This is a genomic window from Kitasatospora sp. NPDC023176, assembly GCF_055560495.1.
On sequence record NZ_JBVHIP010000032.1, the window covers coordinates 1 to 57,671 of the forward strand.

Annotated in this window: 43 protein-coding genes and 2 pseudogenes (1 of these 45 running past the window's edge); 20 read left to right on the forward strand and 25 right to left on the reverse strand. The window is 74.1% G+C overall.

The genetic code is table 11. The features are described from left to right. The first annotated feature begins 258 nt into the window (after nt 1–258). Entirely contained in the window at nt 259–1,002 is a 744-nt protein-coding gene (locus ACZ3YL_RS32620; protein ID WP_465660875.1) for a G1 family glutamic endopeptidase, read from the forward strand. 64 nt (nt 1,003–1,066) lie between these two features. Here the strand turns inward: ACZ3YL_RS32620 and ACZ3YL_RS32625 are convergent, their stop codons facing one another. Then, entirely contained in the window at nt 1,067–1,702 is a 636-nt protein-coding gene (locus ACZ3YL_RS32625) for a hypothetical protein (protein ID WP_188306208.1), read from the reverse strand. 173 nt (nt 1,703–1,875) lie between these two features. On the opposite strand from ACZ3YL_RS32625, the gene ACZ3YL_RS32630 reads away from it, so the two are divergent. From ACZ3YL_RS32630 to ACZ3YL_RS32655, 6 genes are all read left to right on the forward strand, one after another. Next, nucleotides 1,876–3,117: an MFS transporter gene (locus ACZ3YL_RS32630; protein ID WP_465660877.1), complete on the forward strand. Its 1,242-nt coding sequence runs from the start codon at nt 1,876–1,878 to the stop codon at nt 3,115–3,117. Between the two features lie 41 nt (nt 3,118–3,158). Beyond that, nucleotides 3,159–4,304: an aminotransferase class V-fold PLP-dependent enzyme gene (locus tag ACZ3YL_RS32635; RefSeq protein ID WP_465660879.1), complete on the forward strand. Its 1,146-nt coding sequence runs from the start codon at nt 3,159–3,161 to the stop codon at nt 4,302–4,304. A 302-nt stretch (nt 4,305–4,606) separates the two neighbouring features. After that, the gene (locus ACZ3YL_RS32640) at nt 4,607–7,147 is read left to right on the forward strand and encodes a tetratricopeptide repeat protein (protein WP_465660881.1); all 2,541 of its coding nucleotides are present in this window, start codon (nt 4,607–4,609) and stop codon (nt 7,145–7,147) included. Continuing rightward, the gene (locus tag ACZ3YL_RS32645; protein ID WP_465660883.1) at nt 7,144–8,643 is read left to right on the forward strand and encodes a leucyl aminopeptidase family protein; all 1,500 of its coding nucleotides are present in this window, start codon (nt 7,144–7,146) and stop codon (nt 8,641–8,643) included. The genes ACZ3YL_RS32640 and ACZ3YL_RS32645 overlap by 4 nt, the downstream gene beginning before the upstream one ends. Before the next feature lie 197 nt (nt 8,644–8,840). Then, a complete protein-coding gene (locus ACZ3YL_RS32650; RefSeq protein WP_465660885.1) occupies nt 8,841–9,968 on the forward strand; it encodes an NADH:flavin oxidoreductase in 1,128 nt (375 codons plus the stop codon). 250 nt (nt 9,969–10,218) lie between these two features. Continuing rightward, a complete protein-coding gene (locus ACZ3YL_RS32655; RefSeq protein ID WP_465660887.1) occupies nt 10,219–12,318 on the forward strand; it encodes an HAD-IIB family hydrolase in 2,100 nt (699 codons plus the stop codon). A gap of 21 nt (nt 12,319–12,339) precedes the next feature. Here the strand turns inward: ACZ3YL_RS32655 and ACZ3YL_RS32660 are convergent, their stop codons facing one another. After that, on the reverse strand, nt 12,340–12,789 hold the full coding sequence (locus ACZ3YL_RS32660) for a MarR family winged helix-turn-helix transcriptional regulator (protein ID WP_465660889.1): 450 nt from the start codon (nt 12,787–12,789) through the stop codon (nt 12,340–12,342). A gap of 112 nt (nt 12,790–12,901) precedes the next feature. On the opposite strand from ACZ3YL_RS32660, the gene ACZ3YL_RS32665 reads away from it, so the two are divergent. The 6 genes from ACZ3YL_RS32665 (at nt 12,902) to ACZ3YL_RS32690 (ending at nt 23,152) form a co-directional block, all read left to right on the forward strand. Further along, nucleotides 12,902–14,899 carry an aldehyde dehydrogenase family protein gene (locus ACZ3YL_RS32665; RefSeq protein WP_465660891.1) on the forward strand — a complete coding sequence of 666 codons (1,998 nt, stop codon included), beginning with the start codon at nt 12,902–12,904 and terminating at the stop codon, nt 14,897–14,899. Nucleotides 14,900–15,392: 493 nt separating this feature from the next. After that, complete coding sequence (locus ACZ3YL_RS32670; protein WP_188306217.1) at nt 15,393–16,655, forward strand: phenylacetate--CoA ligase family protein; 1,263 nt, start codon at nt 15,393–15,395, stop codon at nt 16,653–16,655. A 152-nt stretch (nt 16,656–16,807) separates the two neighbouring features. Then, nucleotides 16,808–18,097, forward strand: a complete 1,290-nt coding sequence (locus ACZ3YL_RS32675) for an MFS transporter (protein ID WP_465660893.1) — start codon at nt 16,808–16,810, stop codon at nt 18,095–18,097. Beyond that, the gene (locus ACZ3YL_RS32680) at nt 18,094–19,308 is read left to right on the forward strand and encodes a GNAT family N-acetyltransferase (protein ID WP_465660895.1); all 1,215 of its coding nucleotides are present in this window, start codon (nt 18,094–18,096) and stop codon (nt 19,306–19,308) included. The genes ACZ3YL_RS32675 and ACZ3YL_RS32680 overlap by 4 nt, the downstream gene beginning before the upstream one ends. Before the next feature lie 71 nt (nt 19,309–19,379). Beyond that, entirely contained in the window at nt 19,380–20,546 is a 1,167-nt protein-coding gene (locus ACZ3YL_RS32685; RefSeq protein WP_188306243.1) for a LuxE/PaaK family acyltransferase, read from the forward strand. After that, nucleotides 20,543–23,152, forward strand: coding sequence for an acyl-CoA reductase (locus ACZ3YL_RS32690; protein ID WP_465660897.1), 2,610 nt, complete (start codon nt 20,543–20,545; stop codon nt 23,150–23,152). The genes ACZ3YL_RS32685 and ACZ3YL_RS32690 overlap by 4 nt, the downstream gene beginning before the upstream one ends. 184 nt (nt 23,153–23,336) lie before the next feature. Here ACZ3YL_RS32690 and ACZ3YL_RS32695 read toward each other — a convergent pair whose 3' ends face one another. From ACZ3YL_RS32695 to ACZ3YL_RS32720, 6 genes and pseudogenes are all read right to left on the reverse strand, one after another. Beyond that, nucleotides 23,337–24,470, reverse strand: coding sequence for an SPFH domain-containing protein (locus ACZ3YL_RS32695; protein ID WP_188306220.1), 1,134 nt, complete (start codon nt 24,468–24,470; stop codon nt 23,337–23,339). Between the two features lie 13 nt (nt 24,471–24,483). Beyond that, on the reverse strand, nt 24,484–24,738 hold the full coding sequence (locus ACZ3YL_RS32700; protein ID WP_188306221.1) for a hypothetical protein: 255 nt from the start codon (nt 24,736–24,738) through the stop codon (nt 24,484–24,486). A 233-nt stretch (nt 24,739–24,971) separates the two neighbouring features. Beyond that, a pseudogene (locus ACZ3YL_RS32705) lies at nt 24,972–25,109 on the reverse strand (family 1 glycosylhydrolase); the annotation flags it as partial. A 70-nt stretch (nt 25,110–25,179) separates the two neighbouring features. Beyond that, the gene (locus ACZ3YL_RS32710; RefSeq protein WP_188306244.1) at nt 25,180–27,801 is read right to left on the reverse strand and encodes a SpoIIE family protein phosphatase; all 2,622 of its coding nucleotides are present in this window, start codon (nt 27,799–27,801) and stop codon (nt 25,180–25,182) included. A 259-nt stretch (nt 27,802–28,060) separates the two neighbouring features. Continuing rightward, entirely contained in the window at nt 28,061–30,112 is a 2,052-nt protein-coding gene (locus ACZ3YL_RS32715) for a SpoIIE family protein phosphatase (RefSeq protein ID WP_465660900.1), read from the reverse strand. 247 nt (nt 30,113–30,359) lie between these two features. Then, a complete protein-coding gene (locus tag ACZ3YL_RS32720) occupies nt 30,360–31,202 on the reverse strand; it encodes a hypothetical protein (protein ID WP_223242609.1) in 843 nt (280 codons plus the stop codon). A gap of 250 nt (nt 31,203–31,452) precedes the next feature. Between ACZ3YL_RS32720 and ACZ3YL_RS32725 the strand changes: the two are divergent. After that, nucleotides 31,453–31,680 (forward strand): annotated as a pseudogene (locus ACZ3YL_RS32725) (hypothetical protein); the annotation flags it as partial. Nucleotides 31,681–31,818: 138 nt separating this feature from the next. Here the strand turns inward: ACZ3YL_RS32725 and ACZ3YL_RS32730 are convergent. The 10 genes from ACZ3YL_RS32730 to ACZ3YL_RS32775 all read right to left on the reverse strand — a co-directional run bounded on the left by ACZ3YL_RS32730 (nt 31,819) and on the right by ACZ3YL_RS32775 (nt 44,614). Beyond that, nucleotides 31,819–33,180, reverse strand: a complete 1,362-nt coding sequence (locus ACZ3YL_RS32730) for a GH1 family beta-glucosidase (protein ID WP_465660902.1) — start codon at nt 33,178–33,180, stop codon at nt 31,819–31,821. A gap of 138 nt (nt 33,181–33,318) precedes the next feature. Beyond that, a complete protein-coding gene (locus tag ACZ3YL_RS32735) occupies nt 33,319–34,062 on the reverse strand; it encodes an alpha/beta fold hydrolase (RefSeq protein WP_188306225.1) in 744 nt (247 codons plus the stop codon). A 102-nt stretch (nt 34,063–34,164) separates the two neighbouring features. Further along, nucleotides 34,165–35,046 carry a hypothetical protein gene (locus ACZ3YL_RS32740; RefSeq protein ID WP_465660905.1) on the reverse strand — a complete coding sequence of 294 codons (882 nt, stop codon included), beginning with the start codon at nt 35,044–35,046 and terminating at the stop codon, nt 34,165–34,167. A gap of 76 nt (nt 35,047–35,122) precedes the next feature. Then, on the reverse strand, nt 35,123–35,878 hold the full coding sequence (locus tag ACZ3YL_RS32745) for a class I SAM-dependent methyltransferase (RefSeq protein WP_188306227.1): 756 nt from the start codon (nt 35,876–35,878) through the stop codon (nt 35,123–35,125). A gap of 3 nt (nt 35,879–35,881) precedes the next feature. After that, nucleotides 35,882–36,640: an SDR family oxidoreductase gene (locus ACZ3YL_RS32750; RefSeq protein WP_465660907.1), complete on the reverse strand. Its 759-nt coding sequence runs from the start codon at nt 36,638–36,640 to the stop codon at nt 35,882–35,884. Then, nucleotides 36,628–37,497 (reverse strand): TauD/TfdA family dioxygenase, encoded by an 870-nt coding sequence (locus ACZ3YL_RS32755; RefSeq protein ID WP_317621182.1) that lies wholly within the window; start codon nt 37,495–37,497, stop codon nt 36,628–36,630. Before ACZ3YL_RS32755 ends, ACZ3YL_RS32750 begins: the two co-directional genes overlap by 13 nt. After that, a complete protein-coding gene (locus ACZ3YL_RS32760) occupies nt 37,497–38,783 on the reverse strand; it encodes an aspartate aminotransferase family protein (protein ID WP_188306229.1) in 1,287 nt (428 codons plus the stop codon). The genes ACZ3YL_RS32755 and ACZ3YL_RS32760 overlap by 1 nt, the downstream gene beginning before the upstream one ends. A gap of 121 nt (nt 38,784–38,904) precedes the next feature. Then, nucleotides 38,905–43,212 (reverse strand): AMP-binding protein, encoded by a 4,308-nt coding sequence (locus ACZ3YL_RS32765; protein ID WP_465660910.1) that lies wholly within the window; start codon nt 43,210–43,212, stop codon nt 38,905–38,907. Further along, nucleotides 43,209–43,796, reverse strand: coding sequence for a DUF6309 family protein (locus tag ACZ3YL_RS32770; protein ID WP_465660912.1), 588 nt, complete (start codon nt 43,794–43,796; stop codon nt 43,209–43,211). The genes ACZ3YL_RS32765 and ACZ3YL_RS32770 overlap by 4 nt, the downstream gene beginning before the upstream one ends. A 20-nt stretch (nt 43,797–43,816) precedes the next feature. Then, nucleotides 43,817–44,614, reverse strand: a complete 798-nt coding sequence (locus ACZ3YL_RS32775; protein ID WP_317621183.1) for a phytanoyl-CoA dioxygenase family protein — start codon at nt 44,612–44,614, stop codon at nt 43,817–43,819. 379 nt (nt 44,615–44,993) lie between these two features. Here ACZ3YL_RS32775 and ACZ3YL_RS32780 point away from each other — a divergent pair, with 379 nt between their 5' ends. From ACZ3YL_RS32780 to ACZ3YL_RS32790, 3 genes are all read left to right on the forward strand, one after another. Further along, complete coding sequence (locus ACZ3YL_RS32780) at nt 44,994–45,668, forward strand: TetR/AcrR family transcriptional regulator (protein ID WP_188306232.1); 675 nt, start codon at nt 44,994–44,996, stop codon at nt 45,666–45,668. Nucleotides 45,669–45,777: 109 nt separating this feature from the next. Then, entirely contained in the window at nt 45,778–45,972 is a 195-nt protein-coding gene (locus tag ACZ3YL_RS32785) for a DUF1918 domain-containing protein (RefSeq protein WP_188306233.1), read from the forward strand. 50 nt (nt 45,973–46,022) lie between these two features. After that, the gene (locus ACZ3YL_RS32790; RefSeq protein WP_465660915.1) at nt 46,023–46,757 is read left to right on the forward strand and encodes a DedA family protein; all 735 of its coding nucleotides are present in this window, start codon (nt 46,023–46,025) and stop codon (nt 46,755–46,757) included. Here ACZ3YL_RS32790 and ACZ3YL_RS32795 read toward each other — a convergent pair. Continuing rightward, a complete protein-coding gene (locus ACZ3YL_RS32795; RefSeq protein WP_465660917.1) occupies nt 46,754–47,494 on the reverse strand; it encodes a PIG-L deacetylase family protein in 741 nt (246 codons plus the stop codon). The genes ACZ3YL_RS32790 and ACZ3YL_RS32795 overlap by 4 nt on opposite strands. A gap of 209 nt (nt 47,495–47,703) precedes the next feature. Here ACZ3YL_RS32795 and ACZ3YL_RS32800 point away from each other — a divergent pair, with 209 nt between their 5' ends. Continuing rightward, entirely contained in the window at nt 47,704–48,723 is a 1,020-nt protein-coding gene (locus tag ACZ3YL_RS32800) for an MDR family NADP-dependent oxidoreductase (RefSeq protein ID WP_465660919.1), read from the forward strand. Between the two features lie 16 nt (nt 48,724–48,739). Beyond that, on the forward strand, nt 48,740–49,132 hold the full coding sequence (locus tag ACZ3YL_RS32805) for a MerR family transcriptional regulator (protein ID WP_188306237.1): 393 nt from the start codon (nt 48,740–48,742) through the stop codon (nt 49,130–49,132). Nucleotides 49,133–49,151: 19 nt separating this feature from the next. On the opposite strand, the gene ACZ3YL_RS32810 is transcribed toward ACZ3YL_RS32805, so the two are convergent. The 5 genes from ACZ3YL_RS32810 to ACZ3YL_RS32830 all read right to left on the reverse strand — a co-directional run bounded on the left by ACZ3YL_RS32810 (nt 49,152) and on the right by ACZ3YL_RS32830 (nt 54,784). Continuing rightward, nucleotides 49,152–50,366 (reverse strand): MFS transporter, encoded by a 1,215-nt coding sequence (locus ACZ3YL_RS32810; RefSeq protein WP_188306238.1) that lies wholly within the window; start codon nt 50,364–50,366, stop codon nt 49,152–49,154. Next, on the reverse strand, nt 50,366–50,926 hold the full coding sequence (locus ACZ3YL_RS32815) for a GNAT family N-acetyltransferase (protein ID WP_188306239.1): 561 nt from the start codon (nt 50,924–50,926) through the stop codon (nt 50,366–50,368). The genes ACZ3YL_RS32810 and ACZ3YL_RS32815 overlap by 1 nt, the downstream gene beginning before the upstream one ends. Then, nucleotides 50,923–52,128, reverse strand: coding sequence for a type III PLP-dependent enzyme (locus ACZ3YL_RS32820; RefSeq protein ID WP_188306247.1), 1,206 nt, complete (start codon nt 52,126–52,128; stop codon nt 50,923–50,925). The genes ACZ3YL_RS32815 and ACZ3YL_RS32820 overlap by 4 nt, the downstream gene beginning before the upstream one ends. A 149-nt stretch (nt 52,129–52,277) precedes the next feature. Continuing rightward, nucleotides 52,278–53,726, reverse strand: coding sequence for a DUF6271 family protein (locus ACZ3YL_RS32825; protein ID WP_465660922.1), 1,449 nt, complete (start codon nt 53,724–53,726; stop codon nt 52,278–52,280). Beyond that, nucleotides 53,708–54,784 (reverse strand): phytanoyl-CoA dioxygenase family protein, encoded by a 1,077-nt coding sequence (locus tag ACZ3YL_RS32830; protein WP_188306241.1) that lies wholly within the window; start codon nt 54,782–54,784, stop codon nt 53,708–53,710. The genes ACZ3YL_RS32825 and ACZ3YL_RS32830 overlap by 19 nt, the downstream gene beginning before the upstream one ends. 523 nt (nt 54,785–55,307) lie before the next feature. Here ACZ3YL_RS32830 and ACZ3YL_RS32835 point away from each other — a divergent pair. Then, complete coding sequence (locus ACZ3YL_RS32835; RefSeq protein ID WP_465660992.1) at nt 55,308–57,215, forward strand: FUSC family protein; 1,908 nt, start codon at nt 55,308–55,310, stop codon at nt 57,213–57,215. Nucleotides 57,216–57,344: 129 nt separating this feature from the next. Here ACZ3YL_RS32835 and ACZ3YL_RS32840 read toward each other — a convergent pair whose 3' ends face one another. Beyond that, nucleotides 57,345–57,671 carry the final stretch of an amidase gene (locus ACZ3YL_RS32840; protein ID WP_465660924.1) on the reverse strand. The gene runs 1,077 nt beyond the window's last position, so 327 of the gene's 1,404 nt are visible here — the last part of the coding sequence; its start codon lies beyond the right edge, outside the window; it ends in the stop codon at nt 57,345–57,347.

Genomic DNA, 57,671 nt, shown 5'->3' on the forward strand with positions numbered 1-57,671 from the left:
GTCAGAAGGGTGTCCAGGTTCGTCTTCACAAACCAACCAACGGGCACCCTTCGTCATGGTCGCGGCCAGCCCAGACATCGGACTCATTCATCTAGCGCCCTGGAGGGGGCCTGCCGGCGGGCAGGCCCCGGTGGGCTTCGCTGGGCCGACCAGGGGATTCCGGGGATCGCCGTCTCTTGCTGGCCCGTCGCCCGGGGTCTCGGCCGCTAGCTTTGTCGACGCTTGGTCAACTCCTCCCAGACACCCCAGGGACCAGCCATGTCCAAAGCCCTTCGGCGCGCCTTCGTCGCCGCCACCTCTCTGCTGGCGCTGCTCGGCAGCGCCTCGCCGGCCCTCCCCGCCCAGGGCACCTTCCTGGCCCCGATCGCCGAGCACCACCACGACAGCTCGCTGACGTACGGCACCAGCAGCAACTGGTCCGGCTACGCGGCCACCGGTGGCACGTTCACCAGCGTCAGCGCGGAGTGGGACCAGCCGGCCGTCACCTGCACCGCCACCGACACCTACGCCGCCTTCTGGGTGGGCCTCGACGGCGACGGCAGCAAGACGGTCGAGCAGATCGGCACCGAGGCCGACTGCTCGGGCGGCACCCCGTCCTACTCGTCCTGGTACGAGATGTACCCGGCCTACCCGGTCAACTTCCGGAACCCCGTGAACGCCGGTGACCACTTCGTCGCGAGCGTGACCACCAACGGCAGCGGTTCCTTCACCCTCACGCTCCGCAACACCACCGCGGGCTGGAGCCGGAGCATCGCCAAGTCCTTGAAGGACGCCGCCCTGGCCTCCGCCGAGGTGATCGCCGAGGCTCCCTCCACCGTCTTCGGCGTCCTTCCGCTGGCCGATTTCGGCACGGTCGGCTTCACCAACGCCTCGGTCAACGGGAAGGAGCTCGGCGCCTCGAACCCTTCGGTCGTCGACATGGCCACGAGCAAGGTCACCAAGGCCACCACCTCAGGGATCACCGACGGCGCCGACTTCTCGGTGACCTGGCACCACAGCTGACCGCTCCGCCCGGGGACGCCTGACGGCCGTGCCCCGGCAGGCGTCGCCCGTCGGTCGTCGCCGGTCAGGCGTCGTCGCCCGTCATCCGGCGGCCCCGGGCCAGGAAGTCCATCAGGCCGCCCGCGCCGCCGAGTTCGCGCAGCGGGCGGGCCGCGCCGAACGGCGCGTTCCAGAACTCCCCCTGCCGCGGGCCGTCGGCGTGCGGCCCCACGTACGCGTACGGCTCCGCGAGGAACGCGTCCCCGGGCGAGACGCCGTAGTTCACCGCGCTGAGGGAGACCCCGAGGTCGAAGTGCTCGGGCCAGATCACCGGCCGCTCCCCCGGGAACAGCCCGACCAGCGCCGCATCGCCGAGCGCGAAGCAGTGCGCCAGCCGGCGGGCCGCCTCCGGGTCCACCTCGATCGGATGCCGGGCGTCGATCCCCGGCCCGTCCCCGTACAGCCCGGCGGGCGCACCCGCATCCAGCCCGAGGGCCGCGCCGAGCGCGCCGCAGCTGGTGCGTACGAGCGGGATCGCCCGCCCGCGCCCCACCAGCTCCGCGCCCACCACCCGCAGCCACGGTTCGGCCACCGTCCCGAAGCCTCCCGGGCAGGCGCGCAACCGGATCGTCCCGCTCGCCCGGTACTGCGGCCCGGCGAGCACCAGCTCGGCCACCGCGTGCAGGGAGCGACGGGTCCGTACGAGCGTCTCGGTGTCCACGGGGGCATCGTCTCCCGGGAGGCCGGTTCGTGCACCACGACGACACCGACGGCGCGGTCCGCCGCAAGAGGCCGACGTTCTCATCGAACGAGCTCTTGTAAGTGGGGGGTTGGTGAGGGAATCATGTCAGCCCTCACACAACCGCCTCCACACGACAGGGGAGCTGAGACCTCATGGGCGCCGGGGTGGCCGGGACCGAAGTGGCACGGCAGGCGGCCTCGGCGAGTCGCCGTCAGCTGGCGGTCCTGCTGACCGCCAAGACGATCTCGGACGTCGGCTACGCGCTCGACTTCATCTGCCTGTCCGTCTTCGTCTGGGAGCACAGCCGCTCGGCCCTGCACACCGGGCTGGTCAGCGTGGCGCTGTACGCGGGCGCGATCGCGGGCGGGCGGCTCGGGCACCGTTACGGGGACCGCTGGGACCGCCGGCGGGTGATGATCGGCGCCGACCTCGCCCGGGCGCTGATGCTGGCCCTGCTGGCGGCCCTGCCGACGGGCGTGCAGAACTGGTGGCTCTACCCGGCGGTGATGGTGATCGGCACCGGGCGGTCGGTCTTCGAGGCCACGCTGTCCGCCGCCACTCCCGTGCTGGCCGGGCCGCGCACCCCGTCGGTGAACAGCGCGCTGGCCGGGCTCAAGGGCGTGGCCTTCATGGTCGGCATGGGCCTCGCCGCCGTCCTGGTCCCCGTCGCCGGGTACCGCTGGGTGTTCGGGCTGGACGCGTCCAGCTACGCGCTCTCCGCGGTGGTGCTGCTCGCGCTGCGGCTGCGGATGCGGGAGCCGGACGGCCCGGCCGCCGGGAGCCGGGAGCGCTCCGGAGCCTGGCCCCTGCTGGTGGCCGCCGGACTGGCCGGGCTGGTCGTGCTGCGCGGGCTGGACGCCTTCGGCAGCGCCTCCCAGCACGTGGGGCTGCCGCTGCTGGGCACCGAACTGAACCCGAGTGAGCCCGCCGTGGTCTCCGGTGCGGTGTGGGGCAGTTGGGCGGCCGGCCTGCTGCTGGCCAGCTTCGTGCTGCGGCCGCTGGCCAAGCGCATCGTCGAACGCGCGCCGGCGCCGGTCTACTGCGTGGCCACCATGGTGATGTCGGTGGGCTTCATCGGCGTCTTCTGGCTGGACGGCTGGTGGCCACGCCTGCTGGCGGCGGCCGGGGCCGGTCTGGGCGACGCGCTGAGCGAGATCACCTACAAGCAGTCGCTCCAGCAACTGCCCGACGGGCGGCGGGGAAGGGCGTTCGGACTGTCCCAGATCACCGTCAACGCGGGCTTCATGTCCGGCCTGCTCGTCACCAGCCTGGTCCTGCAGCCCTCCTGGGTGGCGCAGTGGGTGCTGCTGCTGCACGGCGTGCCGCTGCTGGTGGCCGGCTGGACGGCGGTCACCGCGACCCGGGCCGCCCGCTCGGTCGAGGCGGTCTCGTGAGCGGGCGTCCTGGGAGCGGGCGTCCTGCGAGCGGGCATCCCGTGAGCGGGCCCGGCAGGCCGGTCGGCACGGCCACCGACCGGGCCTACCTCGACTACGCCGGGCTCGGCCGGCTGCGCCCCGCCGCCGTCGCCGCGATGCGCACCGCCGTGGACGAGGTGCTCCCGCACGGCAGCGCCAGGGTCGGCCCGCTGTTCGGCGCGCGGGCCGCCGCCCGGCGGTCCGTCGCCCGGCTGCTCGGCTGCACGCCCGAGGAGGTCGCCTTCGTCCCCAACACCTCCGCCGGCATCCACTTGGTGGCCGACGGGCTGGACTGGCACCCGGGCGACCAGGTGGTGCTGTTCGACCGGGACTTTCCGGCCAATGTCCGGCCGTGGCTGCGGCTGCGCCGCTTCGGGGTCGAGCCGGTCTGGGTGCCGATGCGGGACGGCGGCTACCGGATCGAGGACGTGGCGGCGGCCATCGGGCCGGCCACCCGGCTCGTCGCGGTGAGCCACGTCAACTTCGCCACCGGCTTCCGCTGCGACCTCGACCGGATCTGCGCGCTGGCCGCCGAGGTCGGGGCGCTGGTCTGCGTGGACGCCGTGCAGAGCTTCGGCGCGCTGCCGTTGTCGGTGGCCGACACCCCGGTGGACTTCCTGGCCGCGGGCGCGCACAAGTGGCTGTGCGGGCCACCGGGCACCGGGGTGTTCTACTGCCGGGCCGACCGGCTGGAACTGCTGCGCACCACGCCTACCGGCTGGTTCGGCCACGAGGGCGCCGCGGAGGTGTCCAAGGGGCCGGGGCACCTGCGGTACGACCTGCCCGAGCGGGCCGCCGCCGCCCGGGTCGAGGGCGGGATGTACGACCTGGTCGGCATGGCCGGGCTGGCCGCCGCGCTGGCCGAGCTGGAGGAGGCCGGGACCACTGCGGTCGCCGAGCGGGTGCGCGCCCTGGCCGACCGGCTGCGCAGCGGGATCGCCGAGCTCGGCTACCACCTGGTGCTCCCCCCGGACGGCACCGGGCACTCGGGCGTGGTGAGTTTCACCGGCCGCCGCACAGAAGGCGTGGAGATCGTCCGGAGATTGGCGTCGGCCGGAATACACGTTTCCGTTCCGGACGGCCTGGTCCGGGTTTCCCCGCATTTCTGGACGACCGACGGAGAAGTCGCGGAGATCCTCTCGGAGCTTGCCGTGCAGAAGCCTTGACGGCGCTGTTCCGGTTCCCGAAGAATATCGCTCAACCACTTCGCCGGACCGGATATCCGGGCCGGCCCGTGAAAAGAGAGGGGTTGCGATATGGCTTACGAGACCTGGGAGTCCCTGGAGGACGAGGTCGAGATCAGCACTGGTGCGGCGGACTGCTGGACCTGTCTGGTCGACGACGCCGGCGTCTGATTCCGGCGCTCCGCGCATGCCCCGTGACGGAATTCCGGTCCGCCCGGATTACGTCGCGGGGCATGTCGCCGATCGCCCGGCGCCCGACTCCCGATCAGTAAAGGAATTACCGCGTGAACCGGTGGGAATTCAGTCACGGAATCGTCGGGGTCAACGCGCCGAGTTGGCTCACCTTCGAGGTGCACCGCCCGTACTTCGACGGTGCCGAATCACCGGCCACGGCCATCCAGGCGCGGTCCGCGGTCCTGGCCGCCCGGCGTTTCGAGAACCCCGTTCCGGGCTCGCTGCGGTTCGGCATGACGATGCCCGCGAGCTACCGCCGGCTGCTGGTGCAGGAGTCCCGGCTGACCGCCTACCGGGCGGTGCTCCCGACCGACCTGCCCGATGAGCTGGCCTCCCCCGCCTGGCGGCGGATGACCGAGGCGTACCGGCGGCACGCCGAGCTGGACCAGCTGGAGCGGTCCGGGCTCGCGCACTGGCTGGTCGCGGTCTGCCTCCCCACGGCGGTGCTGGAGGTCGTCCCGGCGGACCTCGACCCGGCGGCCTGCCGGGACCAGGTGACGGCGGGCCTGCAGACCGCCCGCGCGGCAGCCCTGTTCGGCTCCGAGGGCCTCTCGGAGCGGACCACCGCGGCCTACCGGGTGCTGGCCGACCACCCCGCGCCCACGGTCGCCCACGTCCAGGCGGTGGCCGCCTGGGGCTACCTCCTCGCCCGGCACGCCGGGGACGACTCCGCCGCGCCGCTCCTCCTCGGCCGCGCCCGGGACCTGCTCAAGGCGGTCGCGGGCGAGCTCACGCCCTTCACCCACACCGTGCTGACCGCCCGGCTGGCGCTGCGCGAGGTGATGTACGCCGAGCGGCGGCGGGACTTCGGCAGCGCCCGGGCGCTGCTGGCCGACGTCCGAGCGGGCGTCGCCGAGCTGACCGCACCCGACCGGGACGACGAGCTGGTCCTGCTGGAGACCCGCCGACGGCTGCTCGACCGGCACCTGGAGATCGCGGTGCGGAAGGGCGACACCGAGGCCGAACGCGCCGCCGTCGAGGAGGGCCTGGCCCTCGACCCGTGGGACGTGAAGATCCGGATGCAGGCGGCCCAGGCCCACGAGCGCGCCGGCGAGCACGAGCAGGCGCTGGCCGGCTACCTGCACGCCGCCCGGCTCGGCCCGTTCGGCACCGGCTTCGCACTGCTGCGGGCCGCCGACCGCGCCCGCGAACTCGGGCACACCGAGTTCGCCCGGGTGCTCGTCGAACGGGCCTTCCGCGCCGCACCGCGCGCCGGCGCCACCCGGGACGCCCTGCTGGCCGCCTGCCGGGACGACGGCGACCAGCCGCTCGCCGAACTGACCGAACGCGCCGCCACCCTCGACCGGGAGCGGCCGTACGCCAACAACTGGCACTACCGGATGTACGCCTCGTACTTCGACCTGGGCGAGTCCGAGTCCCCCGGCCTGTATGCCCGACTGCCCAGCCTGGCCTACGAGTTCGCCGAGTCCGCCGAGCGCGGGAGCGAGCGGGCCGAGGTCAACTGGCAGCGCCTCATGCCGCCGGCGTTCCGGCGCAACCTGATCCGCGAGTCCGGGCTGACCGAGTTCGCCGTCGACCACCCGGCCGAACTGCCCGAGCACCTGCGCACCCCGCGCTGGAACCGGCTCTGCGCGTGGCTGGACGACTTCGCCGACTGCGGGCCCGAGCGGCAGCAGCAGATCGCCCTGGTGCTGTACCGGCTCGGATTCACCAAGCTGGTCCTGGAGCTGATCCCGGCCGTGCCGGTCGAACGGCTCCGGACCCCGGCCGAGCTGCGCCTGCACCACTGGCGCGACCTGGTGCGCTACGTCGCCTCGATCGGCACCGGCAGGGTGGCCACGCCGGACACCTCCTTCGCCGTCGCGGAACACCCGGCCTGCCCGACCCACCTGCGGTTCGTCATCGCCGTGGTGGCGGTGGTGTTCCACGCCCGCGAGACGCGGTCGCTGGAGGAGGCCGCGCGCTGGCGGGAGATCGGTGCCGCCGCGCTCGCGGAGCTGCTGGCGGAGCCGGACCGCTCCGCGTTCGAGAAGTCGATGCTGGAGAGCCGGTTCTACCGCAGCGTCAGCTTCGTGCCGTTCCTGGCCCGGGACCGCGCGTGGCTGTCCCGCGACATGGACCGCGCCGAGGAGCTGGCCCGGTCGGTGCCCGCCGAGGGCGCATACCAGGAGTTCCTCAAGCGGGAGAACCTGCGGGCCTGCGTGGAGAGCCGCTCCAAGGAGTGCTACGCGTTCGGCGAGGACGACCGCGGCGACGTCCTGGTCGCGGAGGCGCTGGCCCTGGACCCGTACGAGCCCAAGACCCACATCGAGGTGGCGGAGGGCCTGCTGCGGCGCGGCCTCCCCCGGGAGGCGGCCGACAGCTTCCTGCGGACCGCCCGGCTCGGGCCGGTCTCCACCGCGCTCGGCTACGCCTCTGCGGCCGAGTGCTTCCGGCGGGCCGGCCAGCCGGTCCTGGCCGAGGACTGCTACCTCCAGGCCCTCCGGCTGGATCCGTACGCGATCTCCGCGGCACGCGGGTGGGCCGCCGTCGGCACGGCCGGCGGCACGGCCGAGCTGGCCCGCAGGTACCTCGCCGACCTGGAGGCGTGGGGAGCGGCCCGGCGCGCCGCCCGGCGGGAGCGCGCGTGAGCGTCACCTGGGTGCTGCGCCCCGAGCCCGGCCCCGAGGTCGAGGCCGTCGTACGGCCGGTGCGGGTCGGCGAGCTGCCCGCCGAGCTGCCCGCCGCGTTCCTCGCCGGTACCGGGTTCAGCGGCCAGGTGGGCGAGGTGCTGCAGCTGCCCGGCACTCCGGTGACCGTGCTGCTCGGCGTCGGGCCGCGGGCCCGGCCGGACCGTGCGGCGGACCGGGAAGCGGACCGGAGCCCGGACCGGGGCGCCGTCCGGGCGGCGGCCGCCGGGCTGGCCCGGGCCGTCTGCGCCTACCGGCGGCTGGCCGTCCACCCGCCGGGCCCGGACCTGCGGCCGCTGGTCGAGGGCTACCTGCTCGGCGGCTACCGGTTCACCCGGTACCGCAGCGGTGCGGCCGCGCCGGCCGACCAGCTCGTCGAGGTGCTCACTCCCGAGACTCCGGACGCCACCCGCGGCCTGTTCGAGGGCCGTCGGCTGGGCGAAGCCGTCCTCCTGGCCAGGGACCTGGTCAACGAACCGGGTGAGGCCCTCACCCCGCCCGCGTTCGCCGCAGCCGCGGCCGAGGTCGCCGCGGCGACCGGGCTGTCGTGCGAGGTCTGGGAGGGCCCGCGGATCGCCGAGGAGCGGCTGGGCGGACTGCTCGGGGTCAGCCGGGGCTCCCTGCTGCCGCCCAGGCTGGTCAAGCTGGGCTACCGGCCGCCCGGCTGGACGGAACGGGCCGAAGGGACGGCGGGGACGGCGGGGACGGCGGGGCCCGCACGGATCGCGCTGGTCGGCAAGGGCGTCACCTTCGACGCCGGCGGCCTCTCCCTCAAGCCCAACGCGCACCTGGCCGGGATGAAGGCCGACATGGCCGGAGCGGCCGCCGTCCTCGGGGCGATGTCCGTACTGGACGCGCTGAACTGCCCCGTCGCGGTGGACGCCTGGCTGCCGCTCACCGAGAACATGCCCAACGCCGACCCGATCCGGGTCGGCGACGTCCTGGTGATGCGCAACGGCACCACCGTCGAGATCTGCCACGCGGACGCCGAGGGACGGCTGATCATGGCCGACGCGCTGGTCCTGGCCGGCGAGACCGAACCGCAGGCGATCGTCGACATCGCCACCCTCACCGACGCCGCCGCGATCGCCCTGGGCCGCAAGGTCGCCGCACTGATGGGCACCGACGACGCCCTGGTGGAGCGCCTGCGCGCGGCCGGCGCCCGGGCCGGCGAGCCGCTCTGGCCGCTGCCGCTCCCCGAGGCGTACCGGCCCCAGCTCCGCTCCCGGGTCGCCGACCTGGTCAACTACACCCTCGGCACACGGCACGGCACCGCACTGCTCGCCGGCCACTTCCTCCGCGCGTTCGTGCCGCCCGGCGTCCCCTGGGCCCACCTCGACATCCAGGGCACCGCCCTCTCCGACGGGACGGAGGCCGAATGGGTCGCCGGCGCCAGCGGCTTCGGCGTCCGCACCCTGGCCGAGTTCCTGGTCGGCCACCCGCGCCCGTCCGCCTGACGCACCCGACCCGACTCGCTCACCCGTCCGCCCGACCACGCGAAGCAGCACGAAGCAGTACGAAGTGGCGTGGAGTGGCGTGGAGTGGCGTGGATCACGGCGGGTTCCGGGCGGAGGACGAAATGCGCGAGCCCTCGCGGTGGTTGGCACCGGCGATCAGGAAGTCCCGGCGCACCACCGCTACCCGCGAGGAACCCATGACCGTCACCGAGCCCGTCGCCTCCCGCGCGGCCGCACTCCTCTCCCGGCCCACCACCATCAACGGGCTGACCGTCCCCAACCGCATCGTCATGGCGCCGATGACGCGCCAGTTCTCCCCGGGCGGCGTGCCCGGCAAGGACGTGCGCGCGTACTACGCCCGCCGCGCCGCCGCGGGCGTCGGCCTGATCGTCACCGAGGGAACGTACGTCGGCCACGAGTCCGCCGGCCAGAGCGACTCCATCCCGCGCTTCCACGGCGAGGAGCAGCTCGCCGGGTGGGCCGAGGTCGCCGAGTCCGTCCACGCGGCGGGCGGCACCATCGTCCCGCAGCTGTGGCACATCGGCATGGTCCGCAAGCAGGGCGACCCGCCGATCGCCGACGCCCCGGCCATCGGCCCCTCCGGCATCCGGCTCGACGGCACCGAGGGCGCCGGCCGGGCGATGACCCCGGCCGACCTGGATGCCGTCATCGGCGCCTTCGCCGAGGCCGCCGCGGCCGCCGAGCGGATCGGCTTCGACGGCGTCGAGCTGCACGGCGCCCACGGCTACCTGCTCGACCAGTTCCTCTGGGCCCGCACCAACCGCCGCACCGACGCCTACGGCGGCGACCCGGTCGCCCGGACGAAGTTCACCGCCGAGCTGGTCGCCGCCGTCCGCGCCGCCGTCTCCCCCGAGTTCCCGGTGATCTTCCGCTACTCGCAGTGGAAGGCGGAGAACTACGAGGCCCGCCTCGCCGAGACCCCGCAGGAGCTGGAGGCGATCCTCACCCCGCTCGCCGAGGCCGGGGTCGACGCCTTCCACGCCTCGACCCGCCGCTACTGGGTGCCCGAGTTCGACGGTTCCGACCTCAACCTGGCGGGCTGGACCAAGAAGCTCACCGGCCGGCCCACCATCACCGTCGGCTCGGTCGGCCTGGCCGGCGACGTCACCGCCGCCTTCGCCGGGCAGGGCTCCGACACCGCCGGCATCGACAACCTGCTCGACCGCCTGGAGCGCGACGAGTTCGACCTGGTCGCCGTCGGCCGCGCCCTGCTCCAGGACCCGGAGTGGGCCGCCAAGGTCCTCGCCGACCGCGTCGCCGAGCTGCGCCCGTACGACGCCGCCGCCGTCCGCACCCTGAGCTGACCGGCGCCGGCGCCGCCCGGCGTCCGGCGTCCGGCGTCCGGCGTCCGGCGTCCGGCGTCCGGCGGGGGGATCGACCGATCCCGCCACCGGGCGCCGGGCCGCGCCGCAGGCAGCACGCCGGGGACCTGGAGCGCCTTCTCGCTCTCCGCCCCGACCGGTCCGCGCGAGGTCACCGATCGGCCGAACTGCGCTCCTGGCAGGCCGACATGAACACTTCACCGACCGCGGTGACCGTGTTAGCGTCCGTCGGATGTCGAGGATTCTGGTCACCGATCTGGACGGCACCCTGCTCGGCGGCACCCGGGAGGACCGGAGCCGATTACGGGACGCGCTGGCCCGCCACCCCGAGGTGACCACCGTCTTCGCCACCGGACGCGGAATCGCCTCGATCCGCGAGGTGCTCCGCGACCCGCTCGTCCCCCGCCCCCGGTGGATCATCGCCGATGTCGGCGCCACCGTCCTCGACGGCACCGACCTCACCCCCGTCGACCCCGTCCAGGAGCAGCTGCGGGCCGGCTGGCCGGGCCCGGACCGGATCCGCACCGCGCTGCGCGGGTTCCCCGGGCTCGTGTACCAGCACGGTGTCCGCCAGGACGGGCGGTGCTCCTACCACCTCCCGCCGGACGGGCTCACCCCGGAGCTCACCGCGGCCGTCGGCGCCCTCGGCTGCGCCTGGGAGTACTCGGCGGACCGCTACTTCGACGTCCTGCCGCCCGGAGCCTCCAAGGGCAACGCGCTACGGGCCCTGGCCACCAAACTGGGCTGGCAGCCCGAGCAGATCCTGGTCGCCGGGGACTCCCTCAACGACCTCTCGCTGTTCCGCGTCGGCACCCACGCGGTAGTCGTCGCCGGGGCCGAACCGGCTCTGCTCACCGCCCTCGCCGGCCGCCCCCTCGTGCAGCGCCCCGACCGGCCCGGTGCCGCCGGCATCCACGCGGCGCTGCGCACGCTCGGCTGGACCTCCGGGGAGGCCTCCGCCGCACCCACGCCCGTCGGCTCGCACTCGCTCGTGGTCGCCTACCACCGCCCTCCCCTGCACTGGAACGGCGAGAGCTGGCAGCCGCCCAGCAGCCCCAACGGCATCCTGCCCACCCTGACCAGCGCCTTCGCCGACGACCTGCCCGGCGTCTGGGTCACCGCCCGCACCGGCCGCGACCGGCACGCCCCGCTCCCGCCCCCCGTCTCCGCCCCGCCGATGGCCGCCGTACCCGTCGACCCGGCCACCTGGAGCGGCTACTTCCACCGCGCCTGCAAGGAGACGCTCTGGCCGGTCCTGATGTCCGAACCGGACCGGGCCGTCTTCGACGAGCGCGCCTGGGCCGACTACCGCGCCGTCAACGCAAGCTTCGCCCGGCGGATCAGCGCCCAGGCCGCTCCCGGAGCGACCGTCTGGCTGCACGACTACAACCTCTGGCTCGTCCCCGGCCTGCTCCGCCGCACCCGGCCCGACCTCAGGACCGGGCTGTTCCACCACACCCCGTTCCCCGACCCGGAGACCTTCGCCGCCCTCCCCGTGGCCGCCGAACTGCGCTCCTCGCTCGCCCGCCTGGACTGGGCCGGATTCCACACCGAGGCCTTCGCCGAGCGCTTCCGCCGGACCCTGGCGGGCCTCCCCCGCGTGCCGCGCACCGGCGTCCACCCGCTCGGCATCGACCGGCGGGCCGTCGAGGGGCTCGCCCGGCTGTGCGCTCCGCACCGCCGGCCGGGCGGCCGGCGCGTGGTGCTCTCCGTCGAGCGCCTCGACTACGCCAAGGCCCCGGTCCAGAAGGTCGACGCCGTCAACCTCCTGCTCGCCCGCCGCCCCGACCTGCACGGCCGGCTCGTCTTCCGCCTCGTCTGCCCGCCGCCCGAACCCGGCATCACCGCGTACGAGACCACCCGCCGGGAGCTCGAACGACGCGTCGAGGAGACCAACGCGCGCTGGCGCTGCGGTGGTTGGCAGCCGGTCGACTACCTGCCGCAGCGCCTGTCCAGCGCCGAGGTGGTCGACCAGTACCTCGCCGCGGAGGTCCTCTGGGTCACCTCCCTCCAGGACGGCATGAACCTCACCGCCAAGGAGTTCGTCGCCGCCCGCGCCGCGCTCCCCGGCGATGCCGCCGACGCCTCCTGCGCCTGCGACCCGGGCGTCCTCGTCCTGTCCCGCCACGCCGGCGCCGCGGCCGAACTCGGCGAGGCCGCCCTGCTCACCGACCCCCGCTCCCCCGAGGACCTCACCACCGTGCTCGCTCGCGCCCTCGACCTGCCCCCGGCCGAACGCCGCACCCGGATGACCCGCCTCTCCACCCTGCTCGGCCACACCCGCCCCACCGACTGGGCCCGCCAGATCCTGGACGCCATCCGGAGCACCTGACCCGCCGCGCCGGTACTCGGATCAGTCGTCGGCGGCGTCGGGGCCGGCCGGGTAGAGGTGGCCGAGGAGGCGGTGGAGGGTGCGGCGGTCGCGGTCGGGGAGCTCGTCGAGGCCACTGAGGGTGGTCAGCAGTTCGGCGCGGATCTCGTGGACGGTGCGCTCGCCGTCCCCGGTCAGGGTCACCCGCTTGATCCGCCGGTCGGCGGGGTCGACCTCGCGGCGGACCAGGCCCTGGGCCTCCAGGCGGTCGACGATGCCGGTGACGTTGGAGGCGTCGCAGGCGAGCAGGTCGGCGAGAGTCCGCATGGGCATCGGGCGCCGGAGCAGGCTCAGCATCTTGCCCTGCATCAGGGTGAGGCCGCGGGCGGCCGCCACGGTGGAGAAGCTCCGGTAGTACCCGGCTGCGGCCCGGGCGAGCTGGTCCATCAGCTCGACGGAGGTGGGCACGGCGGGCGGGTCGGTGCTGGTCATGGGTCGAGTGTAGGCACCATTGGTTGACATCCTCAACCATCGGGCCTACCGTCGACCGTACTACTTGAGGACTTCAACCATCGATGCCCTCAACTCATCCTGGAGCAGCACCATGACCGCCGCCCTCTTCGTCGTCACCGGCGCCACCCACTGGACCCTCGCCGACGGCACCACCCACCCGACCGGCTACTGGGCCGAGGAACTCGCCGAGCCGCACCGCGTCTTCCGTGAGGCCGGCTACGAGATCACCATCGCCACGCCCGGCGGCGTCCCGGCCACCGTCGACCGCGCCAGCCTGACCGCCGCGGCCAACGGGAGCCAGGAACGGGCCGAGGCCGTCGCCGCGTACCTGGACTCCCTCCGGGCCTCGCTCGACGGCCCCGCCGTGCTGGAGGAGGTCGACCCCGACGCCTACGACCTGGTCTTCTACCCCGGCGGCCACGGCCCGATGGAGGACCTCGCGGTCGACGAGGCGTCCGGCCGGATCCTCACCCGCACCCTCGACGCGGGCCGGCCGCTGGGCGTGGTCTGCCACGCGCCCGCCGCCCTGCTGGCCGCGCGGCGCGAGGACGGCAGCTGGCCGTTCGCCGGCTACCGGATGACCGCCTTCACCAACGCCGAGGAGAGCGCGGCCGGCCTGGCCGACGGCGCCCCGTGGCTGCTCCAGGACCGCCTGGTCGAGCTGGGCGCCGACTTCGCCGAAGCCGCCCCCTTCGCCCCGCACACCGTCGTCGACCGCAACCTGTACACCGGGCAGAACCCGGCCTCCTCCGCCGCGCTGGCCCACCAGCTGGTCGAGGCCCTCGCCACCGACGCCGCCACCGTCGTGAAGCGGCTGCGGGCGACCTTCCGGTCCGGTCGCACCAAGCCGCTCGACTGGCGCCTCGGCCAGCTGCGGGCCCTGCGCGCGCTGCTCACCGAGCAGTCGGACGCGTTCCTCGCCGCACTCGCCGCCGACCTCGGCAAGGGCCCCGCCGAGGCCTACCGCACCGAGGTGGCCTTCACCCTCAACGAGCTCGACCACACGATGCGGCACCTGGAGGAGTGGCTGCGCCCGGCGGCCGCCGCCGTCCCCGACGCCTTCCTCCCGGCCCAGGCCCGGGTGGTCCGCGACCCGCTCGGCGTGGTGCTGGTCATCGCCCCCTGGAACTACCCCCTGCAGCTGGCCCTCGCCCCGCTGGTGGGCGCCCTGGCGGCCGGCAACACCGCCGTGGTCAAGCCCAGCGAGCTGGCCCCGGCGACCTCGGCGGCCCTCGCCCGCCTGCTGCCCCGCTACCTCGACCGGCACGCCGTCGCCGTGGTCGAGGGAGCCGTCCCGGAGACCACCGCACTGCTGGAGCAGCGCTTCGACCACGTCTTCTACACCGGCAACGGCGCGGTCGGGCGGATCGTGATGGCGGCCGCCGCCAAGCACCTCACCCCCGTCACCCTCGAACTCGGCGGCAAGAGCCCGGTCGTGGTCGAGCCCGGCGTCGACCTCGCGGTGACCGCGCAGCGGATCGTCCGGGGCAAGTTCCTCAACGCCGGGCAGACCTGCGTCGCCCCCGACTACGTGCTGGCCGTCGGCGACACCGCGGCCCCGCTGGCGGCCGAACTGGCCGCCGCCGTCCGCGCGGCCCACGGCGAGGACCCGGCCGACGACCCCGAGTACGGGCGGATCGTCAACGAGCGCCACTTCGACCGGCTCACCGCCCTGCTCGGCGAGGGGCGGACCGTCACCGGCGGCGACCACGACCGCGCCGGCCGCTACCTCGCGCCCACCGTGCTCGCCGACGTTCCGCCGACGGCGCCGGTGATGCAGGAGGAGATCTTCGGGCCGATCCTGCCGATCGTCACCGTGCCCGACCTGGACGCGGCGATCGACTTCGTCAACGAGCGCGACAAGCCGCTCGCGCTGTACGCGTTCACCGAGTCCGAGCGCACCAAGCAGCGCCTCGCCGAGGAGACCTCGTCCGGTGCGCTCGTCTTCGGGCTGCCCGTGTCGCACCTGGCCGTCCCCGAGCTGCCGTTCGGCGGCGTCGGCGAGAGCGGCATGGGCCGCTACCACGGCGCCTACTCCATCGACACGTTCAGCCACCTCAAGGCGGTGCTGGACAAGCCGCTCGGCTGAGCGCGCGAGGCGCGCGCCCGGCCCGTCCGAGAGACCACCAGGCCGCCGTCACGACCGGAATCCCCGGTCCGTGGCGGCGGCCTGGCGCATTGTGGCCGAACCCTCCGCCATTCGGCGGAGGGCACACCCCCCGGACGGCGGGTGGCGATTCCGGGCATCTGATCCGCAATCAGACGGGCGCACGTGAAATGTCTTTCCTTCAACTAAAAACCGCGCGGCCGAATTCCGCCCTTCGCCCTAGCCCAGGGGACCCAATGGGCCTACAGGCTGGATTCCGAAGGTGCATCCTGGTGTTAGCCTTGCTTTCTGACGGACAAACAGCAAAGAACTCTTTACTTCCCATAAGTTGATCTATGGTCCGGAGCCCCGGCGGGGCCAGCGGCGGAATTCGATTTCCGCGTTCCCGGATCACCCCTCACCCTCGACCGATCGGGCGGGGTCGCCACGACACGCGACCTCACGCCCGGTCCTCGCATGCCCCGAGCAGGAATTGATGCCCGCCCAACCGATATCCGAACTCATCCGCTTCGTACGCCGCAGTTCACCGTTCTACGCGGAGCTGTACGCCGGTCTGCCCGACCGCTCGGTGGAGTTGACCGACCTACCCGTCGTCCCGCAGGCCGCGTTCTGGCAGGCGAACACGCCCCGCGACAACCGGGTGCTGACCGGGCCGCTGGAGGAGGCGGTGGTCTTCAAGAGCGGCGGCACCACCGGCTCGCCGAAGTTCTCCTGCTACACCCGGGAGGAGTGGCGGGAGTTCACCACCTCCTTCGGCGCCGGACTGGTCGACGCCGGACTGCGCCCCGGACACCGGGTCGCCGACCTCTTCTACGCGGGCGACCTGTACGCCAGTTACACCTTCGTCCTCGACTCGCTGCACCGCTCCCCCGTCGCCAACGTCCGGCTGCCGATCGGCGGCGCGGCGCCACTGGAGTCGACCGCGCGCACCCTGGAGCAGTTCGCGGCCGAGGTGGTGGCCGGCACGCCGACCACCCTGTGCGCGCTCGCCGACCACCTGGTCGCCTCCGGACGTGAACTCCCGCACGTGGAGCTGCTGCTGTTCGGCGGCGAGGGCCTCTACCAGGACCAGCAGCCGCTGCTCACCAAGGCCTTCCCGCACGCCCGGATCTCCTCGATCGGCTACGCCGCCGTCGACGCCGGACTGCTCGGCCGGCCCGTCCCCGGCCCGGACACCCGGGAGCACCGGGCGTTCACCCCGGAGACCGTCGTGGAGATCCTCGACGACCACACCGACGAGCCGATCACCGTCGACGGCGTGCCCGGCCGGGTCGTGGTGACCGACCTGCGGCGCCGGCTGATGCCCGTCCTGCGTTACCCCGTCGGGGACCGCGCCGAGTGGACCGACGTCTCCACCGGACGGTTCCGCGTCCTGGGCCGGGCCCAGGAGGGCGTCCGGGTCGGGCCGGTGTCGCTGTACACCGAGGACGTGCTCGACCTCGTCCGGGCCGCCGACCCGGCCGGCCGGGTCACCGGGGCGCAGCTCGTGGTGCGCCGCTGGGACGGCCGGGACGGGCTGGTGCTGCGCCTGGCCTGCGACGGGGAGCCCGCCGGGCTGCCCGAGCTGGCCGCCGCCGTCGAGGCCGGGATCCACGCGGCGCGGCCGCTGTACCCGGAGGCCGTCGCCGCCGGGTACGTGAACCCGCTGTCCGTCGCGTGGGTGCGGCGGCAGGAGCTCGCCGTCAACCCGCGGACCGGCAAGCTGATCCGGGTCCTCGACGAACGGCCGCACTCGTGACGGCGGTGGGGACGGCCGCACAGACGGCCGCGGAGACGGTTGCGGAGACGGCCGCGCCGACGGCCGCGAAAACGGCTGCGGAGACAGCCCCCGGAATCGCCCCGGCCGCGCGCCGCCGGCCGCTCGTCCTGCGCAACCGGCGGTTCTGCGCCGTGTGGGCCGCGCAGGTGCTCACCCAGGCCGCCGGGCGGATGTTCCAGGTCGGCACGGTGTGGTGGCTGGTGAGCCGGGCCGCCGGGGCCGACCGGGGCCTCGCCTCCGGTGCCTTCCTCGCCGTCAGCACCCTGCCCGCGGTGGCACTGGCGCCGCTGGTGGCCGGGCTGATCGCCCGCCGCCCGCACCGGACGGTGCTGGGCGTCTCGGCCGCCGTCGCCGGTCTGGTCGCCCTCGGCACGGCCGGCTGGACGTACGCCGGGACGCCGCCGCTGGTCGTCGCGTACGGCGCCGCACTGGTGCTGGCGGGCTGCCAGGCGGTCTTCGACCCCTGCCTGACCACGTCCGTCCCCGAGCTGGTCGAGGACGCCGACATCGAGACCGCGACCGGGTTCGAGCTCAGCACCCAGTCGCTGGCCGGACTCGCCGGCGGGCTGCTCGGCCCGCTGACGGTCGACCTCGCGGGCCCGGCCGGTGTCGTCGCCGGGTGCGCCGGCGCCTACCTGCTGGCAGCCGCGCTGATCGGCGCAACCCGGTTCCCGGGCTCCGGCACGCCGACCGGGGACGCGCAGCCGGCGGACGGCGGCGCCCCGGCCATCCCCGCCACCGACACCTCCGCCACCGACACCCCCACCGCCGACACCCCCGCCCCGACCCGGCCGCTGCGCCGGATCCTGGCCGAACTTCCTTTCATCCGGCGGGTGTTGCTCTGCTTCACCGCGGCCAACCTGTTCACCACCGCGGTGTTCGTGGTGATGCCGCTGTACACCCGGACGGTGCTGCACGCCGACGGCTCGACCGTCGCCGCGCTGGAGGCGGCGCTCGGCGCCGGCACGCTCGTGGGCTCCTTCACCGCCGGCCGCCTCCCGGGCGCGCCCACCGCGATCGGCGCGGGCTGTCTGGTCCTGATGGCCGCCTCGCTCGGGCTGCCCGGGCTGGCCGCCGGCACCGCCCCGGCGCTCGGGTCGATGGCGGTGGCCGGCTGGTGCGTGGGCGTGATCGGCGTCCGGTTCGTGGCGCTGTTCCAGCGGATGGTGCCGGCCGAGGACCGGCCCGGCTTCTTCGCGGTGATGCAGGCCCTGCTGGGGGCGACCTTCCCAGTGTCCTCACTGCTCTTCGGCCTGCTCGGCGACCACCTCCCGGCGCGGACGCTGTGCCTGGTCCAGGCCGTCGGCGTGCTGCCGGTCGCCGCCGCGCTCTGGTGGACCGGCCGGCGCGAGCCGCAGGCCCCTGAGCCGGCGAGCGCGCCCGCGCCGGCGGACGCGCAACCGATCGGGGACGTGCGATGACGACGACGGTGACGACCCCGACCACGACCACGACCACGACCACGGTGACGATCGCTCCCGCCGCCCCGCAGGACGTCGCGCAGCTGCGCCAGCTCTACTTCGACGTCTACGGCCACGGCTACCCGGTCGCGCTCGGCAGCGACCCCGAGGAGATGCGCCGCCTGATCGCCGACCCGCACACCCACTGGCTGACCGCCCGCCACCAGGGCGCCGGCCGGCTGGCCGGGTCGGTGGCGGTGCAGACCGACCCGGGCAGCCGGATCGGCAAACTGGTGGGCCTGGCGGTCCACCCGGAGGAGCGGGGCGGCGGGCTGGCCGGACGGCTGACCGCCCAGGTGTGCGCGGACGCCTTCGCGAACGGCGCCCTGGACTCGATCTACGCGACCGTCCGGGTGGTCACCCCCGGCCCGCAGCAGGTCTTCACCCGCAACGGCTTCCAGGCCCTCGGCCTGCTGCCGAACGCCGTCGAGGTGGCCGGGTGCGAGAGCCTCGCGCTGTTCGCCCGACACGCCGACGGCGTGCTCGCCCGGCGGGAGGGCGTCGGCGAGGTACCGGCCGCCGTGCTGCCGCTGCTGAAGGCGGCCCGGCGCAGCACCGGCATCGGGTACGGCCGGTCGGGCCCGGCGGAGGGGCCCACCCCGGTGGCAGCTCCGGCAGCCGGGGCGGCACCCGCCCCCGTGACCGCGCCGGTGACCGCGCCGATGGAGCTGATCACCGCGCCCGGCTTCGTCCGCCGCCGGTTCCTCGAGCTCTTCCCCGACCCGGCCGAGCGGTTCTTCCCGCTGCACGTCCCGAACGCCGTCCTCACCCCGCCGGACGGCTCCTTCGAGGCCTACGCCGACCTGGACCCGGTCGCGGCGAGCTGCTCGCTGGTCGCCGTCCACCCGTCCCCGGCCGCCGTCACCGGCGCGCTGGAGCCGCTGATGGCGGCCGTCACCCGGGCCGGCGCGGACTACGTCGAGACGCTGCTGCCGCTGGCCGACACCGCCGGGCTGAGTGCCTTCCTGGCCGCCGGGTTCATCCCCAGCGCCGTCTACCCCGCGATGCGCCGGGCCGGCGACCGCTTCCACGACTACGTGGTGCTGTCCCGGACCAGCCGGCAGATCGACTTCCGGACCACGGCCGTCAGCGGCCCGCTCCAGCCGTACCTGCGGGCCTACCTGACCGCCTGGACCTCGACCTACCTACCCCTCCCCGAGGTTGCCCCGTGACCACAGATCCCGTGAACACCGACCCTGCGACCACCGACCCTGCGACCACCGATCCCGAGGACGCGCGTCCCGTGAACCCGCACCTCGCGCCGGTCGGCGTCCCCGACCCCGCCGCGCTCCCGCACGTGCAGCGACTCTGTGACCTGACCACCCCGTACGCGGCCGGCCCCGAGGCCGACGCACTGTTCGCCGCCGCGATGGCGGAGACCAACGCCTGGCACGCCCGGCGCTCCCCGTTCCTGCGCTCGCTGCTGGACGGCCCGGCGGAGACGGCGGCGCCGACCGTCGGCGAGGGCGTCCGCACACCCCTGGTGCACGCCAACTTCTTCAAGCGGCACGAGGTGCTCTCCATCCCCCGGGAGGAGGTGTTCCTCCACCTCACCTCCTCCGGCACCACCGGCCAGAAGTCGCAGATGTTCTTCGACACCTGGACGATCCGCTCCGCGCAGCGGATGGTGGCCCGGATCTTCGACCACTACGGCTGGATCACCCCCGACCAGCCCGTCAACTACCTGCTGTACAGCTACGAGCCCGCCCCGCGGTTGAAGCTCGGCACCTCGTTCACCGACAACTACCTCTGCGACTTCGCGCCGGCGAACCACACCACCCACGCGCTGCGGCACACCGGCGTCGGCCACGAGTTCGACGTCCACGGCTGCATCGCGGCGCTCCAGCGGTACGCCGAGGACGGGCTGCCGGTGCGCATCCTCGGCTTCCCCGCGTTCCTGCACTTCACCCTGGAGCGGATGCGGGCCCTCGGGCTGCCCCCGCTCCAACTGCCGGCCGGCTCCCTGGTGCTGCTCGGCGGCGGCTGGAAGGGCCACACCGACCGGCAGATCGGCAAGGACCGGTTCTACGCCGAGGTCACGGAGCAGCTGGGCATCCCCTCGGACCGGATCCGCGACACCTTCGGCTCCGTCGAGCACTGCGTGCCGTACGTCGAGTGCGGGCACCACCGGCTGCACGTCCCGGTCTGGTCGCGGGCCGCCGTGCGCGACACCCGCACCCTGGAGCCGCTGCCGTACGGCGCGCGCGGCTTCCTCCACCTGGTCTCGCCGTACATCACCTCGGTGCCGGCGCAGAGCGTCGTCATGGGCGACCTCGCCTCGCTGCACCCCGCGCAGGAGTGCCCCTGCCCCCTGCCCACGCCCTGGTTCACCGTGCACGGCCGCGCCGGGGTCAGCCGCAACCGCAACTGCGCGGCGGCCGCCGCCGAACTCCTGAAGGGACTGTCGTGAACCCCGAGTCCGCAAGCACCGGAGCCCACTTCTGGCAGGGCTCGTTCATCGACGACCAGGAGGCCGCCGACCGGCTCGCCGGGCTCCCGGAGCTCGCCGCCCGGGTCCTCGCCGAACCCCTGGCCACCGAGCTGGTGCTGAACGCCTGCCAGCAGCTCGCCGACGCGCTCTCCGCCGCCCCCGCCGACGACCTCGCGGACGACCTCTGCGCCACCCCCGCCGACGCCGCCGGCACCGCGGCCCACCCCGTCCGCACCCGGCTGCTCGCCGTACTGACCGACGGCGGCACCGACCCGGACGAGGCGGCCGCGACCCTCGACGAGATCGCCGGGGCGATCACCCGCCCGGCCCTGGAGCGCAAGCTCCGGCGCGAGCTCGGCGGGCTGCGCCCCGAACGGCTCACCCGGCCCGATGCCCGCGAAACCGTCTTCGAGGCCTGGGCGCCGGTCGGCCTGCTGGTCCACATCGCGCCAGGCAACGCCGCCGCCGTCGCGCCGCTCACCGTCGTCGAGGGCCTGCTCACCGGGAACCTCAACGTCCTCAAGACCAGCAGCGGCGACACCCCGCTCGCCCAGCACCTGCTCGCCGAGCTGGCCGCCGCCGACCCGACCGGCGCGCTCGCCCGCCGGATCGTCGTACTGCGCTTCCCCTCCGCCCGCACCGAGTGGCTGCGGCTGCTCTGCGAGGCCGCCGACGCCGTCTCGGTCTGGGGCGGCGAGGACGCCGTCCGCGCGATCGCCGACCTCGTCCCGGCCGGCTGCCGACTGGTCGAGTGGGGCCACCGGATCTCCTTCGCCTACCTCACCCGCGATGCCTGGTCCGACGGCTCGACCCTGGACGCGCTCGCCGCCGACGTCTGCCGCTTCGAGCAGCAGGCCTGCTCCAGCCCCCAGGTCGTCTACCTCGACACCGAGGACGACGGCGAGGTCTTCGCCTTCGCCGAACGGTTCGCCGCCCACCTCGCCACCGCCTCCGCCGCGCAGCCCCGGCCCGAACTCGAACCGGCCGAGCACGCCGAGATCACCACCACCGAACTGATCGCCCGGCTCGAGGAACACCTGGGCCTGACCCGGGTGGTCGCCGCCGAGGACGGCTCCTGGCGCGTCCTCGCCGACACCCGCCCCGCCCTGGCCGCCTCTCCGCTCAACCGCAGCGTCTGGGTCAAGCCGCTGCCCCGCGCCGACGTCATAACGGTGCTGCGCCCGATGCGCCGCTACCTGCAGACCGCCGCGATCGGCGGCAGCCGCGCCGACGTCGCCCGGCTCTCCCGGGCGGTCCTCGCCGCCGGCGCGCTGCGGGTCACCCCCGTCGGCGGGATGCTCGACAGCTACCACGGCGAGCCCCACGACGGCGTCTACGCCCTCCAGCGCTACAGCCGCCGGGTCAGCGTCCGGGCGGCCGGCGAGGCCTTCGCCACCACCGCCTGCCTGGACGACCTGGCCGCCCCCGCCGCCGTCCCGGCCGCGCCCGTCGGCCCGCTGCTGGACAAGGCCGGCGTTCAGGAACAGCTGCGCACCCTGGCACCGGACCACGCCCACCTGTACTTCCGCAGCGGCGGCAGCACCGGCGCCCCGGCCCTGTCGGTGTTCACCAACGCCGACTACGACACCCAGATGCGGGCCGCCGCCGACGGCCTGCTCGCCGCCGGCTTCGACCCGGCGCGGGACCGCGCCGCCAACCTGTTCTACTGCGGCGGCATGTACGGGAGCTTCATCAGCTTCTTCTCCATCCTGGAGCGCCTCAACGCCACCCAGCTCCCCCTCGCGGCCGGCCCCGACCACGCCGCCACCGCCGAGGCGCTGGTGACGCACCGCGCGGACACCGTCCTCGGCATGCCCTCCTACCTCTGGCAGCTCTTCCACGACCAGGGCGAAGTGCTGCGCGGGTACGGCGGCATCCGCAAGGTGTTCTACGGCGGCGAGCACTTCACGGCGGAGCAACGCCGGGTGCTCACCGAGGAGTTCGGCGTCCAGCTGATCCGCTCGGCGGCGTACGGCAGCACCGACCTGGGGCCGCTCGGCTACCAGTGCACCCACAGCGAGGGCTCGGTCCACCACGTCCTGACCGACCTGCACACCCTGGAGGTCCTGGACCGCGAGGCCGACCGCCCGGCACTCCCCGAAGAACCCGGCCGCCTGGTCTTCACCACCCGCACCCGGGCCGGGCAGCGCCTGGAGCGGTACCAGATCGGCGACCTCGGCCGCGCCGTCGAGGGCGTCTGCCCCTGCGGCAGCCACACCCCGCGGATCGAACTCCTCGGCCGTTACGGCGATGTCGTCCGGGTCGGCACCTACTTCCTCAACGTCCGCCGCCTCATCGCGGTGGCGGCCGAGGACCTCGGCTACCGCGGCGAACTACAGCTGCTCCTGGACGCGGGCGACGGCCGGGAACTGGTCACCGTCCGCCTCGACGAGCGCTACGTCCCGGACGCCGCGGCCGCCACCGCCGCCCGGGAGGCCTTCCTGACCGCCGTCCCCGAACTGGGCACCGCCGTCGCCGAAGGCCTGCTCACCTGCACGGTCGAGACGGCCCCCACCGCCGCCTTCGAACGCACCCCCACCAGCGGCAAACTGCGCACGGTCGTCGACCGCCGCCCCTCCGCCTGACCCACCGTCTGACCCCCCTGGCACAGGGCCGGGGCCCGGCCTGTCCGGGCCCCGGCCCTGCTCTGCCCTGCCCTGAACCCATGTCTGGCACCTGAACACCACGGCGGGCAACGCTCAGCGACTCACCGCCGAGAACCGCACCCGGGGGCGAGGCCGCCGGGTAGCTGCGGCCGGCAATCTCCGCCTACTGTCCCGGTTCGAGCCCGGCCCGCTCGCCGTTCTGACGAACGCGGCCCTGCTGCGTGCCCAGGCCGCTGCGGACCGAGTCCAGGATCGTCAGGCCCTGGCTGACCAGGCCCGCCGCGATCTCGCCCAAGCCGTCGGTGCCATTGAGGACGTTCACGTTGGCGCCCGCGAGCCCGCCCGCCGCCTCCTTGACGATCTGCGGCAACTGGTCGATCAGCATCCGGTCCAGCGCCACCCGGTCATACGAGGCCGCCGCCTCGGCCTGGATCTTCATCCGCTCCGCCTCGGCCTGCGCCACGACCCGGATCCGCTCGGCCTCCGCCTCGGCCGGCTTCACGATCTCGGCGACCAGCTGCTGCTGGCGTAGCTCCGCCGCCCGCTGGGCCAGCTCGGTCTGTGCCGCCAGCACCTCCTGCTGCGCGTGGGCCTGCGCCAGCGGGCCGGCCTGGGCGGCCTGTGCCTGCGCCTGGTCCACCTCGGCGCTGTACTGCGCCTTCACCACCGCCGTCTGCCGCGCGTACTCGGCCTGCTGCCGGGCGGACTGTTGCTCCGCCTCCGCTGCGGCCTGGGCGGCCTGCGCCTGGGCGATCTGGGCCTGCCGCTGGATGGCCGCCCGGTGCGGGGCCGACATCGCGACGATGTAACCGGTGTCTCCGTCATCGATCGACTGGATCTGAAGCGAGTCCACGATCAGTCCGATCTTCGCCATCTCAGCCTTCGAGGTGTCCAGGACCTCGGTGGCGAGCTTCTGCCGCTCGGTGACGATCTCTTCGACCGTCATCGAGCCGATGATGGCACGCAGGTGCCCGGCGAAGATCCGGCCGGTCAGCACGGACATCTGATCCTGGTCGGACAGGAAGCGCTGGCCGGCGTTGACGATGCTCTCGCTGTCGTTGCCGACCTTGAACGCGATCACCGCCCGTACCGTCAGCGCGATGCCCTGCTTGGTGACGCAGGTCTCCGCGACCTCCGCCTCGCACATCGCCAGAGTCAGGAAGCGGACCTTGCGGAAGACCGGCAGCACGAACGTGCCGTGTCCGGTCACCACACGGAACGGCGCACCCGCAAGGCCCCGCTGTCCGCCTGAGATCAGCATCGCCTCGTCGGGGGCGGGAACACGATAGCCGAACATCCTGGTTGTCTCCTCAGCGAATGCCGTCGGCACGGTCGGCCCACGGGTCGTCGGTCGGGTCGGTCCACTCGATGACGTCGACCTGGCGCGTACCACGCGATTCGATCACCAGGACGGACGTCCCCTTCGGCAGGGGCTCCTCCGACCAGGCGAGGAAGGACTCCGAACCGCCCCTGATCTTCACCAGGACCTCACCAGGGCCGGCGGCTCCCCTGGTGCCGATCACCAACACCCCCGGGCAACCGATCACGGCCTGGTCCGACACCACCGGCGACCCCTTCTCTTGTCGAACGTCGCGCGACCACCGTGGCAGCAGCTCGCGTCGGCGGCGCACAGGCGCACGACCGGCTTACCGTACCGAAGCAACGCTGATTCCAGGGTGTCACGTGACGCTCGCGCTGTCGAAGGGATGTGCACGAGTGCGTTCGGCCGCACCGGGCCTCCACGGCACACACATCGATACTGACGCGACGTCAAAAAACGTGGCTGCGGCGAGTTCCCTCACTCGACCCACCTCCCGCACCGGGCGCGGTGGGCGGCGATCAGGTCGCGGTACCAGGCGTACGAGGCCTTCGGGGTGCGCCGCTGCGTCGCGAAGTCGACGTGGACGAGGCCGAAGCGCCGGTGGTGGCCCTCGGCCCGTCGAACGGGGTGTCATCGTACGGTGCCTGGCGGCTGTTCTGCGACGGGACGTTCGCCGGCTGCTCGCTCACGGGCCGGATGTCGGGACGCCCGGTGGCAGGTACTGCTCGGCCCAGATGATCTTGCCCTCGGGGGTGTAGCGGACGCCCCAGCGTTCGGTGAGCTGGGCGACGAGGAACAGGCCGCGGCCGCCCTCGTCCTCCTCGACCGCGTAGCGCAGGTGCGGGGCGGTGCTGCTGCTGTCGGAGACCTCACAGATCAGCGCGCGGTCGTACAGCAGCCGCACCCTGATCGGTCCGGTCGCATAGCGGATGGCGTTGGTCACCAGTTCACTGAGCACCAGTTCGGTGACGAAGGCGGCCTCGTCGAGACCCCACTCGGCGAGCTGTCGGGTGGCCTCGGCGCGGGCCTGGGCCACGGCCTCCGGAGCCGGGGCCACCTCCCACTCGGCGGTCCGATCGGGCTCCAGCACGCGGGTGCGGGCGACGAGGAGGGCGATGTCGTCGGTCTGACGGTCAGGCAGCAGCGCGTCGAGCACGGCGTCGCAGATCGCCTGGGGCGATCGGTCGGGGCGGGCCAGGACGGCCGTCAGGATGTCCAGGCCGACGCCGATGTCACGGGTGCGGTCCTCGACGAGGCCGTCGGTGTAGAGGATCAGGCTGCTACCCGGTGGCAGCCGCACCTCCGTTGCTTCGAAGGGCATCCCGCCCAGGCCGAGCGGCGGGCCGTCGGGGAGGCCGAGGAGCTCCACCGTGCCGTCCGGGTGGACGAGGGCGGGCGGGGGATGGCCCGCCCGGGCCAGCGCACAGGTGGCCGTGCTGGGGTCGTAGATCGCGTAGAGGCAGGTGGCGCCGGTGATCGCGAGCTCACCCCCGGCCGCGGCCGCCTCCTGGTCGATGTGGGCGACCAGATCGTCAAGGTGTCCGAGGAGCTCGTCCGGCGGCAGGTCGAGGGTGGAGAAGTTCTGGACAGCGGTACGCAGGCGGCCCATGGTCGCCGCCGCGTGCATGCCGTGGCCGACCACGTCGCCGACGACGAGCGCGACCCGGGCGCCCGGCAGCGGGATGACGTCGAACCAGTCGCCGCCGACCCCTGCCTGGGCGGGCAGGTAGCGGTAGGCGACGTCGAGGGCACTCTGCTCGGGCAACGCGCGCGGCAACAGGCTGTGCTGCAGGGTGACGGCCATCGTGTGCTCGCGGGTGAAGCGGCGGGCGTTGTCGACGGACACGGCGGCCCGGGCGGCCAGCTCCTCGGCCAGGGAGAGGTCGTCATCCTCGAACGGGCCTCTGTCACGGCCACGCCAGAAGCAGGCGATGCCCATCAGCACACCCCGCGCCGTCAGCGGAACGGCGATCAGCGACGCCAGGCCGAATTCCAGCACCGCCTGGGTACGCTCGGCATCCTGCATGCGCCACCCGGCATCGGCCGCCAGTTCGGGGACCAGCGCGGATCGCCCGCTGACGAAGCCCGCCGCCTGCGGGGTACTCCCCACCCATCGGACCAGCGTGCCCTGGGGGTACAGCGGCGAATCGTCCCGGATGCCCGCGAGCGCCACCCGCCGCAGCTCCACCGTGGCACCGACCGTCAGGGTCTGCGGCTCCTCGCCCCGCAGGACCGCTTCGGCGAGGTCGACGGTGGCGTAGTCGCAGAATTCCCGGGAGGCCGTCCCGGCGAGTTCCTCCGCGGTACGCCGGACGTCCAGGGTGGTGCCGATGGCCATGCCGGCCTCGTACAGCAGCCTGAGCCGACCGCGGGCGACCTCGGCCTTCCCCGCGAGGGCGCGCAACTCGGTGGAGTCGCGCAGGGTGGTGACGCTGCCGGGCGGGCCTCCCCCACTGTCGGTGGGGCGGTTGTTGACAGCCAGCAGGCGGTCGCCCACGGGGAGCACCTCGTCGGTGACCGCGCACTCGGAGAGCAGCAGTTCGGTCGTACGGGGGTCGAGGCCGAGGTCGGTGACAGCTCGCCCCTCAGCGTCGGAGGGCAGGTCCAACAGCCGGCGCGCCTCGTCGTTGGCGAGCAGGACCCGGCCGTCGCCGCTGACGATGGCCACGCCCTCGCGCACCGCGTGCAGCACCGCGTCGTGGTGCTCGTACATCCTGGTCATCTCCTGCGGCCCCAAGCCGTGGGTCTGCCGCAGGAGACGCCTGCCCACCAGCGCAGTACCGGCCGTGGCCAGGCCGAGCGCGACGGCACCGGCGCCCAGCACGACCGGCAGCTGGCGGTTCACCGTGCTGCTCACGTTGGCGACCTTCATCCCGGCGGACACGATGCCCACGACCGCACCGTGGGTGTCCTCCACCGGAACCACCACCTGGTACTCCAGGCCGAGCGGGCCGTGCACCTGCTCGACGGTGACTCGGCCCTGCAGCGACGGCCCGATGGTGCCGACGAACTTCTTGCCGATCTGCTCCGGCTGGGGGTGGGTGTAGCGGATGCCGTTTCGGTCGGTCACCACGATGAAATCGACCTTGGCGTCCTTGCGGGCCGCTTCGGTCAGGGGCTGGAGCACCGTGCTGGGATCGGGGCCCTGCATCGTCGCCACCAGACCGGGGCCGTGGGCGAACGCCTCGGCCGCAGCGAGCGAACGGTCGCGCGCTGCGGCGAACCGGTCGCTGCGAGACTCGATCAGAAGTGCGACGACCGCCGCCACCACGAGCAGCAGCACGATCAACACCTGGAGGAGGAACATCTGACCGGCGACGCTGCGGATGCTCGTCACCGACCGCAGCCGCCGCGCCGACGGCTCCCCCGGAATCGGACTCGGATGCCGCCGCCCGCCATGACCACCCGCTCGGCCCGGCACCCGGGGCGCGGGGCCCGTGTCTCTCGCCATACACCCATGGTCCCGCCCCGGACAGCGCGGGACACGCCGCACGGGGCACCTCGCCCGAGCACCCCCTGGTACGCCCCGCCCGCAGGCCGCGGAAGCGGCCCCGCTCCGTCATGGCTCAGCGGGGGACGGAGCGGATCAGCAGCAGCGCGACGTCGTCGGTGCGGTGCTCTCCGTGTCCGGCCCGATCGACGAGCGCGTCGGCCAGCCGGTCGAGTGGTTCGCCGCCGTGGCGGGCCAGCGTGGCGGTGAGGTCCGCCAACGCCTGGTCGAGGTCCGTACCGGGCGTCTCGATGAGGCCGTCGGTGTACAGGACCAGAGTGGTGCCGATCGGCAGGTCGATGCGGATCTGCGGGTAGTCGGCGGCGGGGTCGACGTTCAGCACCAGGCCGACGGGCGGCTCCAGCGCGTCCGCCAGGCCGTCCGGGCGGTATCGCAGGGGCACGGGGTGACCGGCGTCGGCCAGCCAGGCCTCACGGCGGGCGAGGTCGACGCGAAGGTAGACGCAGCTGGCCAGCAAGGCGGTCTCCAGGTCGGCCACCAGGCGGTTGGTGCGGGAGAGCACGGTGCTCGGATCGGCATCGGCCGCGGCGAAGGCACGGACAGCGGTACGGACCTGGCCCATCAGCGCGGCGGCGTTGACGTTGTGGCCCTGGACGTCGCCGATCACCACGGCCACGCTGTCAGGCCCGACCCGGATGACGTCGTAGAAGTCGCCTCCGATGTCCATGCCCTCCGTGCACGGGAGGTAGCGGGCACTGATCTCCAGGCTCGGGACGTCCGGCAGTGCACGGGGCAGCAGGCTTTCCTGGAGGCCGTGGGCGAGACCGAGCTTGGTGTCGTACAGCCGGGCCCGGTCCAGGGCCTGGGCGATCAGTCCGCCGAGCGAGGTGAGAACGGCGCGTTCCTCGAGATCGAAGTGGTGCGGCTCGGCGAAGGCCAGCACGCAGGTGCCGATCAGCCTGCGCGAGGTCACCAGCGGCAGATAGGCCCAGGCGGCCATCCCGTCCTGCGTCTCGGGGCGGCCCGGGTAGACCCGCTCCAACTCCGCACGGGTCTCGAAGTACGCCGGTACGGGGTTGGTGGACGCCCGGACACCGGGCGTGGGCTCGGTCAGCGGAGTGCCGTCGAACTGGTCGACCAGGCCGGGCGGGTAGCCGCGATGGCCCACGATGCGCAGTCGGCCTCCTTCCGCCATCAGCACCGCCACGGCTCGGCCGCCGAACGCCGGCACGATCTGCTCCGAGACCATGCTCACCACGTCCTGCACGCTGACGGCCTCGGTCAGCGCACCGGCGAGGTGGAGGAGGTGGTAGAGCGCCCCGGGCCGGGTGTGCCCCGCCCGGGGCGCCCCGGTGGGCCGGGCGCGGTGGGCGGCGTCGGCGGTGACGATCCGCGCGGTCAGTCCGGACGGGCCCGGGAAGAGCTCAAACGACAGCCACCGGTCCGGCGGCCGCATCGCCACGAAGAAGGTGGACTGCCCGCTGATCACCGCGGCCCGGTAGTGGTACTCGTACACCGGGTCCCGCAGCCACGGCAGGACCTCCCACGGCCTCGCGCCCAGCAGCCGCTCGGCCGGCTCGCCCAGCAGCTCGGCGGCGGCCGGTGTGACCACGGCCAGCCTGCCGTTCAGATCGATGGCGCAGATGCCCTCGGGAAGCCGTGCCGCCATCGTGGTGAGCTGGGCGACGGAACCGCGCTCCGCCACCTCGGGGCGCGGGCCGGCCCGGACCGGACGTCCTGCCTGGGCTGCCTCCGCCAGCGCCTCGGTCAGGAGCGCGGCGAACGCGCCGAACGCGTCCCGTTCACCGGGCGACATCTCGGGGGGATGTGCCGCGGGCCAGAGCAGGAAGACGGCCCCGTACGCGGTCCTCCGCCTGATGAGTGGGGCGACCGCGAGGCAGAACGCGTACGGCATGGCGACCGCGATCCTCGGATACCTGCGCGCCATGTCCTCCGCGCCGCCCACCCAGACGACCCGGCCGCTGCGCACCGCCTCCGCCACCGGTATCGGTGCGGTCAGGCCGACGCGCTGCCACGGCCTGGTGAACTGCCGGGCAGCCCCCAGTGTCAGAGCCAGTTCGAGCAGCTGCCGGTCCTCGGACAGCAGATAGAGACCTCCGATGTGCGCATCGAGCCGGGCCGGCGCGGATCGCAGGATCTGCGCCATCGCCTCAAGGCCCTGCCCGGCCGACGCCTCGGCGGCCTCGTGTCCGGGCCCTGGCGACGGATGCCACGGTACGCCCATCACGATCACCCCATTCGAGCCGACCGGTGAACCCGTAGGCCCCCTCCCATAGTGGCCCGGTCTGGCCCCCGCTACTCGCCGCCCGTCGTCGCCCCCGCCACAGACAGGAGTCCTGTGTCGCCCCGCGTAGCCACCGGAGTGCCGACCGGTGGCCGTCGACGGCAGGGTGTCAGGTCAGCGCCCTGGACCGCCAGTAACCGAACCGGTCGAGCGGGTCACCGTCGAGTGTCCACGGCCAGGCGGTGACCGTGTCGCCGATCAGGCCGAAGGCGTCGGCACACTCGCGCACGCGGCCGGCCTGGACCATGGCGAAGGCGAGCAGGTTGAGGTCGGCCAGAGCGGCCGCGTGCCGCAGGTGGCCGGGACGCGGCCAGCCCGCCAGAGCGGTCTCCAACGCGGTGGCGGCCCGGTTGTTCTCCCACTGGCGGCGGACCAGCAGGGCCTCGACGCCGCCCCGGGCGGCGATGCGGGTGTGTTCGTCGACCAGTGCGGTCAGTTCCACGCCCACGGCCGGTGCGGTGGCCGGCACCGAGGCCCGAACAGCGTGCACGAAGTCCAGCTGACTGCTGCGCGAGCCGCACTCCTCCGGCGACAGGTAGCGCAGCATGTGCAGATGGGCCTCACGGTTCCAGGGGTCGCGCGCTGTCACCTCGTGCCAGACGGCGAACACCTCTCGCGATTCGGCGCGCGTCAGACGCAGGATCCCGAGCAGCACCACCCACGGCGTGGGGTCGTCGGGAACGGCGGCGGCGGCACGACGGCAGCATTCGGCGGTGGCGGGGGCGTCCTCCATCCGCCCCGCCCACCGGCCACGGCACAGCTCGACCCACGCCTCGAAGACCTGCGGGTCGGCACCGCGCGGGCGGCGCGTCCGCCAGGAGCGGGAGAGCGCCGAGTGCGCAGCCGCCTCGGCGAGCACGGCGAAGCGGTGCGCGCGACGGTCCCAGTCCGTACCGGCCCCGTGGAGCAGCCGCTCGATCTGGTCGATCTGAATTCCGTGCTGCCCCGGCATCGCGGGTGAATTCAGCTGTCGCCGCACGCGACCGAGTTCAACGTCGTCGAGTTCCGGCCGCAGGCGCGGGCCGGAAGCGCGAAGTCTTCGAAGGATCGACACGCGCCGCAGCCTAGGCCACCGGTCGAATTTCAGAAACCCCCGAAAGGAAACCGATATGTCCAGCAGATTCCGGTGACCCTACCGCCCCGTACGGCGACCAGAAGGGGCACGGCGGGACTCGACTCCGACCCCTCGGACGGCGGTTGCGGACCGAGAGTCGGCGGGGCCCCGCAGGAGGGCCTGGAGATTATGCGGGGGCACGACTCCGGCCGTCACGCACGACCGCTGGTTCGCCCGGCCCGTCGACCGGTTCACGGTCTTCGGCCCGGACGGCGTCGCGCGGGAGACACCCGAACCGGTGCGGGCCGAGCGCAAGGTCGAACGGGCTCACCGAGCCCGCGATCTGACATTCAGTCGGCAGCTCATTGGCAAATGATTCACTGAATTTCTCCCACCATTCCCGTTCGCACCGCGTACGGAGTGAGGCGCTTTTGTCCCAGCAGACCGTTCCCGGCCATTCCCTCCGATCGTTGCGTTCGTCTGCGAGGCCCTGCGTTCGGGCATCAACACCGTGCTACAAGGGAGTTACCAGCCCCTGTTTCGCATGTCGCGCCTTGTGGGCAGCGATCAGGTCGCGGTACCAGGCGTACGAGGCCTTCGGGGTGCGCCGCTGCGTCGCGAAGTCGACGTGGACGAGGCCGAAGCGCTGGTGGTAGCCCTCGGCCCATTCGTAGTTGTCGAGGAGGGACCAGGTGTAGTAGCCGCGGATGTCGACGCCTTCGGCGACGGCCTGGGCGACGGCGTCGAGGTGGGCGGCGAGGTAGTCGATGCGGGGTTGGTCGGGGTCGGTGGACTCCTCGACGGAGCAGCCGTTCTCGGTGATGGTGATCGGCGGGAGGGCGGTGCCGTACACGTCGCGGAGGCCGAGGAGGAGTTGGCGCAGGGCGTCGGGGACGACGGGCCAGCCGAAGGCGGTGTGGGGGACGTCGGGGATGGCGACCAGGTCGAAGGGGAGGTCCGGGTTGCTGGGGGCGGCGACGCGGGTGGGGTTGTAGAAGTTGACGCCGAGGCCGTCGAGTCCGGGGGCGTGGATGAGGTCGACGTCGCCGGGGCGGATCGCGCCGAAGATGTCGTCGGGGACGCCGAGGGCGGAGAGGTCGGGGTAGCGGCCCAGCAGGACGGGGTCGGTGAACAGGCGGTTGTGCAGGGCGTCGTAGGCCCGGGCGGCGGCCGCGTCCTCGGCCGAGGGGGAGGCCGGCTCGACGGGGGTGAGGTTGTTGGAGAGCATCACCTCCAGGCCGCGGTCGTGGAGCAGGGAGGCGGCGAGGCCGTGGGCGAGGAGTTGGTGGTGGGCGGCCGGGAGGGCCTCGAACATCAGGGTGTGGCCGGGGGCGTGGGTGCCGAGGGCGTAGCCGAAGACGGTGTGGACGAAGGGCTCGTTGAGGGTGATCCAGGTGGGGATGCGGTCGCCGAGGCGGTCGGCCATCACGGTGGCGTAGTCGGCGAAGCGGTAGGCGGTGTCGCGGTTGAGCCAGCCGCCGTGGTCTTCGAGGGCCTGGGGGAGGTCCCAGTGGAAGAGGGTGGGGAGGGGGGTGATGCCCGCCTCCAGCAATGCGTCGACCAGCCGGTCGTAGAAGGCGAGTCCGGCGGGGTTGACGGCGCCCGCGCCCGTGGGCAGGACGCGGGGCCAGGAGAGGGAGAAGCGGTAGCCGTCGAGCCCGAGGTCCTTCATCAGGGCGACGTCCTCGGGGTACCGGTGGTAGTGGTCGCAGGCGGTCGCGCCGGTGTGGCCGTCGCGGACGGCGCCGGGGCGGGCCGCGAAGGTGTCCCAGACGGACGGGCCGCGGCCGTCCTCGTCGACGGCCCCCTCGATCTGGTAGGCGGCGGTGGCGACGCCCCAGCGGAAGCCGGGCGGTAGGTCGAGACGGTCCGGCATGGCGGCCTCCTCCTGGTAGCACACGAGGGCAGAACATGAGGGTGACTCATGTTACCGACGCGTCACCGAAACACCAGAGGCGCGCCGGACAACGGGAGGCCGCAAGGGGGATGTCCTCATGTGGCGCGTACCGCAACGCTACTGACAGCGCCTCAGCTGGTCGGTGCCGTGTTCGCCCGACGGGCCGTCGGCGGCAGCGGAGAGCAGCAGGTGGGCGAGGTCGGTCGGGCGGGAGAACATCGGCCAGTGGCCGGTGTCGAGTTCGGCCAGCCGCCAGTGCCCGCCGGTCAGCAGTGCGGCCACCTCCTCGTCCGGTTCCGCCCCGGCGAGCAGGCACTTGACGTAGGTCGTGGGCAGGTCGGCGAGGGGGCCGGTCAGGGTGGCGGGTTCGGTCAGGGTGGCGCCCGGGTGCGGGGTCGCGCCGGCGAGGATGCGGGCGGTCTGTTCCTCGGAGAGGCCGTGGCCCGCGAAGTGTTCGGCCTGCCCGCAGGGCCAGAAGCCGCCGTTGTCGGCGATCGTTGCCGTCAGTGCCGCGCCGCCGTCGGGCCAGCCGGCGGCGAAGGACCGGCCGTCGACGGGGACGTCGGAGTCGACGAGGACCATCCGGGCCAGCCGGTCGCCGATCCGCTGCGCCGCCTGGCCGACCGGGACGCCCGCGTAGCTGTGGCCGACCAGCACGACCTGGCGCAGGTCGTGGCGCTCGACCTCGGTCACGATGTCCTGGACGTGGGTCCGCTGCCCGGCCGGCAGGCCGCGTTTGTCGGCCAGCCCGGACAGCGTCAGCGGGTGGACGGCGTGGCCGGCCGCACGGAGGTGCGGGACCACGTCGTCCCAGGCCCACGACCCGAGCCGGGCTCCGGCGACCAGTACGAAGTTCACCATCGCCGCACCGTAGCGGAGCGGCCCGGCGGCCGTCGTGCGGATATCCGCCGGGGGCAGCCCGGTTGCGGTCGGTCGCCGGCGACGGCGACGGCGACGGCGGGCTCAGGCTCCGGCCACGGCCGTGAACTCGGCGGTGTGGACGGCGTCGCCGTGCTTGAAGTCGAGGTAGAGCCGGTACGGGCCCGCCGTGGGGGCCACCGCGTGGAAGGTGATGTCCGGGCCTGGCGCGGTGGTGCCGTCGCCGGGTTCGCCGTCGGGGTGGACGTGCAGGTAGGCGAGGTCGGCGGCGCGCAGGGCGACCAGGTGGCCGTAGGCGGCCAGGTAGGGCTGGAGGTCGGTGACGGGGGCGCCGTCGCGCGTCACGGTGAAGGTGAGCGGAGCGCCGTTGCCGGCCGCCAACCCGCCGGTCAGTGTGACGGTGTAGCCGTCGACGGTGGCGGTGGCCGAGGCCTCCGGCAGCGGCCGGCCGGTCGTCTCGCCGGGGAGGGTGAGGTCGACGCCGAGGGTGAGCGGGGCGGCGCCGACGGCCTTGAAATCGGCGTACGCGTGGTAGGCGGCGGGCCCGTCGAAGGGGCCGGCGACGCGCCAGGTGCCGTCCGCGTCCAGCTCGGGGTGGACGTGCCGGTAGCCGGAGAGGTCGTGGCGGACGACGATCAGGTGCAGCAGGGCCTCGTGCTGCGGCTCGTACCCGGTGACGGGCTTGCCGTCGGGCCCGGTGATCCGGAAGGTGAACTCGCCCTCGGGGCCGACGGTCTCCGGTATCAGGGTGTAACCCTGGTCGGAGGCCGTCAGCCCCTGCGGAGCGCCGTGGCCGTGGTGGCCGCCATGACCGCCATGACCTTGGTGCCCGTCGTGGCCGTGGTGCTCGACGTGCCCGTCGTGCCCGTCGTGCCCGTCGTGCCCGTCGTGCCCGTGGTGCTCGTCGTGTGCATGGTGCTCGTCGTGCTCGTGGTGCTCCTGCTCGTGGTGCTGATGCGTGTTCATGTCGGTCATGAACGTGGCCCGTGGCACCCGCGTTCCCCACAGGCGTTCCGCTGCCGGCGAACCACGCCGGCCGCCCTCAGGCCCCCCGCTCCCGGTGCCGCCACCGCACCGGGTCGACGGCCACCGCCGCACCCGGGGCGGCGGGCGCGGTCAGCGCCGGGGTGCGGTACTCCGCGCAGGTGAGCACCAGCATCTCGTCGTCCCCCGGCTGGAACTCGTACGCCACCCGCTCCACCCGGCTCCCGATGCCGACGCCCGCCAGCCGCTCCAGCAGCCGCTCCAGCCCCGGGTACCGCTCCCCGGTGTCGTACACCATGACCGGGAAGAGCCGGACCTCCCGCCGGGCCACCCGGGCGAGTTCCAGCAGCGCGGCCCGGACGAGCTGCTCGCCCAGCCGGTTGCCGTACGAGAAGACCAGGTGCGAGCTGAGCACCAGGTCGAAGGAGTCGTCCGCGAAGGGGAGTTCGGGCAGCGCCCCGGTGACGTAGCGGTCCGGGCGGGCGGCGATGTCGGCCCGGAACAGCCGGGCGTTGGCGGTCCACTGCCGGATCATGTCGTCCGCGTCGGCGTACCAGGACCGGGAGTAGCCCGCCGTCTCCTTCACCAGCCGGTCCCGCTTGTAGCCGGTCTCCCGTTCGACCAGCAGGCCCAACTCCTCACGGTGCAACGCGTATTCGCGGTCAACGGCGACGGCGTCGATCCCCCGTCGCCCGGCTTCCGCGACGAAGCTCGCCGCGCCGGCCGGGCAGTCCAGGACGCGCCCGGCGAGGTCGCGGTCGGTGAGCGCGAACATCGCCCGGTACTCCGCGAAGGAGCGGGCACTGACCAGCACGGTTCAGCCCCTTCCGACGAACGGCATGGTGCTCGGCAGCACCACCAGGGACTGGATGGTGGTGTCCGGCGGCTGCGAGGCCATCAGCAGCAGCGCCTCGGTGAAGCGCTCGACCGGGATGGTCGCCTCCACCGCCATGGTGCCGTCGGCCTGCATCGCGGCCGGCTGCGGCCCGCCGTCCGGCGGGGCGACGTTGCCGACGTCGATCTGCCCGCAGGAGATGCCGTACGGGCGGCCGTCCAGGGCGAGCACCTTGGTGAGGCCGAGGACGGCGTGCTTGGCGGCGGTGTAGGCCAGGGAGTTGGGGCGGGGCACATGGGCCGAGGGCGCGCCGTTGTTGATGATCCGGCCGCCCTGCGGGGTCTGGGCGCTCATCAGCCGGAAGGCCTCCCGGGCGCACAGGAAGCTGCCGGTCACGATGGTGTCCAGGACGCGGTTCCAGTCCTGGAAGGGCGTCTCGGTGATCGGCCGGCGCGGGGCGGCGGCGCCCGCGTTGTTGAACAGCAGGTCGAGCCGGCCGTAGCGGTCGCGGACGGCGTCGAACAGTCGGGCGACCTCCTCCGGGCTGCGGATGTCGGTGGGCACCGCCAGCACCCGTTCCGGGGCGACGGCCGCGAGCGCGGCGGTCGCCTCCAGCGCGTCCTTGCGGCGCCCGGCGAGCACCACCGTCCAGCCGGCGCCGAGCAGGGCGAGCGAGGAGGCCCGGCCGATGCCGCTGCCGCCGCCGGTCACCAGGGCCACCCGGGGTTTCACGGCGTCCATGTCTCCCCCTCGTTGAGCCAGATCCGCAGCATCCGCCGGGCGTACCGGCCGGGTTCGTCCACGTACGCCGAACGCCCGTGCAGCACACGGCTGTTGCGGATGATCAGCAGGTCTCCGGCGGCCATCGGCAGGCCGAAGGCGATCTCCGGCCGGTAGAGCACCTCGTCCAGCACGCCGAGCGCCTCCCACTGTCGATCCGTCAGTTCCGGTCCGCCGCGGTCGGGCGAGGAGCGGACCGTACGGGTCTGGTAGTAGCAGCCGATCGTGCCGTCCTTCCGGGGGTACAGGATCGGGGTGACGATCAGCTGCGGGCCGGCCCGGCCGGTGCGGTCGAAGGTCCAGTCCTCGCCGAGGGTGGCCAGGGCGTCCGGCCGTTCCCGCCCGATCAGGTCGTGGACGTGCCGGGCGCTCGCCAGCTTGGTCAATCCGCCGCCACGGTAGGAGGGTTGGAGGCAGAGCAGGATGAGCAGGTCGCAGGTGTCGCAGTGGAAGCCGAGTTCGGTGTTGCCGTCGCCGTCCTGGTCGCGCAGTACCGAGGTGAGGTCGCCGCGGCCGTTCTGCGGGACGATCCGGCCGTAGTCCCGGAGCAGGAAGGCGAGCGCCTCGGTGATCTCCGGCTCGGGCCGTGCCGGGTCGACCAGGTTGGCGACATGGGTGAGCCCGACCGAGTCGACGCTCTCCCGGACGAAGGCCCGCAGCCGCTCGCGCGCCGGCGCGGCGGCGCCCCAGCGGCCGGCCCGGGCGTCGGCCCAGAGCAGCTCCCGCTCGTCGTCGCCCAGCGGCAGCGACCACATCTGCCGCCGGGCCTCCAACTCCAGGCTGCTCCAGCCGATCTCGGTCACGGTGTGCTCGTTCACTACGCCTCCTCCGGCCGGGCCCCGGCCGCGACGGCCTTGGACCAGAGCGCCAGTGCCTCGTCGGTCTGCGCGGCCGTGACGACCAGCGCGGGGATCATCCGGACCACGTTGAGGTGGATCCCGCAGAGCAGGAGCAGCAGTCCGAGGTCGGCGGCGGCCCGCTGGACGCGCAGGGCGGCCGCCGGGTCGGGTGAGCCGTCCGGTCGGCAGAACTCGCTGGCCGCCATCAGTCCGAGGCCCCGGACGTCGCCGATGCCGGGCGCCCCGGCGGCGACCGCCCGCAGGCCGTCCAGCAGCCGGACGCCCTGCTCGGCGGCGTTCTCCACCAGCCGTTCCTCGCGCAGCACGTCCAGGGTGGCCAGCGCGGCGGCGCAGGCCAGCGGGTTCCCGCCGTAGGTGCCGCCCTGGGAGCCGGGCCAGGCGCGCCGCATCAGGTCGGTCGGCGCGGCGAGGGCGGACAGCGGCAGGCCGCTGGCCAGTCCCTTGGCGGTGATCAGGACGTCGGGCCGGAAGCCCTCCTCGTCCGGGCGGGCCGGCTCGTACTGGTGGGCCCAGAACCGGCCCGTGCGGCCGAAGCCGCTCTGCACCTCGTCCACCACCAGCAGGAAGCCGTGCCGGTCGGCGCGCTCCCGCAGTCCGGCGAGGAACCCGGCCGGGGCGGGGACGTAGCCGCCCTCGCCGAGCACCGGTTCGACGAACAGGGCCGCCGTCTCGGCGGGCGCGGAGACAGTGGCCAGCACCTCGTCCAGCCCGCGCAGGGCGTGTGCCACCGCCTCCTCCTCGGACAGGCCGAGCCGGAAGGCGGCCGGGAACGGCGCCACCGCGACCCCGGGCACCAGCGGGCCGATGCCCGCCCGGTAGCGGATCCCGGCGGTGCTGAGCGCGGCCGCGCCCATGGTCCGGCCGTGGAAGGCGCCCTCGAAGACGATCACGTTCTGCCGCCCGGTGGCGTGCCGGGCCAGCCGCAGCGCCGCCTCCACGGCCTCGGTGCCGGCGGTGGCGTAGCACACCGAGTCCAGACCGGGCGGCAGCACCTCGCCCAACCGTTCGGTGAGGGTGAGTAGTTGGTCGTGCAGCACGGTGGTGTACTGGCCGTGCAGCAGCCGGCCGGCCTGTTCGCGGACGGCCTCGACCACCCTGGGGTGGCAGTGGCCGGTGCTGGTCACCCCCACTCCGGAGGTGAAGTCGAGGTAGCGGCGGCCGTCGGCGTCGTAGAGGTGGAGGCCTTCGCCGCGTACGGCGACGACGGGGGTGGCCTGCTTCAGCACGGGGGAGAGCTGGGACAACGGAGTCTGCCTTCTCTCGGAGCCTGTCGGGTCGGAGCCTGTCGGAGGTGAGCTGTCGGGTCGGGTCTCACGCCGGGTCGGGCCGGTCAGCGGGGCGGGTCGGGCCAGCGGGCGGGTCGGGTCAGCGGGGCGGCAGGTGACCGGCCTCCGCCGCCCAGGTCTGCGCGGCCGACCACCACTGCCGGCTCGGCGCGGTGAAGCGCACGCCCAGCCGGTCCAGCACCGAGGTGGTGTACGCGCTGTCCACCCGGACGTTGCGCTCCTCCTGCTGGGCCCAGGCGGCGGCCAGCCGGGCCGCCGTCGGGTGCTGCCGCTCGGCCCGGGCGAGGGCGGCGGTGAAGGTCTCGTCGTCGGTGAGCCGGACGGGCCGGCCGTGCGCGGAGAGCCAGCCGACGAGTTCGTCGTGCGGCGTCTCGTACGGGGTCTCGACGTGGTAGGCGCCGGGCACCGCGTACGGGTCGAGGGCGATCGCGGCGATCCCGGCGGCCACCGTGTCCACGTGCGAGAACGCGAAGGCGGTGCCCGGCCGGCTGGGGGCGGCGCCGGCCAGCAGGTAGCCGCGGACGAGCTGGTAGATCCGGTTGTCGCCGAGGTTGGCCTGGAAGGCGCCGGTCCGGCTGTGCGCGGCGATGTGGCCGCTGCGGTGGAGGTAGGCGGCGTGCCCGGTGGCCGCCCAGGCCCGGACGGCCTGCTCGGCCCGGTACTTGCTGCGCTCGTACGGGGTGCGGAAGTGCTGGCCGATCCACAGGTCGGCCTCGCTGAACCGGCGCGGCGGGCCGTCCACCCCGCCGGACACGGCCAGCGTGGAGACGTGGTGCAGCCGGGCCTGCGGGGTGTGCTCGTCGACCCAGCCGAGCAGCCGGCGCACCGCCGTGTGGTTGGCGCGCTCCAGGTCGTCGGGTGAGGCGACCAGCCGGACGTCCGCGGCCGCGTGCACCACGATCCGGGCGTCCCGGGCCCGTTCCAGCCCGGCCGGGGAGAGGCCGAGGCCGTCCCGGTCGATGTCCCCGGCGACGACGTGGGCCCGCTCGCCGGCCAGCCGCCGTACGGCCGCGGCGTCGTCGGCGGCCCGGACCAGGCAGGTGACCACCGCGCCGCGCCGCCGGAAGGCGTCCAGCAGGTGCCGTCCGAGGTAGCCGGTGGCGCCGGTGAGCAGCACCCGGGCGGGTTCGCGGACGGCGGCCCGGGCGGTGGGTGCGACCCGGGCGTGCAGCAGCTGCCCGGAGGTGGACAGCGGCGAGCGGACGGGCTTGTCCGCGGTGGGCCCGGCGAGGGCCCTGGCGAAGCGGTCGAGGATCCGCCGGGCGGCCGGATGGGCCACCGTGGGCCACCCGTACACCAGGTCGGCGACGAGGCGTTGCTCCACGATCCGTGCGGTGAGCCGCAGCCGGTACAGCGGATCGCCGCCGGCGCAGCGGGCCGCACCGGCCTGTTCGTCGGCGATGGTCCAGTCGAGCGCGGGTTCCTCGGGCAGCCGGAAGGTGCCGAGGAAGTTGAAGCCGACGTCCGGACGCGCCCCGGGCGCGTCCATCGGCCGGACGGGCGTCTCGCGCAGCCGTCGTGCCGTCTCCGCCGGGCCGGCCCCGGCCGAGGGGTCCAGTTCGACGTGCTTGACGGCGGTGAACCAGCCGACGGTGTCCAGGTGTTCGCCCGGGTCGCCGACGGTGTCCCGGCCGTGGGTCTCGACCTCCACCGCGAGCCGGGGCTCGCCGCGCCGGGGGCCGACGGCGCCGGCGAAGGCGTCCAGCAGGACGGCCTCCAGCCCGGCTCCGCCGCCGTGTCGGGCGACCAGTCGGGCGGTGGCGGCGGCGTCCAACGCCCAGCTGAGCGCGGCCGGTTGGGTGGGCGGGCCGGGATCGGCGGCGGGTGACACCGGAGCCGCCGGAGGGGCGGCCGCCGCCCACTGGTAGAAGTCGGGCGTGGGCGGCAGCTCGACCGGTCGCCGGTCGGACGCCCCTTCGTCGGACACCGCGCCGTCGGACACCCCTTCGCCGGACACCGCGCCGTCGGGCACAACCCGGCCGGGCACAACTCGGTCGGACACCGCGCCGTCGAGCACCGCGCGGTAGGCCTGGGCGAGGTCGTCCAGCAGGATCCGCCAGGACAGCCCGTCGACCACCAGGTGGTGGGCGATCAGCGCGAGCCGCTGGTCGGTGCCGGGCGGGCCGGTGAACAGGTGGGCGCGCAGCAGCCGGCCGGCCGCCGGGTCGAGGCTGCGGTGGAGTCCGGTGCAGACCCCGGCGACGGTGTCGGCGATCGCACTGGTGGCGCGGGGGATGTGGGAGTGGGAGAGCGGGTCGAGGTCCGTGACGGCGAGTGGTTCGCCGGGGCCGTCCGGGCGGACGGGTCGGCGCAGCGCCGGGTGGCGTTCCAGGACGGCCGCGAGGGCCGCCGAGAGCGCGGCCGGGTCGACGGCGGTGCGGCAGCGCAGCAGGACGGACTGGTTCCAGTGCCGCAGGTCGTCGACCGACCGCTGCTGGTACAACCAGCGCTGGGCAGGGGCGAGTTGACCGCCTCCGCGCTGCTGCGGCGCCGGACCGGCGGCGCCGACGGGCACGGCCGCCGACGCCAGTCCGGCGGCCGTCGGGTGCCGGTAGAAGTCCTCGTAGGCGACCCTCAGCCCGGAGCGCCGCAACAGGGCGATGGTGCGCATGGCGAGGATGGAGTCCCCGCCGAGGCCGATCACGTCCGTCCGCGGTCCGACGCCGGGCAGTCCGAGCGCGCCGGCCCAGAACCGGGCGATCTCCGCGGCCAGGCCGTCCCCCGCCGGCCCCGCCGGCTCGGCGCGGGCCTCGACGAGCCGGTCCACCAGCTCGGCCAGCCGGGCCCGGTCCAGCTTGCCGTTCGGCCCGAACGGGAAGTCGGGCAGCACCAGGATCGGCTGCGGCACGGAGTAGCCGGGCAGCCGGTCGCGTAGGTGGTCGACCAGCCCCGCCATCTCGACGGCCGGGTCCAACAGCCTTACTGTGCCGATCAGTTGGCTCCCGAACGCGGTCTCCCGCAGCAGCGCCGCGGAGCCGGCCACGCCCGGGTACCCGTCCATCGCCCGCTCGACCTCGGCGAGGTCGACCCGGTACCCCCGGACCTTCACCTGGCGGTCCGCCCGGCCGAGGAACACCAGGTGCCCGTCGGCCCGTCGGCGGCACAGGTCGCCGGTGCGGTACATCCGCCGGCCGTCCCGCCGGACGAAGCCGCGGGCGGTCTCCTCGGGCCGCCCGAAGTACCCGGCGCTGACGCCCCGCCCGCCGATCAGCAGCTCCCCGGCCGTACCGTCGGCCACCGCCCGCCCGGCGCCGTCGACCAGGGTGAGCAGCACCTCACCGATGCCGTCGCCGATCGGTACGGTCGGTTCCCCGTCGGGCAGTTGGCGGGCGGTGGTGGCCAGGAAGCAGGTCGCGCCGACGGTCGTCTCGGTCGGTCCGTAGTGGTTGACCAGCCGCTCGGTGACACCGTCGTCGAGCAGGGCGGCGGCGAGCGGACGCGGCAGGGCCTCGCCGCCGAGCAGCAGGGTGCGCAGCGGCGGGGTGCCGGCAGGGCGGCCCTCCAGCAGGGCGGTCAGGTGCGAGGGGGTGGTCTTGAGGGTGTCGACCCCGGCCCGGCGCAGGGTGGTCCAGAAGGCCGCCGGGTCCCGCACCTCGTGGTCGGGGACGACGTGCACGGAGCCGCCGGTGGCCAGGGCGAGCAGCCAGGCGGTGTGGCCGAGGTCAGCGGCGAGCGTGGTGACGTGCGCGAGGGTGGGGGCGTCGGCCTCGGTGAGTCCGAGCCGGTCGGCCAGCGCGTGCGCGTAGTGGACGGCGTTGGCATGGGTGACGGCGACCGCCTTGGGCTCGCCGCTGGATCCGGAGGTGAAGGACAGGTACGCCGGGTCCTCCCCGGTGGGCTCGCCGCCCAGCCAGGCCGGTCCGGCCGGGGGAAGGCCCGGATCGCCCGGACCGCCGGGACCGCCCGGAACGTCTGAGACGCCCAGCCCGCCCAGGACGTCCACCACCTCCACCCCGCCCCGGACCGGGCCGCCCGGCCTGCCCGGCCTGCCCGGTCCGCCCGGTCCGCCCGGTCCGCCCGGCCCACTCTCGGTGGCGAGCACCCGCCCCACCCCGACGGCCGCCAGCCGCCGGGCCAGGTCGGCCGCCGTCCAGTCCGGGTCGGTCAGCACGGCGGCCGCGCCGGAGCGCAGCACCCCGTGCAGCAGCACCAGCATCCGGGCGTCCCGGGGCCCGAGCAGGGCGACCCGGTCGCCGCGCCCGGTGCCGTCGGCGGCCAGTCGGGCGGCGATCCGCCCGGCGGCGGCGTCCAGGGTGCGGTGGTCGAGGGTGCGCAGGCCGTCGCTGACCGCGGGCCGGTCGGGGTGGGTGCGCGCGAGGTGGGACAGCAGCGCGCTGAGCGAGCCGGTGGCGGGGGTGGACCGGACGTGCTGCGTCGCGGAGGTCACGCCGGCTTGTCCCCCGTCCGGGCCCTCCGGGCCGATTCGGCCTGGACCGCCGATGGGGCGAGGACGGCCGGGTCGCCCGCCAAGTACCCGTCCAGTCCGGTGTGTTCGGACAGCCGGCCGGCCAGCTCCCAGGCCAGCATGCGGTGCAGGCCGTCGACGTGGATCAGTCCGCGCCGGACGGCCAGGCCCGCGTAGTCGCGGTGGTCGACCGGCGCGGTGGCGAGGTAGAGCGTGCTGAAGGGCGCCCGGCGGAGCAGCCGCAGCTTCGCCGCGCAGAGCGGGTTGGCCGCCGCCCAGTCGGCGCCGCCGGAGCGGACGCGTTCGGCCGCGCCGGCGACGGTCAGCCCGGTGCGCGGGACGAGTTCGCGCGCACCGCCCTCGCTGAGGTGCCAGGGCAGGACGACGCCGAGGACATCGGCCCGGGTGAGCCGGATCCGCCACCAGCCGCCGGGGATCACGGCGGCGCGTTCGAGGTTCTCCTCGCCGTACAGGTTGGTGTTCGCCTCGTGGGCCCGCTCCACCGGATGGTCCCGCAGGTAGGCGTCGTGCACCTCGGAGTAGGCGACGGCGGTGACGATCTCCACGGCAGTGCTCCTCAGACGGTTCAGACGGTTCCGGTGTACTCGGTGAAGTGGTGTTCCGCGAACAGGTCGGGCCACTGGCCGTCGGCCAGGTCCAGTTCGCGGGCCCGGGCGAGCATCCGCCGCCAGTGCGGCTTCACCGGGCGCCAGCGCGCTCCGACCTGGCAGTAGGAGGCGTCGATGAAGTAGCGGGGCCGGCCGGGCCCCTCGGGCGCCGGTCTGCGGGTGTGGAACAGTGCCGAGTTGAGCAGCACGGTGGTGCCGGGCGCCAGCCGGTCGAGGACCACCTCGCCGGGCAGTTCGCCGGTGCCGTGGTGGGCGTAGGCGCTCTTGTCGGCGGCGGTGCGGTGCGAGCCGGGCAGGACGGCCAGGCTGCCGACCGTGTCGTCCAGGCCGCCGAGGTAGTGCAGCGCGTGGACCATCAGCAGCGAGGGGTCGGCGCCGTCGTTCGGCTCGTAGTCGTGGTGCCAGGGCTTGCCGGGGATGTCGGGGGCCTGGCGGTCGCTGTGCAGGTGGTGGAAGACGAAGTTCGGGCCGATCAGGCCGGTCAGCGCCCGCAGCAGCGGCGGGTGGGTGAGCAGTTCGCCGTGGGCGGGGAGCTCCAGTTCCAGCACCGGGGGCGGCCCGTACCGGTCGGGGTCGGTGCAGGCGGCGATCGAGCGGGCCCGCAGGCCCTCGTCCACCCAGCGGTCCACCTCGGGGGCGAGGCGTTCGCGCAGTGCTTCGGGGAGCAGTCCGGGCAGGACCAGGTAGCCGGACTCCAGGAACTGACGGCGGTACTCGGTGTCGAGGGCCTCACGCCCGGTGGAGAACAACGTCACCGTACCGACCCCCTCCTTCCGTTCGACGGGACGCACAGCGGGTGCGTCGGGCAAGGGCACAACGGGACGCGGTACGGGCAAGGGGGCACACGGGTCCGTCCAGACTTCGGGTGGCGGCGGTGTCGCCCGTCGTCGCCACAGACAGCTGGGATCGCGGTCACCACGAAGAGGCACGCGATGACCACGCAAGGTGATTCCGCCCCAGGAGTATGAACCGGTCTTCGCGTCCACGACAAGAGCAATGCCAACCCGTGGACACCTTCCCGCCACCGTGCCGTTCAGCTCCGGCCACCAGTTGATTCCCTCCCCACCGGAAACTCCGGCCCTCCCCCGCCCCGATGATTCGCCGTCGGAACAGCGGATGCGGCAGAGTTGCGCCATGAGCGTTGACGCCCGGAGTCTCCAGCACAGCCCCGGACCGGCCAGGCGGCGGCCGGTCCAGCAGCGCAGCCAGGAGCGGTACGGCCGCATCCTGGACGCCTGCGCCGGGCTGCTGGACGAGGTCGGGGCGACCGCGCTCACCACCAAGGAGGTCGCCCAGCGCGCCCAGGTGCCGATCGGCACCCTGTACCAGTTCTTCGCCGGCAAGGAGGACCTGCTGGCCGCCCTCGCCACCCGCAACCTCGACCACTACCTCCAGCGCCTGGACGCCCGGCTGGCCAGGTCGGTGAACCCGGTCGGCCCGGCCGGGTTCACCGACCTGGCCGTGGAGGAGTTCGTCGCGATGAAGCGCGCGGTGCCCGGCTTCGGACAGGTGGACTTCGGGCTGTCCGGCACGGCGGTCCCGGCCGGGGTGCGGGACGAGACCCACCTGCTGGACGCGAGCGTGGACAACAACACCGCCGTCGCCCTGCGGCTGCAGGCCCTCGGCGGCGAGTTGTTCGAGGCGGGCGACCCGGCGGCCACCACGCTCGCCCTGCGGGTCGCCCTGGAGGCGGCCGACGCGGTGCTCAAACTGGCGTTCCGGGGGGACCCTCAGGGCGATCCGGCCCTGATCGCCGAGTGCAAGCGGCTGGTGCGCGGTTACCTCGTGCAACGACTGCCCGCCCGCTGACGCCCGGCCCACCGGCCCCGCGCATCCCGTCCGTCCGAGCCGTTGCGAGGCCGTCGCCCGCGCAGCACAGTGGATAGCGGAAACGGCCGCACGACCCGAGGAGCAGACCATGCACGCAGCGGTAGGTGACCAGCTCCACATCCACAGCAGCCGGGTGGGTATGACGGACCAGACCGGCGAGATCATCGAGGTGCGCGGCACCAACGGCGAACCGCCGTACGTAGTCCGCTTCGACGACGGCCACGAGGGCCTGATCTACCCCGGCCCCGACTGCAACATCGAATCCCGCCTGGCGGAACGCTGACCCACCTCCCCACCACCCCGCGCCGCGCCCGGGCGAGGTGGTGAGGAGCGGTGTCCGCACCGACGACCCCCCTGCCCGGGGCGCTCTCCGGGCTCGCGCCACTGCTGGACCACTACGGGTACCTGGCGGTGGCGCTGCTCGTGCTGCTGGACAACTGCGGCATCCCGGTGCCGGGGCAGACCATCCTGGTGCTCGCCTCGGTGTACGCGGGCACCGGGCACCTGGACCTCGCCGCCGTCCTGCTGATCGCGGTGGCCGCCGCCACCGTCGGCAACAGCCTGGGCTACCTGATCGGCCACACCGGCGGGCGCGCCTTCGTCCACCGCTGGGGCCGGTACGTGCTGCTCACCCCGGCCCGGATGGAACGCGCGGACGGCTTCTTCGCCCGGCACGGCGGCAAGGTCGTCGCGGTCGCCCGCTTCGTGGACGGGCTGCGCCAGTACAACGGCATCATCGCCGGGACCACCGAGATGCCCTGGCGCCGCTTCTCCGTCTTCAACCTGCTCGGCGCCGTGCTGTGGACGGCCGTCTGGGGCACCTTCGGGTACGTCGCCGGGGCCAACATCGGGACGGTGTACCGGACGGCGATCCGCTACCAGCTCTGGTTCGCGATCGGGCTCGGCGTGCTGGTCGCGGTGTTCCTGCTGCGGCAGGTGCTGCGCTACCGGCGCCGGCGCCGCGAGGACGCCGACACCTCCGGCGACGGCGCCGCCGGGGAGGACGGCGCCTCAGGGGGTGACGCCGCCGGGGACGACTCGGCCAGCAACGGCTCGGCGCGCGGCTAGCCCAGCGGGAACACCTCGAAGGGCACCGCGAAGCGCGTCCCCAACCGGGTGCCCGCGCCCCGGCCGAAGCCCTCCAGGAACTCCCGGGGCTCCGCCATCGCCCCACCCAGCCCGGCGAGGTACGCCCTGTGCTCCGCCAGCGAGGCGACGCCCAGGTCGAAGGTGTCGGTGGAGTCCACCGCGTGCCGGGCCTCGGGCGAGGCGGCCGCCCAGATCTGCCGGACCCCGTTCCAGGGCTCGTGGCCCTCGTCCAGCAGTTCGCGGAACACCCAGCGGTTCCCGGCGTCGCGCACGCCGTCCAGGGTGGCCCGGCCGACCGCGATGTGGTCGGCCTGGTTGAGGAGCACCCCGCCGTAGGTGTCCCGGAAGTTGCTGGTGATCACGATGTCCGGGCGGTGCCGGCGGACCACCCGGGCGATGTCGCGGCGCAGCGGCAGGCCGTACTCGACCACGCCGTCCGGGTGGCCGAGGAACTCGACGGTCTCCACCCCGACGACGCGGGCGGAGGCGAGCTGCTCGGCCTCGCGCAGCGGTCCGCACTGCTCGGGGGCGAGCGAGTCGATGCCGGCCTCGCCGCTGGTGACCATCACGTAGATCACCTTCTTGCCCTGGGCCGTCCAGCGGGCGACGGCGGCGGCGCCGCCGTACTCCATGTCGTCGGGGTGGGCGACGATCGCCACCGCGGTCTGCCAGTCCTCGTCGACGGGCTCGAAGGGCTCGGGGACCTGCTCGGTCATACTGCTGTTCCCTCTCACGCGGCTCACCTGGCTCATGGTCATACGGTCGTACCGCAGGAGACTCTAGAAGGCGGAGGTCCCGAGGCCTCGTCAGACACCCGTCCCACCACCGGGCTTGGCTTGCCCCTGACGCACGCGTCAGGGGTTAGCGTCCGGGCATCCCGCGGCGGACCGGCCGCCGCACCCTCCCTCCCGCGAGGAGCCCCGTCATGCCCCTGCCCGGCACCGCCCGCGTCGTGCGACTGGCCACCCGTCCGCACGGACTGCCCACGCCCCGGGACTTCACCATCGCCGACGAGCCGCTGCCCGCGCCCGGACCCGGCCAGGTACTGGTCCGCAACAAGGCCTTCCTGGTCTTCCCCGGCCTGCGCACCCTGATCGGCGGCGAGGCCACCGGCGTGCCGCTCCCCGCCATCGACCCCGGCGACGCGCTGTTCGGCCCGGCCCTCGGCGAGGTGCTGGCCGCCCCGGACGGCGGGCCGCTGCGCCCGGGCGACCTGGTCACCCACCTCTCCGGCTGGCGGGAGGGGCTCGTCGCCGACGCGGCGCGGTTCACCCCCGTCCCGGCGGACTTCCCGGACCCGCTGGCCCTGGTCTCGGTCGGCTCGGCCGGCTACGGCGGACTGACCCGCACCGCCGCACTGCGCCCCGGAGACGTGGTGCTGGTGACCGGAGCGGCGGGCGCGGTCGGCACGGTGGCCGGACAGATCGCCCGGCTGCTCGGCGCCGCACGGGTGATCGGCACCACCCGCTCGCCCGCCAAGGCGAAGCGGCTCACCTCCGAACTCGGTTACGACGCCGCCCTGGTGCCCGGCGAACGCCCGCTCGCCGAGCAACTGGCCGAGGCCGCGCCCGAGGGCGTCGACGTGGTGCTGGACCTGGTCGGCGGCGACCAGCTGACCGCCGCCGTGGACGCGGCCCGGCGCGGCGCCCGGATCGCCGTGGTCGGTGCCCTGGCCGGCCAGCTCGACCCGGCGACACCGGGCAGCAGCGCGCCCGCCGTGATCGACGGCTTCCGGATCTGCGTCCTCGGCCTGACCCTGCGCGGCTTCACCGTCGCCGACCATCCGGATCTGGACGCCGAATGGCACCGGCGCCTCGGCGACTGGCTTCGCACCGGCGAACTCACCGTCCCCCACACCTCCGTCGCGGGCATCGATCAGGCCCCGCACGCGTTGGTCCGGTTGTTCACCGGCGACACCTTCGGAGCGACCCTCGTGGAGCTCTGAGCACCGAGGAGGCGGGATGCGGATCGGCGACGCGGCAGCCGCGGCGGGCACCACCCCCAGGGCCCTGCGCTTCTACGAACAGCGCGGCCTGCTGCCGCCACCGGCCCGCACCCCCTCCGGGCAGCGCGAGTACGGCCCCGGGGAGGTCGCCAGGGTCCGGGCGATCCGCCGACTGCTGGCCGTCGGGCTGACGGTGGACGACCTGGTCAGCCGGGTGCACCGGTTCGACCTGCTGGACGCGGACCCGCCCCGGCGCTGCTCCGCCGAGCCCGGCTCGGAGACCTTCGCCCCCGTGGTGTCCGCCCGGCTCGCCGCCCTGGACGCCGAGATCGCCCGGCTCACCGCCCTGCGGAACGGACTCGCCCGACTCGCCGCGACGGGGGACGCGGGCGGGCCGGGCGAGCACTGATGGGCCGTCAGTTCGACCGTCAGCTCGTCTCGACGGCGAGCCGGGCGGCCGGCCGGGGCTGCGGCCAACTGATCCGGGTGGCGCAGAGGGAGACGACCGCGGCGGAGGCGGCGACGGCGGCCATGCCCCAGACCAGGCTGGTGCCGCCGGCGATGAAGCCGATCACGGCGGGCCCGGCCAGCAGGCCGGTGGTGCCCATGGCGGCGACCAGGGAGAGCGCGTCGGGGCCCTGGCGGGCGGCGGCGACGTAGACGCACGGGGTGACGGCGGCGACACCGAGGCCGACGCAGGCGAAGCCGAGCAGGGTCGGTACGACGCCGCCGGCCAGCAGGGCCAGGGCGAGGCCGAGTCCGGCCAGCAGGCTGCCGGTGCGGACGATCCGGCCGTCGCCGAGGCGGGTGCGCCAGCCGTCGGCGAAGATCCGGGCGCAGACCATCATCACGGAGACGACGGCGATGCCCAGCGGCGCGATCCCGGCGCCCGCGTGCACCACGTCCTTGAGGTAGAGCGCCGACCAGTCGTTCATCGCGCCCTCGGTGACGGTGCCGAAGACCATCGCCAGACCCATCCAGAGGGTGGCCGCGGCGGGCAGGACGAAGCGGCGCTTCCGCTCCTTCTCCGTGGCCGCCGCGGGCTCGGAGCCGTCGGCTGCCGTCGGCCCGTCGGCCAGCAGGCCCGGCCGGGCGGCCACCACCAGCAGCGCCAGCAGCGCGGCGGCCAGGCCGAAGTGGACGGCGAGGGTGCCGGTGAAGGCGTTCACGCCGGAGGCCAGCAGGGCGGCCAGCAGCGAGCCGGCGCTGAAGGTGGCGTGCAGCCTGGACATCGTGGTGCGCTCGAAGCGGGCCTCCAGCGCGGCGCCCTGGGCGTTCATCGCGACGTTCAGGCAGCCGACCGCGACGCCGTCGCAGAACAGCACCAGCAGGGTGACCGGATAGTTCGGCACCACCGACAGTGCGAGCAGGATCACGCCCAGGGCGAGCGCGGACAGCACCGAGAGCAGCCGGGAGCCGAGCCGCCGCATCAGCACCGTGACCAGCGGGAAGGACACCGCCGCGCCGATCCCGCAGGTCATCAGCAGCAGGCCGATCTGGGCCTCGCCCAGGTCGAGCCGGGCCTTGAGCGCGGGCACCCGGGAGACCCAGGTCGCGTACTGCAGTCCGAGGACGAAGAACAGTGCGCCGATGGCCAGTTGGGACCGGCGGAACTCGTCGCGTGCGGGGGAGGACATGTGCATCAGCCCACTTCGGCTCTGGGCGCGGATCCGAGGGTCGGGTCCGCGGGATTCGGGGCGCGGTCCAGCGGCTTCGCCATGTAGACCGCCTCGGCGCCGTAGCTCGCGGGCAGTCCGACCTCGGGCCGGGCCCGGTAGCCCAGCCGGGTCCACAGCACCTCGGAGCCGCGCACGGCGACCAGCGAGAGGGTGCGGTGACCGGCCGCCCGGCCGGCCGCCTCCAGGTGCCGGAGCAACCGTGGGGCCAGGCCCCGGCCGCGGGCCCGCTCGGCGATCACCAGGTCGTGGGCGTGCAGGTTGCTCTGCTCGCGCCGCAGGACCGCGCCGTCGGAGGCCCGGCTGAGGTCCGGGCAGCGGAACAGCGGGTACGGCAGGGCGAGCAGGTAGCCGGCGAAGCCGTCCGCGTCCTCCAGCACGAAGCAGGTCGACGGCGAGGCGCGGTGCCGGGAGCGCAGCGCCTCGCCCCCCTCGGACAGGCCGCTGGCGGCGTAGGCCCGCTCCTCGGCGGCGATCACCTCGGGCCAGTCGGTGTCGCGGAGCAGCCGGATCAGGGTGTCGGTCATGGGTGTCCGCCGTCCGGCACCGGGCCGCCGACGCAGGTGTACGGCAGCGGTGCGAAGCCGTTGAACCCCTGGGTGGCGTAGGCGGTCGCGTACGCGCCGCAGGAGTGGATCCACACCGGGTCGCCGGAGGCGACCGCGCGCGGGACCCGTACCGGGCCGCCGTCCTGGGCGTACGCGTCGTCGCTGTCGCAGGTCGGGCCGGCCACCACGGCGTTGACGAACTGGCCGCCGGGGTGGGTGGGGAACTCCAGCCGGTACTGCAGCTGGTCCATCTCGTAGAGGCCGTTGAACTTGCCGCAGCTCAGGTAGAGCCAGTCCTCGCGGGTGCCGTCGAGCCGGTGGCGGGAGGAGAGCCGGGCGACGTGGGCGCGGATCGCGCCGTGGTCGGCGACCAGGTGGCGGCCGGGCTCCAGCAGGAAGTCCAGCGGGGCGGCGTTGACGGCGCGCAGCCGTTCCATGCCCTCGCGGAGCACCGTGAACATCTTGTCCAGCGGCGGTTCGAGCGGCCGGCCGCGCCGGTCGAGCACCCCGAGGGCGGGCAGTCCGCCGCCCAGGTTGATCCGCTCCGGGGTGATGCCGCGCCAGTTGAGCGCCTCCAGGACGGCCGCCAGCGATTCGATCGCCGCGGCCCAGGCCTCGGCGGTCATCTGCTGGGAGCCGACGTGCACGGACAGGCCGGACGGCACCAGCCCGGCGGTGCGGGCGGCGCCGAGCACCCGCAGGGCGTCCTCGGGCGAGCAGCCGAACTTGTGGCTGAGGCCCCACAGGGCACCCTCGCCGGTGGTCGCGATGCGGCAGAACACCCGTGAGCCAGGGGCGTGTTCGGCGATCGCGGCGACGTCCTCCAGGCTGTCGGTGGCGAAGTCGCGCACGCCCAGCCGGTAGGCCTCGGCGATGTTGCGGTCGGACTTGATGGTGTTGCCGTAGTGGATCAGTTCGGGGGCCACCCCGGTGCGCAGCGCCTGGGCGATCTCCTGCGGGCTGGCCGCGTCGAAGCCGGAGCCGAGCCCGGCGAGGTGGCCGAGCACCTCGTCGACGGGGCAGGCCTTCATCGCGAACCGGACGGCCACACCGGGCAGTTCGGCGCACAGCGCGGCGTACTGGCGGCCGATGCCGGCCAGGTCGTAGACGACGGTGTCCTCGGTGGCGGCGGCGAGCGCGGCGCGCAGGGCGCCGTGGTCGTGCTGGTCGGGGCGGGGCACGCGGTCGGCGTGCACGGTGGCGGCCGCGGTCGGGGCGCGGTGGTTGGTCCTCTCGTGCTCGGGCCGCTCGCGCGCCTCGGCGGGGTGACGCGGCTCGGTGGTCGGACGTGGTTCAGTGCGTGTCACGTGTGAGCTCCCGGTGCGGCTGGCTACCACGGCAGCCGGTCGGCGGGCGTGGTCTTGCTCGCCCGCACCAGCGGGCCCCACGCGTCGATCAGCAGGGCGAAGTCCTCGATGTCCGCCTGCGCCTCGTCGAGCAGCCGTGCCCGTCGGGGCGCCAGGTGGTCGGCGAACTCGGCGTACCTGCCGCCGAGTCGCCGGTAGCAGCGGTCGAGTTCGGCGAGTCGCCGGTGGTTCTCGGCGCGGTCCGTCGTGGCGCTGCGGCGGGCGGAGTCGGCGATCGCCGCGGGGCGGACGTGGTGGTGCTCGTCGAGCAGGGCCTCGCCGGCCCGTTCCATCTCGGAGTAGACCGGGTGGAGGTAGAGCATGGAGAGCAGGAACTTGGCGTAGCGCTCCTGGTAGGCGGTGAAGCCGGAGCCGGTGCGCCGTTCCGGGGTGTAGTAGTTGACGATGTGCCGGTTGTGGGTCACCCCGGGCAGGGTGGCGTCGTGCACGAGGTGGTGCAGGAAGTAGTCGCTGCCGATGGTGTCGGTGGCGGGCGGCAGCGGAACGCGTTCGTAGACCTCGTGGTCGAGGGCGATGTTGCACATGTCGATCCGCCAGATGTCGGGCCGGTCGAGCACGGCGCGGTCGGCGGTGAAGGGTTCGGTGCCGCCGCCGGTGAAGGACTCGGCGACGAGTTCCCGCCGTTCCTCCTCGGTGGCTCCGGTGGGCGCCCAGAGCGCGACCAGGTCGTGGTAGGTCTGCGGGTCGAGGGCGCGGATCTCGCCGAGGTCGACGGAGAGTTCGCCGATGAAGGAGGCGCCGACCAGGGCGACCGGCTTGTCGGCGTGCGCCGGGTCGAGGGTGTGCTCGGTGACGGCGGCGGCCGCGTCGGCGGCCTTGAGGCCGATGGTGGCGAGTTCGTGGTCGATCGGGAACACCGGTGCGCCGTCGTGCCACTGGTAGCGGCTGTCGGAGTCGCGGCGGTGCACGGAGGCGCAGCCGAGGGCGGCGGCCAGCAGGAACGCCCGGTTGGTGCAGGCGCCGTAGGAGACGGCGTCGGGGAGCATCAGGTCGAGCAGCTTCTCGGGCTCCGGGAGTCCGGCGTTCTCCGTCCCGGCGTTCTCCGTCCCCGCGTTCTCCGTTCCCGCGTTCTCCGTTCCCGCGTTCTCCGTCCCGGAGTTCTCCGCCCCGGCGCGCTCGAACACGGTGCGCTCGAACACGGCGCGCTCGAACACGGCGCGCTCGATCACGGCGCTCAGGAAGGCGCGTTGGGCGTCCTCGTCCAGGTGGTGGGTGACCACGCCCTCGGCGGCCGGGAGTGCGGCGACGGCCGCGGCGTGCCGGGCGCGGGCCGCCGGGTCGGCGGAGTCGAGCACCAGATAGTGCACCCGGACGCCGAAGGCGCGGGCGGCGTGGGCGGCTTCGGTGCCGATCGCGGTGATGGTGTCCGCGCACTCGCGGTTGGTGGGCAGGGTCAGGCAGACGGCGCGCACGGACGCTCCCCTTCGGGCTGCTCGAAGGTGCGGCCGGTCCAGGACCGCAGGCCGAGCAGCTTCTCGCCGAGTTCGGTGAGTTCGGCCGGTCCGTAGCGCAGCGCCTCGGGCCGGTCGGCGTCTCCGACCAGGGTGCGGTTCCAGTCGGGGGTGGAGAGGGTGCGCCAGGACTCCACCCGGGAGCGGCGCAGCGGCTCGGCCTCCTCCAGGGCGGGCATCATGGCGAGGTACTGCACCGAGCGCACGCCGTCCGCGGAGGTGTTGGGCGCGACGCCGTGGGCGAGCAGGCCGTTCCAGATCAGCAGGTCGCCGGCCTTCAACTCGGGCCGCACGACCGGGAACTCGGCGCGGTCGATGTCCGGGCGGATCGGGTCGCGGTCGGCGGGCTGGGTAGCCTGCCACTCGTTATGGCGGCGGAACAGCTCCGGGTCGCACTGGAAGCCGCCGTGGTCGGGGGCGGTGTCGTTGAGCGCGATGATGCCCTGGACGCGCTGCGGGAGCATGGCCCGGGTGGTGTCGACGTCCCAGTGGAGTTCGATGTCGAAGCCCTGCTCGGTGGGTTCGATGAGGGCGCGGTCGCGGTTGCGCACGTTCGGCGGGTTGAGGTTGAGCCGGTCGAGGGTGACCCACAGCTCCTCGCAGTCCCAGACGTCCACGAAGGCGTCGTAGACGCGCTGCGACTGGCGGCTGTCCCAGATGAGTTGGTGGTGGTAGGCCTCGACGAAGCCGTAGATGTGCAGGTGCTGGTCGAGTTCGTCGCGGTGGTCGCGCTCGCGGTACCAGTCCTCGGGGCGGTCGGGCGACAGGCCCTGGAAGTCCCAGGCGAAGTCGAGCAGTCGGCGTGCGGCCTCGGCCGGGATCGCCTGCTCGACGACGACGTAGCCGTAGGTCTGCCAGTGCGCGAAGTCCGCCTCGGAGAGCACCCGGAGCGGGTGCTTCTTGCGCAGTTCACGCAGGGCGGTTCCGGCGAGGTAGCTCTCGGTGTCGGCGCTGAAGTAGGGGCGCTGCGAGGCGGCCCGGTACAGATATCCCTCGGGGTGTTCGTCAGGGCTCGGCATGGGCGGTCACTCCGTGGTTCGTGGTCGATGCAGCGCTTCCTCGGGCGCCCGGTGCGGGCGCGGCGAGCCGGTGGCCGGTCGTCGGCCGGAAGGGGAATTCGTGGCGCGGACCGATGGCCCGTCCGCATGCGCTCCTTCTCGCCCCGGCCCCCGAGCGGCGCACTACGCCACGTCAGGGGGCCAACTCACCCGCCCGGCACGGGCACTTACCCCGCATCAGCCTTCGCCGGGCCGCGCTTCCCCATACGTTGGACTAGACCAACTAATGGTGTCAACCCTTTCCCGCAGGTAACCGATTGGGAAATCAGCGCAGTTCACAGCGCCTCTGGGTTCGCTTTATGTTTCGCAGACTGACATAAGGGCGGGTATGTTTCGGAAATTGACATAACCGCGAAGGGTGAACCGAACCGGCCCGCCGTACGTTGGGTCTGTGGCACGCACCCGGCTGGCACCCATCCGACTGGCACGCGCCCGGACGGCACGCACCCGGCCGGCACGCGCCCGGCCGACCCCGCCCCGCTGGCTGACCGAGGGCCTGCGGCCCCAGGACGCGCCGGTCCCCTGGGCCGCGGCGGCCCGTGCCGCGGTGGCGCTCGCCGCCCCGCTCGCCGTCGGCACCGCCACCGGCCGTACCGGCTACGGCGCGCTGGTGTCGATGGGCGCGCTGTCCGCCGTCATCGGGGACACCGCGGACGCCTACCGGATGCGGGTGTTCAACATTGCCGTGCCGCAGTCGTTCGGCGCCCTCGGGGTGCTGGCCGGCACCCAGGTGTACGGCTCCGGCTGGACGGCCGTGGCGGTGCTGACCGTGGTCGCGCTGCTCTCCGGCATGATCTCCTCGGTCGGCGCGGTCGCCTCCGTCTCGGGCCTGCTCCTGCTGCTGAACGCGGTGGTCGGGGCCGGCCTGCCGATGCCCTCCCCGTGGTGGCTGCCGCCCGCCCTGTTGCTGCTCGGCGGCCTGCTGGTGCTCGCCCTCACCCTGCTCGCCTGGCCGATGCGCGGGGGCACGCCCGAGCGCGCCGTGGTCGCCGACACCTACCGGGCGGTGGCCGCACTCCTGGAGGCCACCGGTTCCCCCGGGTACGAGGACCGCCGCCGGGCGCTCACCCAGTCGCTGAACCATTCCTACGACCTGCTGCTGGCCCGCCGGGCCCGCCGGCACGGCCGCTCCGCCACCCTGGTGCGCCTGCTCGCCCAGCTCAACGCGCTGATCCCGGTGGTCGAGGGCGCCGCGGCGGCCCAGCTGCGCCCGCCCGACTACGGTCCGCTGTCGCCCGCCTACCCGGCCGCCGTGCGCGAGCTGGCCGAGTCCGTCGCACGGGGCCGCTCCGGCCCCGCTCCCCCGCCGCCAGTGCTGCCCGAACCACGCGGCCCCTCCACCCGGGCGCTGGCCGAGGCGATCGGGCACGCCGCCACCGTCGTGCACGAGCCCGAGCCCGACCCGTACGCGGCCGCCGACCGGCTGGGCCGGCCCGCCGGCCTGGAGGTGCGGGCCCGCCGGACGGCCCGCGCGCTGCTGCTGTCCGGCGCCTCCTGGCGGTACGGGCTGCGCCTGGCACTGTGCATCGGGCTGGCCCAGGTGCTGGTGTCGGTGATCGCCGTGCCGCGCTCGTACTGGGTGGCGCTGACCGTCACCTTCGTGCTGAAGCCGGACTTCGGCTCGGTGTTCTCCCGCGCGGTGCTGCGCGCGGTCGGGACGGCCACCGGGCTGCTGATCGCGATCCCGGTGCTGGCCGAGGTGGAGCGCGGCTGGTGGGACGTGCCCGTGATGGCGGCGCTCGCCATGCTCATCCCGGTGCTGTCCGTCAAGGGGTACGCCTTCCAGACCGCGGCGATCACCCCGGTCATCCTGATGCTCTCCGACCTGCTCAACCACCAGGGCTTCCACCTGGTGCTGCCCCGGCTGTACGACTCGCTGATCGGCTGCGCCATCGCCCTGGTCGCGGGCTACCTGCTGTGGCCGGAGTCCTGGCACACCCGGATCGGCGACCGGCTGGCCGACGCCGTCCAGGACACCGCCTCGTACGTGTCGCTGGCCTTCACCACCGCGCCCGGCCGGGACGAACCGGCCCGGGCCCGCTACCGGCGGCGGCTCTACCGGGACCTCTCCACGGTGCGCAGCGAGTTCCAGCGGGCGCTCACCGAGCCGCCGCCGGTCGGCGCCCGGGCGGAGGCCTGGTGGCCGCTGGTGATCGCGGTGGAGCGGATCGTGGACACCACCACGGCGACCCGGGTGCGGATCGAGCACGGAGCGCCGGTGCCGACCCCGGCCGAGGTCGGCGCCGTCGCCCGGGAGCTGACCGACCTGGCCGAGGCGCTGCGCACCGGCGCTCCGCTGCCCCCGGGCTCCCCGGACGCGCTGGCGCCGGACTCCGCGCTGGCCCGGCTGTACCACGAGGTGCACGCGGCGAGGTCCGTCGCCGCCACCTGAGGGCGGGCCCCGGTCAGCCCTGCTCCGTCCTGGTCCGTCCTACTCCGTCCTGGTCTGTTCCGCTCCGTCCCGGTCTGTCCTGGCCGGCACCGCTCAGCCCCGCCGCTCAGCCCCGCCGCTCAGCCCCGGTCAGTCCTGGATGCGCCGCCAGGGCCGGTCCGCCTCCAGCGCGAAGGCCAGCTCCAGCAGCAGCCGCTCCTGCCCGTGCGCGGCCGACAGGTGCACCCCGATCGGCAGGCCGCTGGGCGCCGCCCCGGCGGGCAGGGCGATGCCCGGGCCGCCGGTCACGTTGTTGACCGGGGTGAAGGCGACGTAGCGCAGCAGCCGCTCGATCAGCTCGTCGAAGGCGACGTTGGGGCTGAGGTGCCCGATCGGCGGGGCGGTGTGGGCGAGCACCGGGGAGAGGATCGCGTCGTGCTCGCGGAAGATCCCCGCGTAGACGGCCTCGGCCTGGCG

Excerpts from the sequence above, each read along its gene's own strand:
- ACZ3YL_RS32620 (WP_465660875.1), top strand. The coding sequence starts at position 259 with ATGTCCAAAGCCCTTCGGCGCGCCTTCGTCGCCGCCACCTCTCTGCTG.
- ACZ3YL_RS32630 (WP_465660877.1), top strand. The coding sequence starts at position 1,876 with ATGGGCGCCGGGGTGGCCGGGACCGAAGTGGCACGGCAGGCGGCCTCG.
- ACZ3YL_RS32650 (WP_465660885.1), top strand. The coding sequence starts at position 8,841 with ATGACCGTCACCGAGCCCGTCGCCTCCCGCGCGGCCGCACTCCTCTCC.
- ACZ3YL_RS32655 (WP_465660887.1), top strand. The coding sequence starts at position 10,219 with ATGTCGAGGATTCTGGTCACCGATCTGGACGGCACCCTGCTCGGCGGC.
- ACZ3YL_RS32660 (WP_465660889.1), bottom strand. The coding sequence starts at position 12,789 with ATGACCAGCACCGACCCGCCCGCCGTGCCCACCTCCGTCGAGCTGATG.
- ACZ3YL_RS32665 (WP_465660891.1), top strand. The coding sequence starts at position 12,902 with ATGACCGCCGCCCTCTTCGTCGTCACCGGCGCCACCCACTGGACCCTC.
- ACZ3YL_RS32670 (WP_188306217.1), top strand. The coding sequence starts at position 15,393 with ATGCCCGCCCAACCGATATCCGAACTCATCCGCTTCGTACGCCGCAGT.
- ACZ3YL_RS32680 (WP_465660895.1), top strand. The coding sequence starts at position 18,094 with ATGACGACGACGGTGACGACCCCGACCACGACCACGACCACGACCACG.
- ACZ3YL_RS32695 (WP_188306220.1), bottom strand. The coding sequence starts at position 24,470 with ATGTTCGGCTATCGTGTTCCCGCCCCCGACGAGGCGATGCTGATCTCA.
- ACZ3YL_RS32710 (WP_188306244.1), bottom strand. The coding sequence starts at position 27,801 with ATGTTCCTCCTCCAGGTGTTGATCGTGCTGCTGCTCGTGGTGGCGGCG.
- ACZ3YL_RS32715 (WP_465660900.1), bottom strand. The coding sequence starts at position 30,112 with ATGGCGCAGATCCTGCGATCCGCGCCGGCCCGGCTCGATGCGCACATC.
- ACZ3YL_RS32720 (WP_223242609.1), bottom strand. The coding sequence starts at position 31,202 with ATGCCGGGGCAGCACGGAATTCAGATCGACCAGATCGAGCGGCTGCTC.
- ACZ3YL_RS32730 (WP_465660902.1), bottom strand. The coding sequence starts at position 33,180 with ATGCCGGACCGTCTCGACCTACCGCCCGGCTTCCGCTGGGGCGTCGCC.
- ACZ3YL_RS32735 (WP_188306225.1), bottom strand. The coding sequence starts at position 34,062 with ATGGTGAACTTCGTACTGGTCGCCGGAGCCCGGCTCGGGTCGTGGGCC.
- ACZ3YL_RS32740 (WP_465660905.1), bottom strand. The coding sequence starts at position 35,046 with ATGAACACGCATCAGCACCACGAGCAGGAGCACCACGAGCACGACGAG.
- ACZ3YL_RS32750 (WP_465660907.1), bottom strand. The coding sequence starts at position 36,640 with ATGGACGCCGTGAAACCCCGGGTGGCCCTGGTGACCGGCGGCGGCAGC.
- ACZ3YL_RS32780 (WP_188306232.1), top strand. The coding sequence starts at position 44,994 with ATGAGCGTTGACGCCCGGAGTCTCCAGCACAGCCCCGGACCGGCCAGG.
- ACZ3YL_RS32785 (WP_188306233.1), top strand. The coding sequence starts at position 45,778 with ATGCACGCAGCGGTAGGTGACCAGCTCCACATCCACAGCAGCCGGGTG.
- ACZ3YL_RS32795 (WP_465660917.1), bottom strand. The coding sequence starts at position 47,494 with ATGACCGAGCAGGTCCCCGAGCCCTTCGAGCCCGTCGACGAGGACTGG.
- ACZ3YL_RS32800 (WP_465660919.1), top strand. The coding sequence starts at position 47,704 with ATGCCCCTGCCCGGCACCGCCCGCGTCGTGCGACTGGCCACCCGTCCG.
- ACZ3YL_RS32805 (WP_188306237.1), top strand. The coding sequence starts at position 48,740 with ATGCGGATCGGCGACGCGGCAGCCGCGGCGGGCACCACCCCCAGGGCC.
- ACZ3YL_RS32810 (WP_188306238.1), bottom strand. The coding sequence starts at position 50,366 with ATGCACATGTCCTCCCCCGCACGCGACGAGTTCCGCCGGTCCCAACTG.
- ACZ3YL_RS32815 (WP_188306239.1), bottom strand. The coding sequence starts at position 50,926 with ATGACCGACACCCTGATCCGGCTGCTCCGCGACACCGACTGGCCCGAG.
- ACZ3YL_RS32830 (WP_188306241.1), bottom strand. The coding sequence starts at position 54,784 with ATGCCGAGCCCTGACGAACACCCCGAGGGATATCTGTACCGGGCCGCC.